The following is a 49732-nucleotide window of genomic DNA, read 5'->3' as shown; positions in this document are numbered from 1 at the left end:
AAACGCCGCTAGGCAGCCAGTCTGGCGGCGTTTTCCCCTGCCCACTTGACAAATCGATCTCCATATCAGGATGACGTGGGTGGGTGGTGTGCGCAGGCCGATACAAAGAGGCGGCTGGATCCTGCGAGTCGCAAAGCTCCCGCAGGGTGACGTAGGTGGGTGGTGTGCACAGGATGACGTGGGTGGGCGTTTTGCGCAGGATGACGTAAGTGAGTGGTACGCGCAGGATGGAGTGGCTCATGCAGGAAGAGCGCGGCGCGCGACCCCGTTCGTTGTTCGGGTGGGTTACGCGCGAGCGTCGACCCTGGCCTGAGCGCCCACGCGGGCGAAGCGGTGCAGCTGGGTCACATGACGAGGTTCGAGCTCCTCAAGCGACGAAACCCCGAGCAGGGTCATGGTGCGTTCAATCTCGCTCTTCAAGATTGCGATCGTGCGATCCACTCCCGCCCGGCCGCCCGCCATCAGACCGTACAGGTAAGCGCGTCCGATGAGCGAGAACTTAGCTCCAAGGGCGGTCGCTGCCACAATGTCGGCCCCGTTCATGATGCCCGTGTCGACCATCACGGTCGCGTCGCGTCCCACCTCTCGCACAACCTCAGGCAGCAGGTGAAACGGCACAGGGGCACGGTCTAGCTGTCGACCACCGTGGTTTGACAGTACGATGCCGTCGACTCCGCGGTCGATGAGCTTTACCGAGTCTGCAACGTTCTGCACGCCCTTCACCACGATCTTGCCGGGCCATAGTTCACGAATCACATCGAGGTCTTCATACGATATCGTCGGGTCCATCGCCGAATTGAGCAGCTCACCCACGGTGCCACCCGTCGACGAGAGCGAAGCAAACTCGAGCTTGGGGGTCGTGAGAAAATCGATCCACCACCAGGGCCGCGGAATGGCGTTCAAGATGACCCCCGGGGTCAGCTGCGGCGGAATTGAGAAGCCGTTGCGCGTATCGCGCATGCGGTATCCCGCGATAGGCGTATCTACCGTAAACATGAGCGTGTCGAAACCTGCCGCGGCGGCGCGCTCCACCAGCCCGTACGAGATTTCGCGCTGTCGCATCACATACAACTGAAACCAATTGCGCCCGCCCGGGTTGGCGGCCTTCACGCCCTCGATCGAGGTTGTTCCGAGAGTCGAAAGGGTGAATGGAATACCCGCGGCACCGGCGGCGCCCGCCCCTGCGATCTCACCCTCTGTTTGCATGAGACGGGTAAAGCCGGTCGGGGCGATACCGAACGGCAGCGCCGACGAACCGCCGAGCACCTTGCACGACGTATCTACGTGCTCGGCTGGGCGCAAAATGTCGGGGTGCCACTCAATGTCTTCAAACGCCTGGCGGGCACGCGCCAAAGACACCTCTCCCTCCGCCGCGCCATCGGTGTAGTCAAACGCTGCAGCTGGTGTGCGGCGCTTGGCCACCTTGCGCAGATCAGCGATGGTCAGCGCCGAGTCCAATCGGCGCTTCTTGCCACTGAGCTCGGGCTTCTTAAACTGCATGAGTTCCAAGAGCTCTGCGGGGCGGGGGAGCTGACGCTTCACAACGGATCCTTTCGGGCGGTGAGCCAGGCGCACGCACGACAGTGTGGCCCAACCATGTGGTCTGACCACAGAATATGCCCGATATCTGCGTCGAGTCAAGCGCGGCGCATGTTACTGCGTCGACCCTTCGTGGCCGCCAGTGGTCTCGCGAAAGTAACCCTCGATGTGGCTGCGCAAGAGCGCGGCACCGCGCGAGCCCGATCCGGAGCGAAGAGCGGCCAGGATCTCACGGTGCTCAGCACGCAGGCGTGCGCAGGTGACCGGCCAATCGGGCAGCGAGCGCGCGAGGGCACTCGTGTGATCGGCGACCGCACGCCGCAGCGCGTCCATGAGCGAGCTGATGAGCGGGTTATCGGCCGCGTGCGAGAGCAGCGTATGAAACTCGGCATCGAGCGTGAGAAACGCATCGACTGTTAGGTCCGGTGCGTCCATCGCCTCGAGCAGCTCGGCAGCGCGCGCCCAGTCGCCCAGACCGGGCTCTACGTGCCGGGCGGCCCAGGTCTCGAGCAGCAGGCGCGTCTCGTAGATGTGCCGCTGGCCGATGTGCTTGGTCGCGAGCTGCAGGTTGAGCGCGAGCGACAGCGCCTGTTCGGGGGCGGCCGTGATGATGGTGCCCGCGCGTGGGCCCGATCCGGTCGAGGTCTGAATCGTGCCGAGCGCCTCGAGCACCCGCATCGCTTCGCGCAGCGAGCTGCGCGACACCTCGAGTGTCTGGGCGAGGGCGCGCTCACTGGGCAGGTGATCACCGATGTGGAGCCGCCCGCTCGCAAGCTCCTCGGTGACCCAAGCCATAACGACCTCGTGCGCTTTCATCGTCTCGATTATGGCAGCTCGGTCTCTCGAGCGCCGCGGGCGGCGCGCGGGCGCCGCCCGGTGGCAACTGTGAGGCCGGCTCGATAGCCTGGAAGAACGTGCGCCGGGCGCAGCTGCCCGCGCCTGACGAAAGGGACACACATGGTCTATCGGGTGCAGGGAGTCGTGGTGCGTGCGAAGGACGCAGCACCCACGATCGAGACAATTCTGGTGCCGGATCCGGGGCCGGGCGAAGCCGTCGTTGACATCATCACCTGCGGGGTGTGCCACACCGATCTGCACTATCAGCAGGGCGGCATCGGCGACGAGTTTCCGTACCTACTCGGTCACGAGGCGACGGGTCGTGTTGCCGCGGTGGGCGAGGGCGTCACCAACGTAGTGGTGGGCGACCGCGTGATTCTCAACTGGCGTGCCGTGTGCGGCGAGTGCCGCGCCTGCGCCAAGGGCCAGCCGCAGTACTGCTTCAACACGCACAACGCCAAGCAGCAGATGACGCTCGAAGATGGCACGGTGCTGTCACCCGCACTCGGTATTGGCGCGTTCGTTGAGAAGACGCTCGTCGCGGCGGGCCAGTGCACCAAGATCGACGAAGAGTCAGACGCGGCGGCCGTGGGGCTGCTCGGCTGCGGCATCATGGCGGGCATCGGCGCCACGATTAACACGGGCGAAGCGAAGCGCGGTGAGTCCGTGGCCGTGATCGGCTGCGGCGGTGTGGGGACGGCCGCAATCGCGGGCGCGCAGCTCGCGGGCGCCACGACAATCATCGCCGTCGATATCGACGACGAGAAACTTGCGCAGGCGAAGCGATTTGGCGCGACCCACACGGTCAACTCGAAGTCCGTTGACGCGGTCGAAGCGATTCGTGAGCTCACCGGCGGAAATGGTGCCGACCTCGTTGTCGACGCGGTCGGTCGCCCCGAAACCTACAAGCAGGCCTTCTACGCGCGCGACCTCGCGGGCCGGGTGGTGCTCGTGGGCGTGCCCACCCCCGAGATGGTACTCGAACTGCCCCTGCTCGACGTGTTTGGCCGCGGTGGCTCCCTGAAGTCATCTTGGTACGGCGACTGCCTACCGAGCCGCGACTTTCAGATGCTCATCGATCAGTATCGTCTCGGTCGCATCGACCTTGAGGGGTTTGTCACCGAGCGCATCGGCCTAGGCGACGTCGAAGCCGCGTTCGCACGCATGGGAACGGGTAACGTACTGCGTTCGGTGGTCGAGCTGTGAGCGCCGTGCAGGGCGTCGAGCGCCTCGTCACGAGTGGCACATTCTCGCTTGACGGCGGCACCTGGGACGTCGACAACAACGTGTGGATCGTGGGTGACGAGGCCGAGGTGATCGTCATTGACCCCGCCCACAGCGCGGCCGAGGTCGCGAGTGCCGTGGCGGGCCGCACGGTGCGCGCCATCTTGCTCACGCACGGTCACGATGATCACGTGCGCGCGGCGCGCGAAACAGCGGCACTGCTCGGCGCACCCGTGTACCTGAACCCGGCCGACCGCATGCTATGGGACGCCGTGCACGACGTCGCCCCCGACGCCGAGATTCACGCGGGTGACACGTTCACCGTCGCCGGAATCACGCTCGAGGCGCGCCACACGCCCGGGCACTCGCCCGGCTCGACCGTGTTCTATGCCCCAACGCTTGGGGTCGTGTTCACCGGTGACACGCTGTTTCACGGCGGCCCCGGCGCAACCGGCCGCTCCTACAGCGACTTTCCGACCATCATCGAGTCGATCAGAGACCAGCTACTCACCCTGCCCGCAGACACCCGCGTGTTCACGGGGCACGGCGACGAAACGAGCATCGGCACCGAGGCGCCAAATCTCGATGAGTGGATCGCGCGCGGGCACTAGGCCCGGCGCTTCGTAGAGACCTAGATCCGGATCATGCGGCCCGGCACACGCGCAGTGCGCGCGTGCCGGGCCAATTCGTGCCACAAATGTCGCTAGCATGGCTCAAGACAAGTGCTCCCGCAATGACGCGAAAGGCCATCACCACATGCTCGACTCCATTCAGGGGTTCCTTGACGCCGCCAGCGGCATCATCTGGGGCCCGTTCGTGCTCATCCCGCTGTTGTTTATTACGGGGCTCTATCTCACGATTCGGCTCGGTGGTATTCAGTTTTTGCGGCTGGGTGCTGCTCTCAGCCTGGGGCTGTTTCGTCGCAAGGATCCAGGTGCGAGCGGCGACATCTCTCAGTTTCAGGCGCTCACCACCGCGCTCGCCGCCACGGTGGGCACGGGCAATATCGTGGGCGTAGCCACGGCGATCGCTATTGGCGGCCCGGGCGCACTGTTTTGGATGTGGATCACGGGCCTGCTCGGTATGGCTTCGAAGTACGCCGAGGCTTTTCTTGGGGTGCGCTACCGCCAGTCAGACAAGAAGGGTGAACGCAACGGCGGCCCGCAGTACTACCTAGAAAAGGGTATTAAGGGCCCGCTCGGCAAGACGCTCGCGTGGATGTTTACGGTGTTTACGATCTTTGCGTGCTTTGGTATCGGCAACATGACGCAGAGCAACTCGATCTCGGCCAACATGGAGAACAGCTTTAACGTGCCGACCTGGGTGACCGGCGTGGTGCTGACCGTGCTCGCCCTGGTCGTATTGGTGGGCGGGATTAAGTCGATCGGCAAGGTCACATCGGCGTTTGTTCCGATCATGATCGTGTTCTATGTTGTGGCAGCGCTCTACATTCTGTTCACGAACATTAGTGAGGTGCCCGCGGCATTTGCCACGATCTTTGAAGACGCGTTCACGGGCACCGCGGCGGCAGGCGGGTTTGCTGGGTCGGTGTTTATTATTGCCGTGCAGTACGGGTTTGCTCGCGGTATTTTCTCGAACGAATCGGGCATGGGCTCGGCCGCCATCGCAGCGTCTGCAGCGCAGACGAGCCACCCTGTGCGTCAGGGGCTCGTATCAATGACCCAGACCTTCATCGACACGATTATCGTGGTGTCGATGACGGGGCTCGTGATCGTGACGACCGGCGCGTACAAGCTCATCGATCCCGAGACGGGAGAGCAGATGTCTGCCGCGCTCATGACGGGTGAGGCGTTCTCTGCGGGGCTTCCGGGCGACTGGGGACACTGGGTTGTCACCATCGGGCTCGCGATGTTTGCGTTCTCGACGATCCTGGGTTGGTCGTACTACGGTGAACGCAACATGGAGCGCGTATTTGGGCGGGGCGCGGTGATGCCCTTCCGCGTCGTGTTCTCGCTCGTCGTCTTCGTGGGGGCCACGACCCAGCTGGCCGTCGTGTGGTCGTTCTCAGACGTCATGAACGGACTCATGGCGCTCCCGAACCTCCTGGGCCTCTTGATTCTGTCTGGCCTGATTGCACGCGAGACGCGCAGCTACCTGAAGTTCGACCCGAAACTCACGGCGACGAAGGCCGAGATTGAGGCCGCGCTCGCGGGCGATCCAGGGTACCAAGAGTGGCGTGCACACGAAGAGGAGCTCGATCGCACGAAACAGGTCCAGGTCGTGCCTAAATTCGATCCGGATCCGGTTGCTTAAGACCAAGCTGGATCGTCACCGCTGCGAGCACCTCTTCGGGGGTGCTCGCAGCGTCGAAAGCGGCGACCACAACGCGCGCCCCCGTACCGCTGGCGGGCGAGCCGTGCGTGCGTGGGGAGGCCGGGGACGTGAGCCATTCGCGATAGAGCGCAGCAGCCTCGCGGAGCCGGTCCTTAAGCGTCGTGGCAGCATCGACGGCGTCATCGCGCAGCCAGTCGCGCAGGGTGAGATTGTGCAGTGCGACGAGCTGGGCCGCGAATGACGCTGCCACCCAGTCGGGCGCCTCGGCGGGCAACTGCGCACGGAGGTAGCGCGCAAACACGCGCTCGTACCGGTGCGTGATCACCAGCTCACGTTCCTTGAGCTGGGTGTGCTGGCGCACGAGGTCGAAGCGCAACCGGGCAGCCTCGTGATCCCGAATCAGTAGGCGCAACACATTACAGGTGCCAGCAATAAGCGCTTCACCGGGGGCCAGACGCGTAGCAGCGAGGTGCTCTTCAAGGCCTGCCAGGGCGAGATCGTGGTCAGCGAAGATCACGTCGTCTTTGCTGCCGAAACGGCGAAAAAACGTGCTGCGGCTCATGCCGACGGCGTCGGCCAGGTCCTCTGCTGTGGTCGCGTCATATCCGCGCGCAGCGAGCAAGCGCACTGCGGCGGCAGGGCCGGGGGGTGCGGGGGACGTGGTGGAGGCGCGGGACGAGCGTGCTGGCATATGGTGACGGTAGCACAGGAACGGCCAGGTTGGGACTACGTTTCATGGGATCGACGCGGCGTGTCTGCCGCAATTGCGCGGAACTGCGCAGCCGCAGCGCGACTTTCAAGGTTGACGTGACACCCAGTGTCAGGCATGCTCGAGATGTGACGTGGTTGACCCCGTGGCGTCACACAGGCTTCAGAGAGGAACCCCATGTCGAACAGCAGACCAGCCCCCACCCCACAGGGCACCGCAGAGCCCGAGTACGACCTGTGGGCCCCCGTCGAGGCCGATGTCGCAGGGGTATTTCGGGGGCTCTCGAGCGAAGACAACGCGTACCGTGAGCGCGCGCAGCAGTTCGTGCGCGAAGAGGTGCGCCCCGTCATCGCGGGTATTTGGGACCGCGCCGAGTATCCGGTCGACCTGGCCCGGCGAATGGGAGACCTCGACCTGCTGCGTGACGGAGTGAGCGTGGAGGGGTTTCCCGAGCAAAGCCTCATCGCGGCGTGCCTTACGACGATGGAGCTGGCGCGCGGTGACGGGTCAATTGCCACGATCGGTGGCGTGCAAGGTGGCCTCGCGCTGCGTTCGATCAATCAGTGCGGATCTGCCGAACAGCGTGCGCGCTGGGAGGGGCCGCTCGCGCGGGGCACGGAGCTTGGTGCCTTCGCCCTCACGGAGCCGACGCACGGCTCGGACTCGGTGAGCCTTGAAACGCGGGCGCGCGAGGTCGACGGAGGTTATGTGCTCGACGGCCATAAGAAATGGATTGGGTCGGGGAGCAACGGGGCCTTTGCGGTGGTGTGGGCGCGGGGCGATGACGGGCAAGTGCAGGGCTTTGTCGTACCGCAGGACTCGACCGGGTACAACGCTCGCACCATTGAAGGCAAAGTGTCGCTGCGGGGCATCTGGCAGGCGCACATCGAGTTTGACGGGGTGCAACTGCCCGCGAGCGCCAAGATGCCAGGGGCAAACAGCTTCAAAGACACGGCGGCCGTGTTGCAGGCCACGCGACTCGGAGTGGCCTGGGCTGCTCTCGGGCAGGCCCATGCCGTCTACGAGACCGCCGTCAACTACGCTGGCCAGCGTGTGCAGTTCGGGCGTAAGCTCGCGGCCTCGCAGATCGTGCAGAACAGGCTCGCCGAAATGCTGAGTCAGCTCACGTCGCTGCAGACTCTACTCATGGGCCTCACCCGCGCAGATGAGCGGGGAGAACTCGCGGGTCCGGGCGCTTCGCTCGGCAAGTACACCGCCACCCGCACCGCCCGTGACATGGCGCGCAATGCGCGCGACCTGCTTGGTGGCAACGGAATCCTGCTTGAGAACCGGGTCGCGCGCCACTTTGCCGACCTCGAAGCGCTGCACACCTACGAGGGAACTGAGACGGTGCAGGCGCTCATTATTGGGCGCGACATCACCGGGGTGGGTGCGTTCGTGTAGTGCATCGTCATCGACAGAAAACACTGCAGCGCCCGGGGAAAACCCGGGCGCTGCAGTGTTTGTACGGTCGACGCTATGCGTCCTTCGAGGGCGCGAACTCGGCGTCTGCGCCGGTGCCGGGCAGCGCGATCGCAGCGGTGAGCGGCTTACCTTCGCGAGTCAGCCTGCGCTTGGTGAACTGCCACGCTACCGCGAGCAGCACGAACCAGATCGGCGCGTAAATAAGCGGCAAACGAGTGTCCTCCGCAAGGGCGAGGGTGACTGCGATGAACACGAAGAAGACGAGCACTGCCCAGGGCACTATCTTGCCCAGGGGAGTCTTGAATGTCGAGTTGGCGTGTCGTTCGGGGTACTTGCGCAGGTACATGATGAACGAGATCGCGATCATGCTCCAAATGAACAAGATGAATGTCGATGCGATCGACGAGACCATAGTGAACGCTGCCAGCACGTTGTCCCCGAGGAGCAGAATCGGCACGGCCGAGAACACGAAGACAGCCGAGAAGAATACGGCACGACGAGGTACGCCGCGGCTGTCGGTGACAGAGAAGCTGGCAGGGGCGTGGCCGTCTTGCGATAGCGCGTGGGTCATGCGGGTGCCCGAGTAGAAGCCCGAGTTGGCGCTTGACGCGGCCGAGGTGAGCACGACCAGGTTGATCGCAAACGCCGCCGCGCCAAAGCCTGCGAGAGCGAGTGTCGTGACAAACGGGCTGGCTTCGGGGTCGAGCTTGTTCCAGGGGGTAATCGCCATGATCACGGTGAGCGCACCAATGTAGAAAATGAGCACGCGCACGACGATCGAGTTGATCGCCCGCGGCAAGTTCTTGTGCGGGTTCTTGGTTTCGGCGGCGGCCGTGCCCACGAGCTCAACGCCGATAAACGAGAAGATGCCGAGCTGGAAGCCCAGGAGGAATCCGGTGAGCTGGTTGGGGAACATGCCGCCCATGTCCCACAGGTGCGTAATGGACGCCTGCGTGTGCGTGGTCGGGTTCTCGAACCCGATCGCGATGAGTACGACGCCCACGGCGATCAGCGCGAGAATCGCCACAATCTTGATGATCGCAAACCAAAACTCGAACTCACCAAAGAATTTCACGGGCTGCAGGTTGAGCACTGTGAGAATTGCGGCGGTGATGAGCGCAGGCAACCAGTTGGGAATGGACGCGTTGATGTATGAGACATAACCGGTGATCGCAATGATGTCGGCCACGCAGATCACAACCCAGGTGACCCAGTAGGTCCAAGACACGAAATAGCCGGCCCACGGACCGATCAGATCTTTGGCGATGTCGCCGAAGGTCTTGTAGTTGAGGTTCGAGAGCAGCAGCTCACCGAGCGCACGCATCAAGAAGAACATCATGCAGCCGATGACCGCGTATACCAGCAGCGCTGAGGGGCCTGCGAGGTTGATGATCTTGCCAGAACCTAGAAAAAGCCCCGTGCCGATGGCGCCGCCGATGGCAATGAGCTGCAGGTGCCTGTTTGACAGGCCGCGCTGCAATTCTTCTGTGGGGGCGTCCGAAATTTTCTCCGACAAATCCTTCACTCCTGTGTGAGAGCTTGACAACTGACTCCCGCGCTGGGTCTAGCACGGGCGAGTCTGCCCGGGGCTCGGTGGCCGCAGGCGTACCGGTCAATTGTAGGCCGCGATTTTCGCGTTACATACCAAAGTGCTCTAAACGCTCGTGCAACGGTGGTGCTTCGGTGATCGCTGCGAGGGCTGCGCGAATCGCTTCGCTTGCTCGAGCCGCATCGATTTGGCCCGTCAGCCACCTGCCCGAGAGACCCTCGACGAGTGATGTCAGAAGAAGGGCGGTCACGGCTGTGTCTGCTCCAGGGATGGCCCGTGAGACCAGTCGTTCGACGGCCTGCTGCCATGCAGTCGTCGAATGACTGAGCGCCTTGGCCTGGCCGGGGGTGAAAACCGCTGCCGCACGCAACTCGTTCCATACGATCGAGCCGGCCCGCACGTGGGCGTCTTCGCCAAACTCTGAGCACAAGAGCGCCTCAAGCTCAGCGAGCGGTGTCGCTCCCGCATCGCGGTCAATCGTGTGCGCGGCGCGCAACGCTGTGCCCTCGTTGACCCTGTCGAGGGCTGCTTGGAGTAGCCCATCGCGGTCGCCAAAGTGATATGCGAGCAGTCCGATCGACACGTCTGCCTCGCGCGCGACGGCTGTCATGCGAAACCCACGCAGGCCTGCCTCTGCGATTGTGCGCTCACACGCATCGAGAATGCGTGTGCGGGCGTCATCAGTCATCGTGGGTCCTTAGCTGTCGTGTGCGTCTTCTTGTGCGTGCGGGCGCGCCCCGCTTGACAAGAACGCGCACTAAACTGAAACTGTTTTCAGGATACGCGATCCGGCGCAGCGACAAAAGCCGCGCCGGGCGTGGTTCGAAAGTAGCCAAGCAGAAGCGAGGAACGATATGGAACACCACACCAGAGGTTTTGACCTGATCGAGGCCAGTATCGAGGACGTGCTGGCCGCGCTTCGCGACGGGCGCATCACGAGCAGGTGGCTCACCGAGCGATACCTCGCGCGGGCAGCAGCCTACGACGCAGGCCCGCAGGGGCTGCATTCGATCGTAGTGTCGAACCCAGACGCGCTCGCACAGGCCGACGAGTCCGACAGGCGCTGGCGGGCCGGCGAGGCGCGCCCGCTCGAGGGAGTGCCCTTCACCGTGAAGGACTCGTACATGGTGCGCGGACTCACAGTGGCCGCGGGCTCGCCCGCGTTCGAGCACCTGGTGGCGCAGTGGGATGCTTTCTCGGTGGCGCGGCTACTTGAGGCCGGTGCCGTGCTCATCGGTAAAACCAACATGCCGCCCATGGCCGACGGGGGTATGCAGCGCGGCGTGTACGGCCGCGCAGAGAACCCCTACAACCGTGACTACCTCGCCGCCGCGTACGCGTCGGGGTCATCGAACGGATCGGGTGTTTCGACGGCCGCCAACCTTGCCGTCTTTGGGATGGGCGAAGAAACCGTCTCGTCGGGGCGCAGCCCGGCTTCAAACACTGGCCTCTGCGCCTATACGCCAAGCTGGGGTGTGCTGAGCATTCGTGGTAACTGGCCGCTGTTTCCGGCGCGCGACGTCGTCGTGCCGCACACCCGCAGCATGCGCGACATGCTGCGCTTGCTCGACGTGCTCGTCGCAGACGACGCGATAACGCGCGGTGACTTCTGGCGCCACCAGCAGGTGGTCACACTGCCCAAGCCAAGTGAGCACCGGCCAGAAAGCTACCTCTCGCTCGATGAGCCAGCGGTGCTCGCTGGTAAGAGATTCGCGGTGCCGCGCATGTACCTGGGGGAGGATCCGGCGTTTCCGATCGAGGTGCGCGCGTCGGTGCTTGAACGGTTCGCGGCGGCACGTGCGCGCCTCGAGGCGCTGGGCGCCGAAGTAATCGTCACCGATTTTCCGCTCATCGAACAGTACGAGGGTGATCGCCCGGGGCAAGAGAACGTCGCGGCCCTCGGGGTGCTACCCGAGGGGTGGATGGACACGGAATTCAACCACATTCTCGCGTTTGGGTGGGACGACTTCTTGCGGGCGAACGGTGACCCCGAAACGCCCAATCTGGGGATGGTTGACCCCGACCAGATCTTCCCACAGCCGCCCGGCACACTGCCCGACCGCTACGAGGAGGTCGAGGACTACGAGAACCGCTACCGCGCGACCGTTGCGATGGCCCAGGCGGGCATTCCAGACCCTCGAGAGCGCGATGACTTTGCGGCGGGACTCAGGGCGCTTGTGCAGCTGCGCGAGGAGCTCTTCGAACAGTGGCTTGACGCCGAGGGCTACGACGCCATCGTGTTTCCGGCCAACGCCGACGTGGGCGCCGAGAACGCCGAGCGCGACCTCGCCGCAGCCGACCGCGCGTGGGCTAACGGTGTGTTCTTCTCGAACGGCAACTATGCGCTGAGGCACCTCGGGATCCCCTCGATCACGGTGCCAATGGGGCTCATGCGTGACATCGGTGTGCCCGTCGGCCTCACCTTCGCGGGCCGCGCCTATCAAGACCCGGCGCTGCTCAGCTTTGCGGCCGCGTTTGAAAGCGCCGGATCAATGCGGGTTCAGCCCGCGAAGGCCCCGGGGCTTCCCGGGGACAGCCTCTAGCAGGATCCTGTTCAAGCCGTGGACGAGGGGTCATCAGGCCCCTCGACCACCGGTTCGAAGCGTTCGACGCTCAGTGCGAGCCTGCGCAGCAACACGCCGAGGCGTTCGCGCTCGGAGCGGGGGAGCCCGCCCAGCAACCGCTCCTCGGCGTCACTGAGGCGCGTCATCGCCGCATCGACGAGTGTGAGGCCGAGCGGCGTCATCTCGACGAGTACGCCGCGACCGTCATTGGGGTCGGTGAGTCTGCGCACCAATTCACGGTCGACCATGCGGTCGATGCGGTTTGTCATGGTGCCGCTCGAGACCATTGTTTGCTGAACCAGTACCTTGGGGCTCTGTCGAAACGGGGCGCCGCCACGCCGAAGCACAGCGAGTACGTCAAACTCCCACAGCGTGAGGCCCGAGCGCTCAAAGGCGTGGGCTCTGGCCCGGTCGACGTGTTTCGCGATGCGCCACAAACGCGAAAAAATCGATAGCGGTGCGAGGTCCAGATCTGGTCTGGCCGCGCTCCAGGCTGCGATGATCTGATCGACCTCGTCCTCATGCTTCATTCGTCCATTATGGCAACTGCGACGCGCGATTCTCGGCGGTTGTGCAGAAACGCCGAAAGAATCTGGCAGACTATACGGGTGCCGATCTTCGGCGCGGTCCGCCTTGGTGTAATGGCAGCACGACAGCCTTTGGAGCTGTTAGGTCCAGGTTCGAGTCCTGGGGGCGGAGCAAACGTCGCGTTCATGCGGCGGGTGGGAAGGGAACACGCCATGACAGATCGTTCACTCGCGGTCATCATTCTCGCTGCAGGCCAGGGCACTCGCATGAAGTCTTCGCTGCCCAAGGTGTTGCACCGCATCGGTGGGCGTTCACTCATCGCCCACGTGCTTGACAGTGCGGCGGCGCTCGCGCCGACACAGATCATCGCGGTGGTGCGACACGACCGCGATCGCGTTGCCGCAGCCATCCTTGACCACGCCCCCGCTACGGCGATCGTCGATCAAGACGAAGTTCCCGGCACCGGCCGCGCCGTTGAGCAGGCGCTCAGCGCGCTTCCCACCGACTTCGACGGCTCAGTTGTGGTGCTGTCAGGCGACGTGCCACTCATCGACCAGGCCACCCTTGAACGACTGCTGCGCGGGCACGTCGACGGCAATCGCGCGATGACGATGCTCTCTGCGATCTTCGATAACCCCACCGGTCTTGGTCGCATCTTGCGCGACGCCACGGGGGCCGTAACGGGAATTGTTGAAGAAAAAGACGCGAGCGACAGCGAGCGGCGTATCACCGAAATTAACGGTGGCGTGTATGTCTTCGCCCGCCGGGCACTCCAAGACGCGCTCGCGAAAATCGACACGAACAATGCACAGGGTGAAAAGTACCTCACCGATGCGGCCGCGCGAATTCTCGCCACCGGCGGGGCGGTAGAAGCCGTCGCCACCGACGATCCCTGGATTATTGCCGGGGTGAATGACCGCGCGCAGCTGGCTGCCGCGGGCCGAGAACTGAATGCGCGCATCGTGCGCGAGCATCAGCGCGGCGGGGTGACCATTCAAGACCCCGCTACGACCTGGATCGACTCCGATGTGTCGATCGAACCCGACGTTGAGATTTTGCCCGGCACGTTTTTGCAGGGAGCGACCTCGATTTCGAGCGGTGCCGTGATCGGCCCCGACACGACTCTCGTGGACTGCGAAGTGGGCCAAGACGCGCACATTAGGCGCAGTGAAGCCACGCTTGCAGTGTTCGGTGCGCGGTCAGACGTGGGCCCATTCGCGTACATTCGCCCGGGAACTGAGCTTGGTTGTGATGGCAAGATCGGTGCGTACGTCGAGACTAAGAACACCACCATCGGCGACGCGAGCAAGGTGCCCCACCTCAGCTACGTCGGCGACGCCACAATCGGATCCGGCACCAATGTGGGCGCTGGCACCATCTTCGCGAACTACGACGGCGTGAATAAGCATCACGCCACCGTGGGTGACGCGGTGCGGATCGGCTCAAAGAACGTGCTGATCGCACCGGTTACGATTGAAGATGGTTCGTACACGGCCGCAGGGACCGTAGTGCGTAAAGATGTTCCCTCGGGTTCGCTGGCGCTAAATGTTGCTCCCCAGCGCAATATCGAGGGATGGGTTGCCGAGAACAGGCCGGGAACCAGCACCGCAGAAGCGGCGCAGCATTCGAAAACAGCGCGTGAGCACGGCGAATAGCCATAGGATGGAGAACCAGCACTGATGAGCCAGATCGAGATGGCGGGGCAGAAGAAGCTCGTCTTGATTACGGGCCGGGCATACCCCGAGCTCGCAGAGCAGGTGGCAGCCGAGCTTGGCGCCGAGCTCGTTCCCACCGACGCGCGCACGTTCGCGAACGGTGAGCTGTACGCGCGCTTCGATGAGAGCGTGCGCGGTGCCGACGCTTTCGTGATTCAGTCACACACTGACCCCATCAACGAGTGGCTCATGGAGCACCTCATCATGGTGGACGCGCTCAAGCGTGCCTCGGCAAAACGCATCACCGTTGTGGCGCCGTTCTACCCCTACTCGCGTCAGGACAAGAAGGGTCGCGGCCGCGAACCCATCTCGGCGCGCCTCGTCGCAGACCTCTTCAAGACCGCGGGCGCCGACCGCATCATGTCGGTCGATCTGCACGCACCGCAGATTCAGGGTTTCTTCGATGGCCCGCTCGATCACCTCTTTGCGATGCCCGTGCTGATCAAGCACTTTGAAGAGCATCTCAACCGTGACGACCTCACGGTTGTGTCGCCCGACATGGGGCGTGTGCGCGTCGCTGACGTGTGGAGTGACCGTCTCGGAGCTCCCCTCGCTATCATTCACAAGCGTCGTGATCCTTCGGTCGCGAACCAGGCTTCTGTTCACGGCATCGTTGGTGACGTGAAGGATCGCTGGTGCCTCATGGTCGACGACATGATCGACACGGGTGGCACGATCACCAAGGCGGCAGAAGCACTCAAGGCTGCTGGCGCTCGTGGCGTGACGATCGCCGCGACCCACGCGATTTTCTCGGGTAAGGCGACTGAGTACCTCTCACAGGACTTCATTGATCAGGTCGTTGTGACCGACACGCTGCCCGTGGGTCCCGAGAAGCGTTTCGAGAAGCTCACAGTGCTACCCATCGCGCCGCTCTTGGCGAAGGCGATTCACGAGGTCTTCGAAGACGGCTCGGTGACGAGCATGTTCGAGGGCGCAGCGTAAACTGCGCTCGTGAATGAGGGCTCTGGGAGAAATCCCAGGGCCCTTTTCTGCTAAAGTAGACCTTTGTACTTCGGCGAGGGGCGCATGCGCCCGTTATCGACGCGGGACGGACTGCCTCAGCGGGCCATCTTGCTGCGTTATTGACGCGAGTGCGAGACACCAATCCCGGCGGCTAGCCCGCCCTCATTGGGCGAAAGCCCGCATAGGAGATCACCATGGCTGATTACCAGCTTGTTGCAACTGCCCGTGAAAACTTCGGCAAGGGCGCAGCCCGCAAGCTCCGCGCTGCAGGCCACACCCCCGCAGTCGTGTACGGCCACGGCACCGCCCCCCTGCACATCACGGTTGAGACCCACCCGCTGAGCCTCATCATCCGCCAGGCTAACGCCCTCATCGAGGTCGACCTGAACGGTGAGAAGCACCTCGTACTGGTGAAGGATGTTCAGAAGGATCCCGTTCCCCAGATCATCGAGCACGTTGACCTGCTGATCGTGAAGCAGGGCGAAATGGTCGAGGTTGAGGTGCCCCTGCACATGACCGGCGAGCCTTTCTCGGGCACCAACGCGCTGCAGGAGCTCAACACTCTGCGCCTGAGCGTTCCCGCCACCGCGATCCCCGATAACGTTGTTGTCGACGTGACCGGCCTCACCGCAGACACCCACATTCTCGTGCGCGATGTCACCCTGCCCGAGGGCGCGGTCGTCATCGACGCTGAGGACCAGCTCGTCGTGAAGATCGCTGGCCCCCGCGGCGCAGCAGAAGAGACCGAAGAGGCTGCCGAGTAAGCTCGACGACTCACGCGTATTGGCCCGCCGGTGTGGAACCCCACACCGGCGGGCCTTTCGCTATGGTGCCTCAGCACGCACACGTGAGGCGAAGGAAACGAGATAATTGTTCTGGCGTCGTAACAAGCTACGCAGTAAGCAGGAAGGGGAGCGCGTGTCGCAAGACAGCTGGCTCATCGTAGGGCTCGGAAACCCGGGCCCCAAGTACGAGGCGACCAGGCACAACGTGGGGCAGATGGCCCTCGATGTGCTGGCTAGCCGGATGGGCGCAAAGTTCGCCCCGCACGGCAAGACGGGCTCTCGAATTGCTGAAGGTTGGCTGCGGCCCGGCGGCCCAAAACTCATTCTCGCCAAATCAAACGGCTACATGAACACGTCGGGCGGCCCGGTATCTGCGCTGTGTAAGTACTTTGGCGTTGCCCCCGATCACGTCATCGTCGTGCACGATGAACTCGACCTGCCGTTTGATGCGCTGAAGCTGAAACAGGGCGGCGGCCACGGCGGCCACAACGGTCTGCGCGACATCGCGAAAGCGCTCGACACCCCCCAATTCTTGCGTGTGCGCGTGGGGGTGGGGCGCCCGCCCGGGCGCCAGGATCCTGCCGATTTCGTGCTCGCACCCTTCTCAGGGGCCGAACGCAAGGATCTGCCCGTGCTGCTCGAAGACGCGGCCGATGCCTGCGAAGCGCTCGTCGAAGACGGGCTGCTCGCCGCGCAGCAGCGCTTTCACGGGCGGGCGGCGCAGTGAGTCTGCGCGGTCTCGACGGCCTCCTCGAGAGCTCGGCGTCCTTTGCACGCGCCCTTGACACGGCGGGGCGCAACGCCGAGTTTTCTGCGAGCGAGGGTATGCGTGCGCCCCTCATTGCGGGCCTTATGCGTCGCCGTCGCGCAAGCGGCGACACCGGCGCCCTGCTCGTGATCGCGGCGACGAGCCGCGAAGCCGATGGGCTGCGCCACGCGCTCGGCTCGGTCATGCCAGAGGCAGTGACGTGCGAGTTCACGGCCTGGGAGACGCTGCCGCACGAGCGGCTGAGCCCCAGCCCAGAGACGGTGGGTCGGCGCGCGAAGGCGCTGCGCACGATCCGTGAGCACGACGGCCAGACGCCGCTCATTGTCGTCGCATCGGTGCGGGCGGCGCTGCAGCCCGTGTCACCCCAGGTCGCCTATGCCGCCCCGCTCGTTTTACGAGCGGGCGAGGTGCCGCAGCTTGGATCCGGATCCGGCCCCGCGGCCATCGCCCGGGCACTGATCGAGCGCGCATACACGCGCGTCGATATGGTGACCAGGCGCGGCGAGTTTGCGGTGCGCGGTGGCATTCTCGATGTGTTTCCCCCCGAGGCATCGCAGGCATCGCGCGTCGATTTCTTCGGTGATGAAGTGGACCAGATTCGGCGTTTTGCGGTGTCTGATCAGCGCAGCGCCGGCGAGGCTGTCGACGCTATCGAGCTGTGGCCGGCACGTGAGCTGCTGCTCACGGATGAGGTGCGCGCGCGGGCCAGCGAGCTACTGCCGAAGTATCCGGCTCTCGGCGGCATGCTCGAGAAGCTCGGTGAAGGCATCGCGGTAGAGGGGATGGAGAGCCTGATTCCGCAGCTGGTGCCCGGTTTGCAGCCGCTTACGGCGCTCATGCCGCCGGGCGGCGCGGTGCTCGTGGCATCGCCCGAGCGCGTTGCCGGGCGTGCTGTGAGCCTCGCCGAGACGAACCGTGAGTTTCTTGAGGCCGCGTGGTACGCGGCGACGGCGGGCGCCGATGCACCGCTGCCCACGGGCGACAACGGCATGCTCACGATCACCGAGCTGCAAGATGCTTCGCCGGATCGCCCGTGGTGGACGGTCTCGAGTTTTGTGCACGACGAGGGGGCGGGGCTTCCCGAAGAAGACACGTTTAGCGTGCGCACGATCACGGTCGCGGGCGGCGCATTTCCTAAGGGTCAAGCTGACAGTGATCCGACGGGTGCCGCGCTACGCGTCATCAGCGAGAGGCTGAAAGCTGGTTGGGGAGCGGTCATTACCGCCCAGGGCACCGGTCTCGTCGAGCGCGCGCGTGATCTACTCGCCGAGGCAGGAGCTGCGGCGCGCCTGGTCGAGGACCTGCCGGCGACGTCGGCTGACCTTGAACCCGGGGTGATCTACCTCACGGTGGGTCATGCACCAGCCGGGTTTGAAAGCGCCGAGGCGAAACTCATCGTCGCCACTGAGTCTGAGTTTTTTGGGCGCGCGGTCAGCGCGCAGGCGGCCAGCGGTCAGAAGCTCGCCCGTCGCCGAGGCAAGAACGTCGTCGACCCGCTGAAGCTCGTCGCCGGTGATTTCGTGGTGCACGAGACTCACGGCATCGGGCGCTTCGTCGAACTGACGCAGCGCATGGTGCCCACGGGCATCGGCCGCGACGCCACGAAAGCTCTGCGCGAGTACCTGGTGCTCGAGTACGCCTCGACGAAGCGTGGCATGCCCCGCGACAAACTCTACGTGCCCACCGATCAGCTCGACCAGCTCTCGCGTTACGTCGGTGGTGAAGCGCCCGCCCTGTCCAAGATGGGCGGTAACGATTGGGCAAACGCAAAAAAGAAGGCGCGCAAGGCGGTGCGCGACATCGCTGTTGAGCTGGTCAAGCTGTATTCGGCGCGTGTCGCGTCGAAGGGGCATGCCTTCTCGCCAGACACCCCGTGGCAGCACGAGCTTGAAGAAGCGTTCGCGTACGCCGAGACCGTTGATCAGCTCACCACGATCGACGAGGTGAAGCGCGACATGGAGCGGCAGGTGCCCATGGACCGGTTGGTCGCGGGCGACGTCGGCTTTGGCAAGACCGAGGTGGCGGTGAGGGCAGCGTTTAAGGCTATTCAAGACGGCAAACAGGTTGCGATGCTCGTGCCCACCACGCTACTTGTCACTCAGCACCTCGAAACGTTCCAGGCGCGTTTTGCAGGGTTCCCTGTCAATGTGCGACCGCTCAGCCGGTTTCAGACCGACAAAGAATCCCGCGAGACGATCGAGGGTCTCGCGGCCGGCACCGTCGACATGGTGATTGGTACGCACCGTCTGCTCTCTGAGAGTGTCTTGTACAAGGACGTGGGACTTGTCATTATCGACGAGGAGCAGCGGTTTGGTGTTGAACACAAAGACGCGTTGAAGAAGCTCAAAACGAACGTCGACATTTTGGCGATGAGTGCGACGCCGATTCCGCGTACGCTTGAAATGGCGGTCACCGGTATTCGCGAGATGTCGACGCTTGCGACGGCGCCAGAAGACCGCCACCCGATTCTCACGTTTGTGGGGCCACGCAGCGACCGGCAGATCGCCGCGGCGATCAGGCGCGAGATGCTGCGCGAGGGCCAGGTGTTCTTCGTGCACAACCGCGTGAGCTCGATTAGCCGTGTCGCGGCACAGATTGCAGAATTGGTGCCCGATGCACGCGTGGCAGTCGCGCACGGCAAGCTCGGTGAGCACCAGCTCGAACAGGTGGTGCAAGACTTTTGGGAGCGTAAGTACGATGTGCTCGTTTCGACGACCATCATCGAGACGGGCCTCGATATCGCGAACGCGAACACGATCATCATCGACGCTGCAGATAAGTACGGTCTGAGTCAGCTACACCAGCTGCGCGGGCGTGTGGGGCGTAGCCGCGAGCGCGCCTACGCCTACTTCCTGTACGACCCCGAGAAGCCGCTCACCGAGCACGCACACGAGCGGCTCGACACCCTGGCGACCAACAACGAACTCGGCTCGGGTATGCAGGTGGCGCTCAAGGACCTCGAACTTCGCGGGGCGGGTAACCTGCTCGGCGGCGAACAGTCGGGGCACATCGCAGGCGTCGGGTTCGACCTGTACCTGCGCATGATCGGCGAGGCGGTCAACACGTTTAAGGGTGAGGAACAGTCGGGGCCGGTTGAACTGGTGCTCGAGTTGCCGGTCGATGCGCACATTCCCGAGGAATATGTCGAGAGTGAGCGGTTGCGCCTTGAGGCGTACCAGAAGTTCTCGGCGGCTTCGCACCCGCAAGCGCCCGAAGACCATGTGGCGCTCGTGCTTGAGGAGTTGAATGACCGCTACGGTGCGCCTCCCGTCGAGGTTGAACGTCTCGCATCAGTGTCGCGGTTGCGGCGCCGGGCAGCGCGACTCGGCCTCGCGAAGGTTGTCGCGGCTGGCACCGTGCTGCGAATTGAGCCGGTGCAGCTGGCAGACTCCAGACGCATGCGCATGAAGCGCATGTTCCCCGGTGCGACCTACGCTGAGGCGACGCAGACGCTCAAGGTACCGCTGCCGGGGGGCACGGCGTCGTCGCGTAGTCCGCTTGCGGGCGTCGGCCAAAAATTAGTGGGCGACGAGGGCGATATTGCGGCTTGGACGGGTCGCGTGTTCGCGACGCTGCTCGAAGAAGACGTGTAGCGGCACGAACGGCCACCCAAAGGACGAGCACCCACGATAAATACGTACTTATCGTGGGTGCTCGTCCTTTCAACACCGTCTCTTCAGCGCCTATGAGCGATTTCTCGTCAGCGCATGTGGGCGCTAGAAGAGTACCTAGCGTGTGCCCGGTGGGCGCCGCATCTCGTCTAGAGGGTGCAGAGCTCCTGCAGCTTGGCGCTCGACTTCTCAAGCTTCGAAGAGATCGCCTCGAGCTCGCCGCTCTTCGCCTCGAGCTCTGCAGAGATTTCTTCGAAATCTGCCATTGCTTCGGGATCGCTGTAATCGAAATCGGTCATGTCGGGCATCTTGAAGTCTTTGAACACGTCGCGTACTTCGCCGAAGTCTGCGGTGATGTCCTTGAGCGCCTGCGAGACCTCGGCGTTGTTCACCTGCTTTTCTGCCTTGACGAGGGCGTCGTTGACGCCTGAGAATAGCTCGCCGAAGTCGCCTTCGCCGGTCATCGCTTCAGTCATGGCAGATTGCATGTCGCTCTGCGCTTCTGACACGGTCTCTTCTGCGATCTTGCAAGCTTCTGCTACGCTCTGGCCGCCCGAGCAAGCCGAGAGGGTGAAAGCGAGGGCCGCAGCGCAAAGAACGCCTGCGAACTTGGTGGTGGTCTTGCCAACTGACATGGGTAAGAGGACTCCTTGCGCGCGTGTAACCGCGCTGTCTGAGATCTGGGTGTGCGTATCAAGGCTAACAGCCCGGGTACCGGCTAGTGTTTTTGTATGGCGACTGAACATCGAAGTACAGACCGACCACACGACTCACAGCAGTGCGCGAAGCACGGCTCTGGCCAGCAAACATCAGACCCGCTGCGTGCTCTGCGCGACACTGTGCGCACGATGGTATCGCCGGGTGGCTGCGCCTGGCACGAAGCGCAAACGCACGAGACCCTGACGCCCTACCTGGTCGAAGAGACCGCTGAGCTTATCGACGCGATCGAGCGTGGCCTCCCCGCCCACGAAGTGCGTTCCGAGCTGGGCGACGTGCTCTACCAAGTGTTTTTTCACGCCGCAATCGCGGAGCGTGACGGCGAAGGGTACGACCTCGATTCGGTCGCGACGGCCCTGAACGAGAAACTCATCGCCCGCCACCCCCACGTGTTTGGCGACCGCGGGTATATGTCGCTCGACGAGCTCGAGGCCGAGTGGGAGCGCCTCAAAGAAGATGCGGCCGGTGAAGCGCGAGGCTCACGCAGCCCCCTCGAGGGGGTGCCGGCCGGTATGCCCTCGCTCGCGCGCGCCGCGAAGGTCGTGGAACGCCTCAAGCGGGCGCGTCTGATCGATCCCAGTGCACTCGAAGGGCACCACGAAGACCCGTTCATGGCCGTAATCGGCCCCGATGAGCTTCGGCTTGCTGAGCTTGGCATTGGCGACGCCATGCTCGCGCTCGTGACGCGGGCGAACGCGGCGGGCGTCGATCCGGATCGCGCGCTTCGTCTTGCCGTCGACCGAATGGCGGCTCGGGCCGCTCACGAGTAGCGCCGAGCCTGCCGAGACTGCTGGGTGGCTCTACACAAACGACGGCAGTCAGCCAGAGGTTCGTGGCGAATTGAGACAGGAAGGTTGACTCATTAGCGCGGGTGTGACACGTGTATGCGCGCGAAATATCGGCGTCCTGGCCGGTTTGCCAAAGGAAAAATGCGTCTCCTACACTCGCTATTTGGCTACACCAATCGCGTAAATCACTCAGGGGTGAGCGTGTCTTGCCCGCGTGCACGGTGGCCGTCAATACTAAGGAGACACACGATTTCGTTTCACACCTCGACAGTGAAATTCAGCACGAGAGTAGTCGCGACTGCCGTCTGCGTGGGGCTCATGGCAACGGGGGCAGCCACGTCAGCCGCGCACGCCACCCCCAGCTTGCCCCAGACAGTCGCAGGCATCGCATCGGGACAAGGAGGCGCCGCCGTAGCGCCCGTCTTTGATGAGCCAGACAAATCCTTTGCCGTGTATGTTGGCAAGAATCTAACCGAGGACGGGTACCCGATGCTCGGCGGATTCGGCCACGAGCCCTCGAGCCACTGGGTCGAGGTCGTACCAGCCCAGGAACACCCCGAGGGGGCCGAGATCACCGTGGGGGCGACGGCCGAAGCCGACATGCCCGGGCAGCTGAGCACCATACCCCAGGTACCGCACACGTATCGCTACATCACCTCGAACTATTCAGAGTTCACGGGACTGCCTGCACCCTTGACTAATGGCGGACTCAACGAAAAGAACGTGGCAGCGCGCGACGTATGGTCGAACTCGCGCGCCGAGCTCCTCGAGATGACACCCCAAGATCAGTCGGGCCCGCAGTACTCCGATCTGTCGCGCATCGCGATGGAGCGCGCGGGCAGCGCCAGGGAGGCCGTGGAGATCCTCGGCGAACTGATCGATGAATACGGCTATACAACCTACGGCGGAAATTCCCACCTGTTCGCAGATGAAAATGAGGGCTGGGTATTCATCGAGTACGCGGGTGGTCAGGGGCTGTGGGCGGCGGAACGCCTCGGGGCAGACGAAGTGCGCGTATCGTACCCGGGATACATTCACGAGTTTCCCGTGGCCGCGGTCTCGGGCAACGACCCAGACTTCTTAGGATCAGCGAATCTGGTCTCGTTTGCGCAACAGCAGGGATGGTACGACCCGAGCACAGACGCGAGCTTTAACCTGCAAACTGTTTACCAAGAGCCATTTCCCACCGAAGCCTTCGACATCGGAGACGTGGCCGACGCGCAAGACCCAGCGCCATACCGGCACCCCGTATCCCTGGAGGCGGAGTTCGCGCAGCTCGCTCCCGCGAAGCTCGAGGACGTCATGCGGATCGTGCGCGACCCGCGCTGGTCGGATGATCGATCAGGTTACGGTCACGTGGCGCAGTTACGCGACGATCTGCCCGACCCGTCGCTCACTACGTTGTGGGTTGCTCCGACGGCTGCAGCGACCGCGCCCTACATTCCCATTTCGATCGGCACGACCGAACTGCCGATCGAACTGAGCCAACACCGATACCTCACGGCTGGGGCATCAGCGACCTATCTTGATCCAGCGTTTGCCGAACAAGAGGCCACCGAGTACGCGACCCAAACATTCAAGCGCCTCATGTATGCGACCTGCGCGCGGCCTGACCAGTACCTGAGTGAGGTCACTAGGGCGCTCGAGGGCTACGATGCGCAGTCCATTGCACGATGGGATGAGGCGCTCGCCGCAGCCCAGCGTGAAGTCGAGGCAGGCCGCGACCCCGCAGGCGCACTCACAGATGAAACGTTCGTGCGTGCACTTGACGGCTTGCGACTCGGCAACTTTCTGCTGAGCAGCGTGTTGGAACGCTCATTCGCTGCGGGAGGCATTGCAGAACCTGAGGTCGAGCGAGTCGAAGGTGAGCCCGCTTCTGCACGGTCACTGCCGATGGATCTGCGCAGCAGTGCGTCGTCAAGGGATCGCATGAACTGCGATGTGGGCGGCGGCTGGCCTGAGGGCTCCACGCTAGAGCGTGCGGGGACTTACGGGGATCCTGCGGACGTGCCCGACTTTAGTGCGGTCGCCTTGCCGGGGCGCCCTGCGAGTGACGGAGGGGCACTGCCCGTGTGGGCATGGACTGCGGGCGGTGTAGCTGCGGGAGCCATCCTCACAACTGCAGCGGCATACTTACTGCGCCGGCGCTCCTAGTCTGCGAAGCCCCTAGCTCCGCCGTCGAGATCGCAGCACCTCTGCCAGCATGCACATCGCTGCGGCGGCGAGCGTAAAGCCGCCCCACGCGATCACCGCATGCCCAGCACCAGCGCTTGAGCCCGTACGAGCGAGCGCTGGTGCGGGGGTGGTAGTAGCACCGTTCGTGCCGTCGGACTGGGAGGCGGGTGGGGGAGTCTTCCCCTGGTCAGTCTCTTCCCGTCCGTCATCGTCGCCGTCGGCAACGCCATCTTCTTCATCGCCCGGTGCGGTACCCACCTGAGAGCGGCCTAGACCGGGGGAGGCCACCACATCACGGGTCGCGAAGTAATCGAGCGTGATCTGAGTGTCAGTGAACGCCAGTTCGGTAAGCTCTGCACCCTCCCCAAACACGGTGAAGCCGTCGCCGCCAGCTGCGAGAAACGCGTTCGTAACGACGGTGTAGGTGACGGCAGGTGCGACGTCCACGCCGTTGAGCTTCATCGAGGTGATGCGCGAGCCCGCGGGGGCATCAGAAATATAGGTGTATCTGAGGGCGTCTGAAATGCCCAAGTGACGTTTCACCTCGGTGCCGTTTTGATCATTCGACCACTGCTGTTCGAGCATCTGCTTCAGCTGAGCGCCCGTGAGCTTCACGCTCGCCATCATGTTGGCAAAGGGCTGCACGTTTGCGACGTCGCGGTAGGTGACTGTGCCGGGGTGCGGCAGGGTGGCCGCATCGAATATGAGGTCTTCACGCATGCTCCCCGGATTAACAACCCCCAGGTCTGCGCCGGCCAGTGACGCAAGCGTAATGTCTGCCAGCAGATTGCCCAGCGCTGATTCGACCGAGCGGTCGCTGCCCGGGGGAGTGCCGCCGCGCACAATGTCACCGGCAATGCGGCCGACGGGTCTGTTGCCCAGCACCTCGGCTGTAGCGACAGCGGAGTCAACGATGGCCGACACCGTGGGGTCGGCTCCATAGCTGGGTACGCCGCCCGCGCTCAGCGGCAGGAGGTCGCTCGTGGCCCCGGTGAACACAGGGGTTACGCCTGTGACGTCAAAGCGCAGCTCGATCTGACCGAGGGCGCTCCCGTAATTGCCCGTTTGAATGACCGGGCGCCCAGCCACCGTACAGTTGTACTGCAGGTGGGAGTGACCAGACACGATCGCGTCGACGAGGGGTGACGCTTCGCGCGCAAGGTCGCCAAACGTCGACGCTTCGGTCGCATTCACCACGCAGTTCTCACTAGCAAAGCCGTCGTGCGTCAACAGCACGGTCGCGTCGACAAAGTTGTCGATGTCTGCTGCGACGCGGTTGACAGTGTCGAGTTGCGAGCGAAACTCGAGCCCCGCGATGAGGGCAGGGTTTACCGCGATCGCCGTGTGCTCGGTCACCGTGCCAATGAGCCCGATCTTGATGCCTCCGCGTTCAATGATCGTGTACTCGCCGAGCACCGGAACACCGGTAGCGCGGTCATACACGTTCGCTCCGAGGGTGAACGCAGGATCCCCGTACCTCGGCATCACACGATCGCGCAGGTCAGCAAAGCCGCGATCAAACTCGTGGTTACCCACGGCTGAGGCCGCAAGCCCCGCCGCGAGCAGCGCATCAATCGTTGGTTCATCCTGCGCGATCGCCGAAGTAAACGTCGAAGCCCCAATGTTGTCGCCCGCCGCCACCAACACGGTGTTGGGGTTGTCTGCGGTGAGCTGCGTCACCGCCCCCGCGAGAACCGCGGCCCCCGCCGGGCCGCGGTCATTCGCCGCGGGAGCGGCCTCGATCCGGCCGTGAAAATCGTTGATCGCCAGCAACTGCACGGTCGCCGCCCCCGCGGGGTACGCGCCGCCGGTGGGCGGGGCAGGCGTCTCTAACGGGGCAGCTGCCGCGGGCGTCGCCGCTATGAGGTCGTCGACAGGGCTCCCGGCCACGCAGACCAGTGTGACCAACGCAGCGGCGAGCAGTGCACCGTAAACCTTTTTCGTGCGACGCCGGCCCTGGCCGCGACGCATCGGAAAACTTGCGCGCGCAAGCGCCAAATCGTGTACACCGTCCATTCGGCCAGTGTAGTGGTTCGACGAAAGAGCGGCGATAGGCTGAATGAGCAGCCCGGCACGGGCACCGTGACACCGAAGGGGACGCCGCATGGCAAACGACAGCACCGCGCACGCAGATCGCACCGCGCACACCGAACAAAGCGTACGCGCGCACGTAACAGACAACTTCACCGCCACCATCGCAGACCTCGAACGGCTCGTACGCATTCCGTCGGTCTCGTGGCCCGCCTTCAACCACGAACACCTGCAGCGTAGCGCCCAAGACATCGCGGGCATGCTGCGCGAGATCGGCATCTTCGACGAGGTCGATATTCGCCGCGCGCCGCTCGACGTACAGCCCGAGGGCGCCACCGAAGTGCAGTACGGCCAGCCCGCCGTCGTCGCACGACGCGAACCACGTAACGGCCGCTCCACCGTGCTGCTGTACGCCCACCACGATGTCCAGCCCCCCGGCAAGGATGAAGACTGGGTGAGCCCAGCGTTCGAACCCACCGAACGTAACGGCAGGCTGTACGGCCGCGGCGCCGCCGACGACAAAGCGGGCGTCATGGCCCACGTCGGTGCGATCCGGGCGCTCGCCGCAGCGGCCGAAGCCGAGGGGCGCGAGCTCGACCTGGGCATCGCTTTGTTCATTGAGGGAGAAGAAGAGTGGGCGTCTGGCTCGTTCGGCAGCTTCCTTCGTGAAAACCGTGAACTCCTCAAGGCTGACGCCATCATTGTCGCCGACTCGGGTAACTGGGACGAAGAGACGCCGGCGCTCACAATCGCGTTGCGCGGTGCGGTCGCGTTTAACCTGAGCGTCGAGACGCTCGGCCACGCCTCACACTCGGGCATGTTTGGGGGCGCGGTGCCCGACGCGATGCTCGCAACGGTGCGCCTGCTTGACACCCTGTGGGACGCTGACGGCGCGGTCGCGGTCGCGGGGCTCGGCTCGGCTGAGATCAAGGCGCCTCCCTACGATGAGGCCAGGCTGCGTGAAGAGTCGGCGCTGCTGCCCGGTGTCAGCACGATCGGCCGCGGCGAGATTCTGTCGCGCATTTGGGCGCAGCCTGCAATCTCAATCACGGGCATCGACGCGCCGAGCATCGCGAACGCCTCGAACACGCTGATTCCCGCCACGCGCGTACGTATCAGCGCGCGGATTGCGCCCGGTCAGGATCCGGTGGCCGCGTACGAGGCGATCAAGCAGCACCTCGAGGCGAGGGCACCGTTTGGCGCGAAGCTCACCTTCGAAGACCCGGGCCTCGGCCAGGCGTTCCTCGTTGACACGAGCGGCCCGGCGGTCGCCGAGGTGCGCCGGGCCATGGCCGACGCGTGGGAGAAGGCGCCAGTCGACATGGGTGCGGGCGGGTCGATCCCGTTCATCGCCGAGCTTGTGAACGAGTTTCCCGAGGCCGAGATTCTCGTCACCGGCGTCGAAGATCCAGACGGCCGCGCCCACAGCCCCAACGAGTCGCTGCACATCGAGGCATTTCGCAAGTCGGTGCTCACCGAGGCGCTGTTCCTCGCGCGGCTCGACGCGCGAGAGGGCTAGCTTCTTGCGAGCGGCGCAGGGCGCGTAGGCCGCAAAGCAAACGGCGGGGCCGGATCAATGATCCGGCCCCGCCGTTTGCTTCGCCGCAGACAATTGCGCTCCGAGAACTGCGTTCAGTTCAGGCTAGCTCTTTTGCTGCGCACGCAGCAGATCGCGAATCTCAGTGAGCAGCTCTTGCTCGCTGGGGCCGGTGGCCACCTCTTCGGGTTCGGTCTTGCGCATCCGGTTCATAGGCACGACGAACACAAAGTAGACGACGGCCGCGACGATCACAAAGTTGAGCAAGGCCCCGAGCACCGCGCCAAGCTCGATCGCGCCGCCGCCGGGCAGCGGGATCATGAGTGCTGTGTCGAGCGAGTCGGCCTTGAACACCATGCCAATGATGGGGGTGATGAGCGAGGTGACGACCCGATCAACGACAGCGTTGAACGCTGCGCCAATGACGACCGCGACCGCGAGGTCGACGACGTTGCCGCGCAGCAAAAACTCCTTGAATCCCTTGAGCATGTGATCTCCCAGCTGTTTTCGTAGTGTGTGTGCCGCCGCCCCGCGCGTGTTTACGCGAGTGCGTTGTTGCACACGATAGCGCGCGGGCAGCGGTGCGGGCGTGATGAAACGCGAGAAAATCGCGCCTTGGTGTTACATGAACGCCTGGCAGCGCGGCTAATGGCAGAATGAGTCATGTTGTCCCGATTCTCGGGGAGCGATCCAAAGGAGCACAGGTGAAGTACTTTTCCACCCGCGGCGGCATGACGCCCGCATCGTACGGCGAGATTCTCCTCGAGGGGCTTGCCACCGACGGCGGACTCGTGGTTCCTGAAACCGTTCCCACGGTTTCCGCCGCGCAGATCGAGGCGTGGCGGGGGCTCAGCTACCCGGCGCTTGCCACCGAGGTGCTCGGCCTCTACGCCACGGACATCGCACGCGCAGATCTCGCGCGCATGTGTGAGGCCGCTTATAGCGCCGAGAACTTCGTGCACGAGGCGGTCGTGCCCGTGACTCACCTCGAGGGCGAGATCTCGCTCGTTGGGCTTTCAGAGGGGCCCACCCTCGCGTTCAAAGATATGGCGATGCAGTTTCTTGGGCAGGCGCTCGAGCACGTGCTCGCGGGTGCAGACCGCGCCCTCAACATTGTCGGCGCCACCTCGGGTGACACCGGCTCGGCCGCAGAGTACGCCCTGCGGGGCAAAGCTGGCATTTCGGTGTTCATGCTGTCGCCGCAGGGCCGCATGAGCGACTTTCAGCGGGCGCAGATGTACTCGCTCACCGATGCGAACATTCACAACATTGCCGTCGAGGGCGTGTTTGACGACTGCCAGAACCTGGTGAAGGCACTTTCGGGTGACCTTGAGTTTAAGCGCGAGCACGATCTCGGCACGGTCAACTCGATCAACCTGGGCCGTATTTCGGCGCAGATGGTCTACTACTTCTGGGCGTGGCTGCGCGCCACCGATCAGGTCGCAGAGGCTGATCGCGGGGCGTACAAGGTGTCGTTCACTGTACCCTCGGGCAACTTCGGCAACATCTTGTCGGGGCACATGGCACGCGCGATGGGGCTGCCCATTCGTAAGCTGGTGCTGGCCGCGAACGAGAACAACGTACTCGACGACTTCTTCCGCACCGGCGTGTACGCACCGCGCGCTGCCGCCGACACCTACCTCACTTCGAGCCCCTCGATGGACATTTCAAAGGCGTCGAACCTCGAACGCTTCATCTTCGACCTGCTGGGCCGAGACCCCGAGCGGCTCGCCGCCGCGTGGCGCGAACTCGACGAGACCGGCCGCATCGACCTCACGGCCGAACTGCCTCGCTTCGTGGCAGAGTTCGGTTTCGCAAGTGGCACATCGACTCACGCCGACCGCGTCGCGACGATCCGCTCGGTGTATGAGACGACCGGTACACTCATCGACCCGCACACCGCCGACGGCGTGAAGGTGGCGCGCGAGCATGTCGAGGCGGGCGTGCCGATGCTCGTGCTTGAAACCGCGAAGCCCGAGAAGTTTCCCGAGATCGTGTTCGAGGCGACCGGCGAGCGCATCGGTATTCCCGCGCACTTGGACGGGCTGCTCGAACTGCCGCAGCACGTCACCGAGATGGGCAACGACGAAGAGGCGCTGCGCGAGTTCGTCGCGCAGCGTGCCACCAAGCGCTAACCGATAGACGCTCGGGCACCGCGCTGCCTGTGCCAGGCCCTGAAAACCGGCGAAAGGTCACCATGTTCTTCCGAAGAAATGATGCTGAAACTGCACGCCGGCTCGCGCGGCTCGAAGCGGCCGCGGGCGTTGCACCGGCGGGCGAAGATCGATCCGGATCGACGCCCGCCGCCGGGCCTGCCGGGTCTGCCGGGCCTGCGCGCGGGGCGTGGGGCGACACGTTCGGCATGCTCGCCACGCGCTCGCTGCAGATCATCATCGTGCTGGCGCTCACCGCTGGCGTGATCGTGGGGCTCAGGTCACTCACGACCGTCGTGATTCCCATCTTGCTCGCGCTCATTTTCGCGAGCACGTTTACGCCCGTGATGGGGTGGCTGCGTGCGAGAAACGTGCCGTCGCTGCTCGCAACGATCTTGGTGCTGTTCGCGATCATGCTGATCCTCACCGGGATCGGCTGGCTGATCGTGTGGGCCGTTCGTGACCAGTGGGATGACCTGTCTAAGCAGGCGCAAGAGGGCTTCGACCAGGTGGTTGCCTGGGGGCATGAGCTGCCATTTTGGCCCACCCCCGAGCAGCTCAAAGACTGGCAAGACAGCATTACTGGTTTCTTGACGAGCTCGCAGTTTGGCTCGGGGGCGCTCGCAGGCGTAGGGGCCGTGACCAGTTTTGTAACCGGGCTTGTGCTGCTGGTGGTCGTGCTATTTTTCTTCTTGAAAGACGGGCCGCAGATCTGGCGCTTCTTGCTGCGCCCGTTTCAGGGGGAGGCGCTAGGTCGAGCCGAGCGTGCGGGGGCCAAAACCGTGCAGACGCTGGGTTCCTATGTACGCGGCACCGCGGCTGTCGCGGCCGTCGACGCGATCGGCATCGGCATCGGCCTTGCCATCTTGCAGGTGCCGCTCGCGCTGCCGCTGTCGGTGCTCGTGTTTGTGCTCGCGTTTATTCCGATTGTGGGAGCGACCCTCGCCGGCACGCTCGCGGCGCTTGTCGCGCTCGTGGCCAACGGCCCGATTAGTGCAATCGTGGTGGTGGGCGTCGTAGTTCTCGTGAACCAGCTTGAGGGAAACTTCTTGCAGCCGGTGCTCATGGGGCGCGCGCTCAAATTGCACTCCCTGGTGATCTTGCTTGCGTTGACGATTGGCACGGTGCTCAGCGGCATCTTGGGGGCCGTGCTGTCGGTGCCGATTGCTGCCGTAGCGTGGGGCATTATCAAAGTGTGGGACGGGCCAGACACGCCTGCGCGCCCGTTTCGGCCGCAGCCCAGCGCAGAATGATTGATTGCGGGCGGCGGGGTTCGGGCCGACACTCCCGGGGTTCGGGGTGCGATTTGCTGGTCGCCCCCGGGGTGTGTAAAGTTATGACCTGTTGCCGGTGATGCGAAAAGCACAGCGGTAATGCGTTCGGCCCCATCGTATAGCGGCCTAGTACGCCGCCCTCTCACGGCGGTAACGCGGGTTCGAATCCCGCTGGGGTCACCGAACACGAAAGCCTCACCCTCGGGTGAGGCTTTCGTCGTATCTGTGGAAGTGTGCACGGCCGCGTGTCAAGAGGTGTGCACGGTTGTGTGTCAAAACGACGAGACGGTGCGATAAGTGCGCGTTTTTCGTACCGATTCGTCATTTTGATACAGTCTCGTGCTTGCTGCGGCGCAGAGTGACGCGCGAAGTGACACGCGGAGCGTGCGCCCCAGTTTTTTGTACGGCGGCAGAGTGTGTCAAAATATATCTTGTTGCAAACGTGAAGTAATTCACTGCAACACAGCGTTTGGCCCCATCGTATAGCGGCCTAGTACGCCGCCCTCTCACGGCGGTAACGCGGGTTCGAATCCCGCTGGGGTCACCAAACGCGAAAGCCTCACCCTCGGGTGAGGCTTTCGTTGTTTCTGGGGTGTTATTGCGCGCGGCCCGCCTGGGCCACGTGCGGGTCTGCAGTGAGGCGTACGAGCAGTAAGCTGGGGGAGTCTAGTTTCAGCACGAAGAGGAGCGCTCAGTGGCCCGCACGATTAAACTCGCAGTCATTCCCGGCGATGGGATCGGTGTCGAGGTCACCGAGCAAGCAAACCGCGTGCTTGACGCCGTGCTTGCTGGCGGTGAGGTCGCTCTCGAACGCACCGAGTTCAAACTCGGGGCAGAGCGATTCCTCGCAACCGGCGACACTCTGCCGGCCGAAGAGCAGCAGGCGATTGCCCAGCACGACGCAATCCTGTTCGGCGCCGTCGGCGGTGTGCCAGGCGATGAGCGCTTGAAGCACGCCAACATCGAGCGCGGCTTGCTGCTCAAGCTGCGCTTCGACTTCGACCAGTACGCCAACGTGCGCCCCTGCACACTCTTCCCGGGTGTCGCTTCGACCCTCGCCGAGCCCGGTGACGTCGACTTCGTCGTCGTGCGCGAGGGCACCGAAGGCCCGTACGCGGGCAACGGGGGCACGCTGCGTGGCGGCACCCCACACGAGGTCGCGACCGAGGTGTCAGTGAACACCGCCTTTGGTGTCGAACGCATCGTGCGCTACGCCTTCGACATGGCTGCGAAGCGCCCCCGCAAGAAGCTCACCTGGGTGCACAAGACCAACGTGCTCGTGCACGCGGGTGCCACCTGGCAGCGAGTCGTAGGCATGGTCGCCGCACAGTACCCCGACATCGCTGTTGACTACATGCACGTCGACGCCGCCACGATTCACATGGTGCAAAACCCGGCCCAGTTTGATGTGATCGTGACAGACAATCTCTTTGGTGACATCCTCACCGACCTTGCCGGCGCCATCGGTGGCGGCATCGGCATCGCGGCATCGGGCAACATCAACCCCGACGGCGCGTTTCCGAGCATGTTCGAGCCGGTACATGGCTCGGCGCCCGACATTGCCGGGCAGCAAAAAGCCGACCCGACCGCAGCGATCCTGTCGGCGGCCATCATGCTCGATCACCTTGAACTGCCCGCTGAGGCCGAGCGCGTACGCGCCGCTGTGCGCGCAGACCTCGCCTCCCGCGGCACCGCCGCTCGGGGCACGAGCGAGATCGGCAATGCCGTGATCGCCGCGCTGCCCGTGCGCGCTGCCTAGCTCAACTGAAAACTTTGTAGGAACCCACACATGACGACACTCAGCTTTTCTCACACTCCCGCGACACCCCGGCCTGCCGCCGAGCGTGAAGCCCTCTTGCAAGACCCTGGATTCGGCGACGTGTTCACCGATCACATGGTCTCGATCGAGTGGACAAAGGACGCGGGCTGGCAGAACCCGCAGGTTTTGCCCTACGGCCCCATCTCGATGGACCCGGCCTCGTCGGTGCTGCACTACGGTCAAGAAATCTTTGAGGGCCTCAAGGCATACCGCCGCCCCGACGGATCAATCGTCACCTTCCGCCCACGCGCCAACGCCGAGCGCCTCAACGCCTCAGCGGTACGCCTCGCGCTCCCCGAGATCCCAGAAGACCTGTTCGTGCAGGCTGTTCATGAGCTCGTCACGATTGACGCGGACTGGGTACCCGGCGGCCACGACCAGAGCCTCTACCTGCGGCCGTTCATGATCGCAGACGAGAGCTTCCTGGGCGTACGAGCTGCCCAGCGCGCACGGTTCATGGTGATCGCCAGCCCCGCGGGCCCCTACTTTGCGGGCGGCGTGAAGCCTGTCTCGATCTGGCTTTCGCAGACCCTGGCACGCGCGGGCCGCGGCGGCACGGGCGCAGCGAAGTGCGGCGGTAACTACGCAGCCTCGCTCGCCCCGCAGAACGAGGCGACCGCCAACGGTTGCCAGCAGGTACTGTTCACCGACTCGGCGACCGTCGACACGATCGATGAGCTGGGCGGCATGAACCTGTTCCTGGTGCGGGCCGACGGTTCGATTCTCACTCCCGCACTCAACGGCAACATCCTCGACGGCATCACCCGTCGCAGCCTGATCCAGCTGGCGCGCGATCGCGGGCACGCGGTCGAAGAACGTGACGTTACGGTCAGCGAGTGGCGCGAGGGCGTTTTGAACGGCACGATCACCGAGGCGTTCGCGTGCGGCACCGCCGCCGTGATCACCCCGATCGGTCAGTTGAAGGCGAAGGACTTCACAATCGACTTCGGTGACGGCGCCCCGGGAGCTCTCACGATGAGCCTGCGCGAAGAACTCACGGGCATTCAGTTTGGCACCCACGAAGACCGGCACGACTGGCTCGACGTGATCGTGCCGGCAAAGGCATAAGCGTAAGGGGCAAGTATGAAGATCGCACGCTACCTGCACGAGGGCGAGATTTCGTTCGGCATCGTTGACCGTGCCGAAAACGGCGACGGGGTCGAACTGGTCGAGCTGCACGGCGACCCGATCGTGGCGGGCTACGACACCACCGGGCGCCGCGTGCCGCTCGGCGAGGTGCGGCTGCTCGCCCCCGTGATTCCGCGCTCCAAGGTGGTGTGCGTGGGCAAAAACTACGCCGACCATATTGCCGAGATGCGTGAGGTCACGGGCGGCGAGGCAACGCCCGAACCGTTGCTGTTTCTGAAGCCCAACACGTCGGTGATTGGGCCTGACGAGACGATCGTGCGGCCCGCGATCTCAGACCGCGTCGAACACGAGGGTGAACTTGCGCTCGTGATCGGCGCGGTCGCCAAAGACGTGTCAGAAGAAGACGCACTGAAGTACGTCTTCGGGTTCACCTGCGCCAATGACGTGAGCGCCCGTGACCTGCAAATCAAAGATGGCCAGTGGACCCGCGGCAAGGGGTTTGATACGTTCTGCCCGCTCGGGCCCGTCATCGAAACTGATCCGGATCTCGCCGACGCCCGTATCGTCACGCGCGTCAACGGCGAGGTGCGGCAAGACGGCCGCACGTCACAGCTGATCCATTCGCTCGCAAAGATTGTCGCCTACGCTTCGCAGGCGTTCACGCTACTGCCGGGTGACGTGATCTTGACGGGCACACCCGCGGGGGTCGGGCTGCTTGAAGCGGGTGACACTGTCGAAGTAGAAATCGACGGTATCGGTACGCTGCGCAACACAGTTCGCTAGAGTTCACAGTGGCGGCCAGGAGGCCGCCGCGCACCTACGGAAGGTGAGCGTTATGACCGCTCGCACCCCCGCCGCCCCCAGATTTGGGGTCGAGGAGGAGTTTCTGCTGCTCGACCAGACGAGCGGGCTGCCGCGCGACGGCGCGGTAGAACTGATTCGCGCGATACCCGAGCTCAGATGCGAACACGAGTTCTTTTATTCACAGGTCGAAACAGCGACATCGGTGTGCGAGACCGCGGCGACGGCGCTCGAAGAGCTTGGCGAGTTTCGGCGCCGGGCCTCAGCGGCCGCCGGCAATCAGGGCCTTGTGCTCGCGGGCTCGGGGCTGCCGCCCGTCGGCGGCAGCCAGCCGGGCCGCGTCGTCGAGAAGCAGCGCTACCTCGACATCGGCCGCACCATGCGCGGCATGGTGACGCGTTACTACTCGACCGGCACACACGTGCACGTTGAAGTGCCCTCGCGCGACGCCGGCGTCGAGGTGTTCGCCCGTATTGCAGCGTGGTCGCCGGTACTCGTGGCGCTCACGGCGAACTCGCCGGTCTGGCTAGGCGGCGACACAGGCTACGCCAGTTGGCGCTACCTGTCGATCCAGCAGTGGCCCAGCTCGGGGTACCCGCCCAGCTTTGCGAACGCCCACGAGTACGACACGGTCGTGCACGACCTTGTGCGGGCGGGCGCGTTGCTCGACCCGGCGCTCGTCAACTGGTCGATCCGGCTCTCAGATAAATACCCGACGATCGAGCTGCGCACCGCAGACTCGCAGCTCACGAGCGCCGACGCGGTCGCGTTCGCGCTGATCGTGCGGGCGCTCGTGGCTCGTGCGCTACGCGAGCGCGATGCGGGTGAACCGTTCGAGCGCGTGCAGCCCGACGTGCTGCGCGGCGCGCACTGGATCGCCGCGCGCAACGGGCTCGGGGCCGACCTCGTGCATCCGTCGCTGGGGGAGCCGCGGCCAGCGTTCGACGTGGTCACGGCGCTCATGGACTACGTTTCAGGCGAACTCGATGACGCGGGTGACCTTGCGATCGTCGAACGGTACCTCGAGCGGCTGCGCGCGGCGGGTGGGCCGGCGCAGCGGCAGCTCGAGGCCTGGCGCAACGGAGGAGCCGCGGGCCTGCTGCACCTCTACCGCGCAGCGCACGAAATCTCCGCGTAGTCCCCGCGCGCGTCCCAGCTCGGCTACGCTCGTGTGCAAGGCTGCGACGAAGGAGCACGAGATGAGCGACTGGCGAGCGCTAAAGGCGGGCGAGAGTGTGCGCGATCGACGTGCGCTGCTTGAGCGAGCGCACGAAGCGTTCATTGCTGATGGAGCCGCCGATCCCGAGCTGTTCGAGCGGTTCGCCCAGTTGCGTCCGATCGTGCTCGCCTCCTGGCTCAGGTCACACGAAAATACGATTGATCCGGATCATGCCCCGGCCCGCGCGCAGCTCACGCCGCAGGCCCTCATCGACCTGCGCGCCACTCACCCGATCGGGCGGGTGCTGCCGGTTGTCGAACGACTGCTTGTGCAGGAGGCGCAGGATTCGGGCTTCATCGTGGCCGTAGGTGACGCCGCCGGGAGACTCTTGTGGATCGATGGCGAGCATCGCATGCGCTCGCGCGCTGAAGACATGGGTTTTGCGGCTGGGGTCGACTGGTCAGAGGCGGCCGTGGGCACGAGCGCGCCGGGCAGCGCGATCGCGTTGAACCATGCGATTCAGGTCATGGGGGCCGAACACTACGCACGCGCCGTGCATGAGTGGAGCTGCACGGCCGCCCCCGTGCACGACCCCGAGAGCGGGTCGATTCTCGGCGTGATCGATGTCACCGGCGGCGATGGGGCAGCATCGCCGCACCTGATGCCGCTCGTAGAGGCGACGGTCGCGGCCGTGCATGCCGAGTTGAAACTGGAGTCACTGCGCGCGCTCATCGAACGCGAGCGGCAACCCGTCAAGCGACGGCCGGTCGCGCGCCCACGCTCAGCGACGGCGCCGCGCAAACTCCCGCCGCGCCTCGTGACGCTGGGGCGAGAGCAAGCAATTCTCGAGTTTGCGGGCGCGCCGCATCAGATCGGCGGGCGGCACGGTGAAATACTCCTCGCCCTTGCAGCGGCGCCCAGGGGACGCAGCGCCGCTTTGTTGGCGGGTGATGTCTATGGTGATGACCGGCAAGAACAGACCCTGCGCGCCGAGCTCGTGCGTCTGCGTAAGTGGCTCGCCGCCCAAGACCTGCCGCTCAGGCTTGAATCGCGGCCATACCGGCTCGCGGGGGAGCTGCGGGTCGACGCCCTCGAGGCGCTCGAAGCGCTCGAGCGGGGCGCCCACAGGCTCGCGCTTGCCGCCTACGAGGGGCCTGTTTTGCCGGGCTCTGACGCCCCCGTCGCGAATCGGTTGCGCGAAGATGTCGACGCGACGCTGCGTGAGGCGATGCTGCAGCAAGCAGCGGCAGAGGCGCTGTTCGAGTACGCGCAAAATTGGGCGCAGCACGACATCGAAGTGTGGCAGACCCTGCTGCAGGTGCTACCGCCGCTGTCGCCGAAACGGGCGCGAGTTGTCACAAAGCTGGGTGAGCTGCAGCGCGAATAGCGGGCTCCCGCGCGTGTGTGGTGCGCGTGTTGTGCGCATGTTGTGCGCGTAGATCACGCATGCAACGCGTATGCAACGTTGCGCTGCGTATGGTGTCTGCCACGGGCTCGCAACGCGCGGGCTCGCCACCGACAACGTTGTCAGAGGAGACCACCATGACTGTGTACGCTGCGCCGGGAACACCCGACTCCCTGGTGAATTTTAAGAGCCGCTACGAGCACTACATTGGGGGCCAGTGGGTGCCGCCCGTGAAAGGGCAGTACTTCGAGAACATCACTCCCGTCACGGGCAAAGCGTTCTGCGAGGTAGCGCGAGGCACATCAGAAGACATCGAAGCCGCGCTCGACGCAGCCCACGCCGCCGCGCCCGCCTGGGGCAAGACCAGTGTCGCCGAGCGCGCCAATATTTTGAACCGCATCGCAGACCGCATCGAGCAGAACCTCGAAATGATCGCCGTCGCCGAGACGTGGGATAACGGCAAGGCCGTGCGCGAGACCCTCAACGCAGACATTCCGCTCGCGGTCGACCACTTCAGGTACTTTGCGGGCGCAATTCGTGCGCAGGAGGGCGGCATTTCGCAGGTGAACGATGACCTCGTCGCCTATCACTTCCAGGAACCCCTCGGCGTCGTTGGCCAGATCATCCCCTGGAACTTCCCGATCCTGATGGCGACGTGGAAGCTCGCCCCCGCGCTTGCAGCGGGCAACGCGATCGTGTTGAAGCCTGCAGAGCAGACTCCCGCCTCAATTCTCGTACTGTTTGAACTGATCGGCGACCTGTTGCCGCCGGGAGTCGTGAACATTGTCAATGGATTTGGCGCTGAGGCCGGTAAGCCGCTCGCGTCGAACAAGCGGATCCGCAAGATCGCGTTCACCGGCGAAACCACGACCGGCCGCCTGATCATGCAGTACGCCTCAGAGAACATTATTCCCGTGACTCTGGAGCTGGGAGGCAAGAGCCCCAACATTTTCTTCGACGACGTGATGGCGAAGGACGACGCGTACTGGGACAAAGCGCAGGAGGGGTTCACTATGTTTGCCCTCAATCAGGGCGAGGTGTGCACGTGCCCGTCGCGCGCGCTCATCCAGGAGTCGGTCGCCGGCGACTTCCTTGACGCCGTGGTCGAGCGCACACAGAAGATTACGCGCGGAAACCCGCTCGACACCGACACGATGATGGGTGCTCAGGCGTCGAACGACCAGTTCGAGAAGATCAAATCGTACCTCGACATTGGCCGCCAGGAGGGGGCACAGATTCTCACGGGTGGTGGCGTCGACGACATCGGCGGCGAGTTCGCGGGTGGCTTCTACATTCAGCCCACCATCTTTCGTGGCACGAACGACATGCGCATCTTCCAGGAGGAGATCTTTGGACCCGTGGTGTCGGCGACCACCTTCACCGACTTTGACGATGCCATCCGTATCGCCAACGACACGCTCTACGGGCTTGGAGCCGGGGTGTGGAGCCGCAACGGCAACACGGCCTACCGTGCGGGTCGGGCGATCGAAGCCGGCCGAGTGTGGGTCAACAACTACCACGCCTACCCCGCACACGCAGCGTTTGGCGGGTACAAGTCGAGCGGCATCGGCCGCGAGAACCACCTGATGATGCTCGACCACTACCAGCAGACGAAGAACCTGCTCGTGAGCTACAAGGAGAGTGCTGACGGCTTCTTCTAAGCCGCTCGTTGGCGCAGTAGAAGACCCTCGGCGGGGGGGGGGGGGGGGGGGGGGCGCGCCCCCCCCCCCCCCCCGCCGCCGGTTCACAGGCCCTAGCGTGGCATTCCCCGCACTCGGGCGTAGCATTGAGATTGGGCGGCAGTTTGGCCGCGAAGGAGATGAAGATCGTGTCTGAATCAACTGTCAATATTGAGGCTGCCAATACTGAAGAGGCCTGTGCCTTACCCGCTGCTGAGACCGTCAAATCGGCCGACATACCGGGCTGTGTCGCCGCCCGTGCCGAGGTGCCGGGTGAGACGGTGAGCCGGCTCGCGTTTACGCCCGCGGCCATTGCGCTGATCGACAAGCTGTGGGCGATGCACGGCCCGCTCATGTTTCACCAGTCCGGCGGCTGCTGCGATGGCAGTGCGCCCATGTGTTACCAGGCCGGCGAGTTTCGCACGGGCGGCCAGGACGTGCTGCTCGGCACGCTCCAGCTCGCGCCGCTGGGCGGCCCGGGGGCGCAGGCGGGCGCGGATCCGGATCAAGCGGGGCAAGAGCCGCGCTTGATCCCGTTCTGGATGTCGGCAGAGCAGTTCGCCGTGTGGGCGCACACGCACCTGACGGTAGATGCGGTGCCGGGCCGCGGCGGCGGGTTCTCTCTCGAGGCGCCCGAGGGGCAGCGCTTTTTGATCAGGTCGCGGCTGCTGTGACGCACCGGATCAACCGCTCAGCGGGCGCCACGGGCCGCATGCGACAATAGAGCACGATGGATCCGAACAAGCTCAACCATGGCCCGGCCGCGCTACCTCCGAAGCAGGATCAGCCCCCCAAGTTGATTAAGACGCGCCCGCGCGGCTCTTCAGCGCCGCCCGAGGCACAGTCCAGGCCGCAGGTGCGCCCCAAGACCGAGGGGTGGCAGCAGCTTACCAACCCTGATGGCCGGCCGACGCTGCAGTTCGCTTCGCCGCGTGTCAAGCAGCCCGACACGCATCTCGCCGATATGACACTCGCTGAGCGTGAGGCGAAGGTCGTAGAGATGGGGCTGCCAAAGTTTCGGGCAAAGCAGCTGTCAAAGCACTACTTTGAGCACCGCACGACCGACCCGGCCGAGATGACCGACCTGCCCAAAGACCGGCGCGAGGAGCTGGCGGAAGTGTTCTTTCCGCCGCTGCTCACCGAGGTGAAGCGGCTCGTCACCGACGACGGTGACACGGTCAAGATGCTGTGGCGGCTGTTCGATGGCGCGCTCGTTGAGTCGGTGCTCATGCGCTACCCGGGCCGCATTACGCTGTGCGTGTCGAGCCAGTGCGGCTGCGGCATGAACTGCCCGTTCTGCGCGACGGGCCAGGCGGGCCTCACCCGCAACATGTCGACCGCCGAGATTCTCGACCAGGTGGTGCAGGCAAACCGCATCATCGCTGAGGGCGGGCTCGGTCGCAAGCGTCGCGCGGGTAACGGCGCCGAACCCGAGCGCGTCAACAACATCGTCTTCATGGGCATGGGCGAGCCGCTCGCGAACTACAAGCGTGTCATGAACGCCGTCAAGCGCATGGTGGCGCCGTCACCCGAGGGGCTCGGCATGTCGGCCCGCGGCATCACGGTGTCGACGGTGGGGCTTGCCCCCGCGATTCGTAAGCTCGCGGACGAAGACCTCGCGATCACGTTTGCGCTGTCGCTGCACGCGCCCGACGATAAGCTGCGCGACGACCTGATCCCAGTGAACAGTCGGTGGAAGGTCGAAGAGGTTCTCGACGCCGCGTACTACTACTACGAGAAGACCGGCCGCCGCGTCTCGATCGAGTACGCCCTCATTAAAGACATGAATGATCACGGCTGGCGCGCCGACCTGCTCGCCGACAAGCTCAATGCGCGCGGCCGCGGCTGGGTGCACGTGAACCCGATTCCGCTCAACCCCACTCCGGGGTCGATCTGGACCTCGTCGACCCGCGAGGTGACGCGCGAGTTCGTCGATCGGTTGAACGCCGCGGGCGTGCCGACTACGCTGCGCGACACCCGGGGTAAAGAGATCGACGGTGCCTGCGGGCAGCTCGTCGCGTCAGAAGAAGACAAGCGCGAGGCAAGAGAAGCCGCAGCGGCCGAGGCGGCCGCACGCGCGTAGCCGCACGCGCTTCGCGTCATCCTGTGTACGCTTCGCGTCATCCTGTGCGACGGAGGAGTCGCAGGATCCATTGCGCATGGATTCTGCGAGTCGCTTCGCTCCCGCAGAATGACACAGGAGGGGGCGTGAGCCTTATGGCAGGCGCACGCCGTGCAGGGCACGGGCTAAGAGCTCGACGTCGGCCTCGGTGTTCCACAGGTGAAAGGCTACGCGGGCGTTACCGAGTCTGCCCGACGCGGTGATGCCACCTGCTCGTAGCGCAGCAAGGGCTGCGCCGTCTGGGTCACCCCACGTCACGATCGCCGAGTTCGAGGCGGGCAACCCGAGTACCGTGCGGGCCGCGTTTGCGAGCCCCACGTCGTGGCGCTGCACTTGCGCGGGATCGAGCGCCGCGATCAGCTCGAGCGACGCGAGTGTGCCGCCAATCAACGGCCAGGCGGGGGAGAGGTCGAACCGGCTCGCATTCTCGGCGAGCGGGGTGTGCCCCGCGTAGCAGGACTCCCACACGTTCTCGGCCGAGCACCAGCCCGCTGCGATGGGCACGAGGGTGTCATCGAGCCCGTCACCCACGGTCATAAACGCCGTGCCGCGCGGCGCACACAACCACTTATAAGCGTGACAGACCGTGTAGTCGAACAACGAAGCGGGCACGGGCAGCCAGCCGAGGCTCTGCGTAAGGTCGGCCAGCGTGCGCGCTCCCACGCGCGAGGCCGCGGCGAGGAGCGCGTCGTGGTCGGCCACCTCTCCGCTGGCCGACTGCACGAGCGAGAAAGCGACGAGCGCGGTGCCCGGGGTGATTGCGGCAGCCAAGTGTTGAAGCGGGGCGTAACGTACGCGCACCCCCCGGTGTCTTTGCTGCTCAAACGGATGGGTGAGCGACGCGAAGTCACCCGCGACACAGACGACCTCGGCACCGTCGGGCAGGCTCGCGGCGATCACCGACACCAGCTGCGAAGTCTGTGACCCGATCGCCACCCGTCCTGCCGCGACCCCGGCAATGCGGGCGAAGGCGTCGCGGCAGGCCGCCACCTCGACACCGATGGCCTGCGGGTCATGCGAACCCGTTGCCCACGCCTGCGTGAACTGATTCATCGCGGCGAGGGTCGCGTGTGGCGGTAGCCCTGAGGTGCAGGCCGACAGGTATCCCGGGGCATGCGCAAACTCTGGTGTGACCTGCGTGAGGGGCGTAAAACTGGTGGCGACGGTGCTCATGGTTCGAGCGTAGGCGACCCTTGAATATAATGAAACCGAATCATTCTTATTAATCGTTTCACTATCTATTATGTTTCGCGTACAATCGTGAGCATGACTTCACCCCGCAGCACCGACCCACTCGGGTCAATCGACTCCACTGAACTGCGCATCTTGCACGCGCTCGCTACGACGGGATCGCTCACCGCCGCCGCCGCGAGTCTGGGCCTGAGCCAGCCCGCCGTGAGTCAGCGCATCAAGCGCGTTGAGACCAAGCTCGGGGTGCCGCTCATTGAACGCAGCGGCCGCGGCATTAGGCTCACCACCGCGGGCAATATTTTGGCCGATCACGGCCGCACGGTCGTCGCCGAGATCGACGCCGCAATTGCCGCGATCGACGACCTGCGCGGCGAGCGGGCGGGCACGCTGCGACTCGTGGGGTTCCCCTCGGCATCGGCCACACTCGTACCCGACTTAATGCGCAGGCTCGCGGCAGAAGCACCCGACGTGGCCCTGCAGTACCGCGAGGCCGAACCGCCCGAGGCGACTTCAATGCTGCGCGACGGTGAGGTCGACTGCGCGCTGATCTTTGACTACGAGGGCGCCGCCGAGCTGCCCGCCGGGAGCGCATTTACGCCGCTGTGGCGCGAGGAAGTGCGGCTCGTCGTGTCGAAAGAGCGCGGCTGTGACCCGGCGCTAGATCGAGCAAAGCTTGAAGATTTTGCGGCCGACCACTGGATCGCGGGCTGCGAAAAGTGTCGCGGACACCTGCTCACAGCCGCGGCAGAGGCAGGGTTTGACCCCGACATTATTCAAGAGACAGACAACGTGCCGGCCATGCTGGCGATGGCCGCCGCAGGCGGGGCCGTGGCGCTCGTGCCGGGGCTCGCGCTGGCCGCGGCTAGATCGTTGCCCGATGACGCCCGCGCCCTTGAGCTCGAACCCCCGCGCCACCGCACGATCGGTCTCGTCGCAATGAACACGGCTAATGAGAGCCCGCAGGTGCGGCTTGCTAAGCGACTCTTCGCTGGCGTCGACGGCGCAAAGTGGCACTTGGAGCCGGTCGCGTGACGGCCACGCTCACGCCCACCCACATTGTGCGGCTGCAGCGCCGCACGATCGTCGTGCTCAGTGCAGCGACGATTCTGGGGGGCCTCGGCGTTGGCGCAGCCCTCTCGGTCGGATCGCTGCTGCTCGCCGAGGTGAGCGGCAACGACGCAATCTCGGGCCTCGCCTCAGCCATGTTCAGCGCGGGCACCGCGGCCGCGGGCGTGCCGCTCGCACGCGTTGCGATGCGCCACGGCCGCCGCCGGGCGCTCGTGATTGGCAGCCTGGTGGCGTTTGCGGGCGCCGTCGTGGCGATCATCGGTGCAGCGATCGGTGTGTGGCCGGTGCTCGCACTCGGCCTCGGCATGCTCGGCGTCGCGAGCGCGGTGCAATTGCTGTCGCGTTTCACCGCCACCGATCTTGCGGCGCCGCGGCGCCGCGCGCGTGACCTGTCGCTCGTCGTCTGGATGATCACCGTGGGGGCCGTGATCGGCCCCAACCTCATCGGCCCTGGCGAGGTCGTGGGCAATGCGCTCGGCGTGCCGCCCCTCGCGGGCGTCTTCGTGTTTGCCTGCGCAGCCCAGGCCCTCGCCGCGCTCGTCAACTGGCTCGGGCTGCGGCCCGATCCGCTGCTCACCGCCCGCGAGCTCACGGCCATCGAGCTCGCCGCCCAGGGCGCCAGCGAGCCCGGTGCGCCGCAGGGCAATGATCCGGATCACGGGGCGGCAAGCGCCGCCGCGCCGCATACCTCGCGAGTCACGATCCCGCACACCGCCACGCGGGGTGCGCAGGTCGCGGTGATCGTGGTGATCGCGGTGGCCCAGATTTTGATGGTGGGCCTCATGGCGATGACCCCGCTGCACCTCATGCACACGGGCGGTACCGCCGAGATCGTCGGCCTCACCCTCAGCCTGCACATCGCGGGCATGTACGCGCTGTCGCCCGTATTTGGCTACACCACGAACAAGTTCGGCCGCATGCCGACGATCGCCGCGGGTCTTGTGACCCTCGGGATTTCGGCGTGGCTCGCCTACGTGGCGGGTGACTCGCACCTCACGGTGCAGGTCTCGCTCACCCTCTTGGGTGTGGGCTGGAGCGCGGTCACGGTCGCAGGCGCCGTGCTGCTCACCGACATCACCCCAGAGCACGAGCGACCCAAATGGCAGGGGCGCGCAGACACCTCGATGAGCGCGGCGGGCGCCGCCGCGGGAGCGCTCGCGGGGGTCGCGTTTGCGATCGGCGAGTTTCCGCTCCTCGCGCTCATCGCAGGTTTGGTGCTCGTGGGCGGTGTGATCGTCTCCTTGAAGCTCTGGCGCGTGATCGTTCGATCGTGAGCGTACGGCGAATCTAGACACCCTGCGATCGCGCGCAGCCCGAACGCGCGAGCAACGACTAGACTGGACCCGATGTCTGAGACTGCTGCCCCCAAGTTTTCCACCGCGACCGGTTCTGACGTGCGCGTACGCTTCTGCCCCTCACCCACGGGTACACCACACGTGGGAATGGTGCGCACCGCCCTGTTCAACTGGGCCTACGCGCGCCACACCGGCGGCACCTTCGTGTTTCGTATCGAGGACACCGATGCAGCGCGCGACAGCGAGGAGAGCTACGCTCAGATCCTCGATTCACTGCGCTGGCTCGGCCTTACCTGGGACGAGGGCATCGACGCGGGGGGCGAGCACGGCCCCTACCGCCAGTCGCAGCGCGGCGAGATCTACCAGGGCATTATCGAACAGCTGCAGGCCGCCGGCCACCTCTACGAGAGCTACTCGACCGCCGAAGAGATCGACGCGCGCAACATCGCTGCCGGCCGCCCCAAGCAGCTCGGCTACGACAACTTTGACCGCAACCTGACTGACGAAGAGCGTGCCGCGTTTCGCGCCGAGGGGCGCCAGCCCGCACTGCGTTTTCGGGTGCCCGACATCGATCTGTCGTTCACCGACCTCGTGCGCGGCGACATCACGTTCCCGGCCGGCTCCACGATCGACTTTGTCGTCGTACGTCCCAACGGTGCACCGCTCTACACGCTCGTAAACCCGGTCGACGACGCGCTCATGGGCATCACCCACGTACTGCGCGGCGAAGACCTGCTGTCATCAACGCCCCGCCAGATCGCGCTGCACTCGGCGCTCGTCGAACTGGGCATCGAGGCGGCTATTCCGCAGTTCGGTCACCTGCCATACGTGCTGGGCGAGGGCAACAAGAAGCTGTCCAAGCGCGACCCCGAGTCGAACCTGCTGCACCACCGTGCGCGCGGGTTTATTCCCGAGGGGCTGCTCAACTACCTGTCGCTGCTGGGCTGGTCAATCGCTCCGGATCGCGATATCTTCACGAGCGCAGAGATGATCGCAGCGTTCGACGTCACCGACGTGAACCCCAACCCCGCGCGCTTCGATCAGAAGAAAGCCGATTCGATCAACGCCGACCACATTCGGTTGCTCGGTGAAGAGGATTTCGGCACGCGTATTCTGCCGTACCTCATTGCGGGTGGCTCGCTGCCCGTTGAGCCGTCGGCCGCGCAGCTCGAGACCGTGCGCCTGGCTGTTCCCCTCGTACAGAGCCGCATCACCGTGCTGTCAGAGGTCAACGACATGCTCGGGTTCCTCTTCACCCAGGCAGCTGCGCTCAGCTACCAAGACGACGCGCTGAAGTCACTCAAGGGTGACTCAACGGCAGTGCTCACCACGGGAACCGCCGCACTCGAAGCGATCGAGGCTGCAGACTGGAACACCGAGGCGATTCAGACTGCGCTGCAGTCGGCGCTCATCGACGGGCTGGGGCTCAAACCCCGCGTGGCATTCGGGGCGCTGCGCGTCGCTGCCTCGGGACGTCGCATCTCACCGCCGCTGTTCGAGTCGTTTGAACTGCTCGGCAAAGAAGAAACCCTGGCCCGGCTGGCAAAGCTCACCGCATTCTTGGCTGAGCAGGCGGCCGCGAAAGCTGCAGACGAGGAGTAATCCATGACGGCGGGTGCGAATGACCTTCCCATTGGCGTCGCGATCATCGGTGGCGGCCCGGCTGGGCTATCGGCCGGGCTGCAGCTGGTGCGCGCCAACCGGCGCATCGCCATTCTCGACAGTAATCGCCCCCGCCACTCGGCGACCCTGCAGTCGCACGGGTTTCTGACGCGAGATGGTGCATCACCGCTCGAACTGCGCAGGCTCGGGCGCGAAGAGTTCGAGTCGTACTCGACCGCGCAGTACGCCCAAGCGATCACGCGATCAGTGGAGCGGTTGAGCGAGCGCGAGGCGCACGCCGTCGGCTTTCCAGACGGCATCGGGTTTCGGGTGCGCGGCACCGGGATCCGGGGATCGGGCGACGCCGAGTTCATTGCCCGCCGCGTACTGATCGCAGCCGGGCTCACCGAACAGCTGCCGCCGCTGCCCATGATTCGCGCTTACTATGGCACTGCGCTGCACAGCTGCGTCGAATGCGATGGCTTCGAGAAAACCGACAAGCCGCTCGTGCTGATCGGTGAAACAGCCGACCTGTTCGCGCGGGCGCTCTTGATTAGCCGCTTCAGTTCAGACCTGATCGTGTTTACCAACGGAGCAGACACGATCCGGCCCGAACAAGAATCGCAGCTTGCCGCGATTGGGATTCGCGTCGAGCGGCGCGCTATCGACGACATCGTGGGCGAGAAAGCCGACATGACCGGTGTGCGGCTCGCCGACGGAGAAGTCATTCCTCGGGTCGGTGGATTTGTGCGCCCACGCTGGAGTGCGCCCGTCGAGTTTATGGGCGACCTCGAGATTGAACGAGACGGGTGGGGACTCGTGGTGGTCGATGACCGCGGCGAGACAAGCGCGCGCGGTGTCTATGCCGTGGGCGACATCGTGCCTCCCGGCCCGCAACAGCTCATCATTGCCGCGGGGAACGGTGCGCGAGTGGCGGCCAAGCTCAATATGGACATGATCCGCGGCGCGCTCGGAGTGGGGATGATCGATGACTGACACGACGGAGCTGAGCATGGGCCGAGCTGATACTGAGGGGAACGGATACCTGACTCCGGGCGCGCGGTCGGCGCAACGTGGGTCACGCTACGCTACGATCTCAGCCATCTTCGTAGGCATTCTGCTGATCTCAAACGTGGTCGCCGTGAAGCCGATTGCGTTTGGCGAGATATCGCTGGGCAACGTGTCACTGCCTCTCGTGTTTGACGGCGGCGTCTTTTTGTTTCCGCTCGCCTATGTGCTCGGCGACGTGCTCGCTGAAGTCTACGGGCTGAAGGCGTCTCGGCGGGCGATCTTTGCGGCCTTCGGGCTCGCGCTCATTGCCTCGCTCACGATCCTGCTCGTGCAGGTCTCGCCGCCCGCGGCAGGCTGGGACAATCAAGAAGCGTTCGCTGCAGTGCTCGGGTTTGTGCCACGCATCGTCGCTGCCAGCCTCGCTGCGTTTCTCGCGGGTCAGCTCGTCAACGCCTGGGTGCTTGACCGGTTGCGGCGCCGCACCTCGGGGCGCTTTCTGCGCACCAGGCTTATCGGCTCAACCATCGCGGGGCAGCTGATCGACACGCTATTGTTTTGTACGATCGCGTTCGCCGGCATTATCACCGGTGTCGATTTCGTCATGTATGTCGTGCTCGGCTATGTCGTCAAGGTTCTCGCCGAGGTCGTACTCTTGCCGGTAACGACGCGCGTGATCAAATTCGTGCGCGCGGCGGAGGAGCGCGAGCTCAAAGCCTGACCCGCTGGCATAGCAAAGGCCGCCGCTCCTTGGGAGCGGCGGCCTTTGGCGATCCGGCGCAGATTAGGCGCGCGCTACCTGCAGCGCACGTGCCTTCTCTGCCGCCTCGCGCGCGAACTCGACACCGTACTGGCGACCCAGAACCTCGTCGCGCAGCTCGGCAAAGGTGCCATCGATGATGCTGGCCCGGATCCGGTCGACGAGGCGCACAATGTAGCGCTCATTATGGATCGTGGCGAGGGTGGAGGCGAGCATCTCTTTCGCTTTGAAGAGGTGGTGCAGGTAGGCGGCCGTGTAGTTCTCGCACGTGTAGCAGTCGCACTCTTCGTCAAGCGGGGCGAAGCGGCGACGCTGGCCCGCGGACTTGGCGTTGATGCGTCCATTGGGGGAGTACATGCTACCGCCGCGAGCCTGACGCGACGGGGCCACACAGTCAAAGGTGTCGGCGCCCGCGGCGATGCCCGCAAACAGATCATCGGGTTCTGAGATGCCGAGCAGGTGCCGCGGCTTGTGCTCGGGCAGCTCATCGCTCACCCAGCCTGTGATGGTGCCGAGCTTGGTCTTCTCGAGGGCGCCGCCAATACCAAAACCGTCAAAAGTTTGGTGGGGCGCACGGTCGCCGGTCATGGCGGCGAGCCCGCTCGCGGCCTGGCGACGTAGATCCTCATACTGCGCTCCCTGCACGACACCGAAGAGCGCCTGGTAAGGACGGTGAGATCGCTCCGAGGTTTGGGCTGCGTGCTCATCGAGGCACCGCACTGCCCATCGTGCGGTGCGGGCTACAGAGTCTTCTTGGTATTCCCTCGTGTTGAGGAGCGTGGTGCACTCGTCGAAGGCGAAGATGATGTCGGCGCCCAGCTGGTGCTGAATCTGCATAGACACCTCGGGTGTGAAACGGTGTTTGTCGCCGTTGATAAAAGACTTGAACGTCACGCCGTCTTCGTCGACGTGCGCGAGCCGCTCTTTCGTCTTCGCGATCACGTCGGTTGTCGCGTGATCGTGCTCGGCCATGGAGATCACCTTCTTGAAACCGACACCGAGTGACATCACCTGAAACCCACCCGAATCGGTGAACGTTGGGCCACTCCAGTTCATGAACTTACCGAGCCCACCGGCCTCGTCGACAAGGTCGCTGCCTGGCTGCAAGAACAGGTGGTACGCATTTGCAAGCACAGCCTGGCCGCCGAGCTCACTCACCTTGGCGGGAAGAACCGCCTTCACCGTGGCCTTCGTTCCGACGGGAATGAAGGCTGGGGTCTGTATGTCACCGTGGGGTGTGCGGATCGTGCCGGCGCGGCCGAGTGGTTGGTCTTTGCTGCCGCGCGCACCGCCGCTTTCGAGGCGATGATCGACGGCAAAGGAGAAATCCGCGGGGGAGGGCGGCTGGGTATGGCTCGTAGTCACCCGTCCATCTAAGCAGGCGGCGCATGAAAGAACGGGCTATGTAGGTGAACAGACGGGAGCCGACACGCCCGGCGCTGGGGCTCGGGTTGCCCTGCGGGGCGGGACTGCGTAATGTTATCTCTTGTCGCCGCAACGAAGCCGGGCCGCAGAGCGGGCCGGCTGAATTAGCTTGCGGTAAACA

Annotated in this window: 40 protein-coding genes and 3 tRNA genes; 31 read left to right on the top strand and 12 right to left on the bottom strand. The window is 64.6% G+C overall.

The window, feature by feature from the left end; all coding sequences use genetic code 11:
• From ACXR2T_RS14405 to ACXR2T_RS14395, 3 genes are all read right to left on the bottom strand, one after another.
• A partial coding sequence (locus ACXR2T_RS14405) for a hypothetical protein (protein WP_489945548.1) occupies nt 1-241 on the bottom strand: 241 nt, incomplete at its 3' end.
• 44 nt (nt 242-285) lie between these two features.
• Nucleotides 286-1500, bottom strand: a complete 1215-nt coding sequence (locus tag ACXR2T_RS14400) for an alpha-hydroxy acid oxidase (protein ID WP_458840133.1) — start codon at nt 1498-1500, stop codon at nt 286-288.
• Between the two features lie 153 nt (nt 1501-1653).
• Nucleotides 1654-2355, bottom strand: a complete 702-nt coding sequence (locus ACXR2T_RS14395) for a FadR/GntR family transcriptional regulator (RefSeq protein ID WP_458840127.1) — start codon at nt 2353-2355, stop codon at nt 1654-1656.
• A gap of 141 nt (nt 2356-2496) precedes the next feature.
• Between ACXR2T_RS14395 and ACXR2T_RS14390 the strand changes: the two genes are divergently transcribed.
• The 3 genes from ACXR2T_RS14390 to ACXR2T_RS14380 all read left to right on the top strand — a co-directional run bounded on the left by ACXR2T_RS14390 (nt 2497) and on the right by ACXR2T_RS14380 (nt 5874).
• Nucleotides 2497-3582: an S-(hydroxymethyl)mycothiol dehydrogenase gene (locus ACXR2T_RS14390; RefSeq protein ID WP_458840125.1), complete on the top strand. Its 1086-nt coding sequence runs from the start codon at nt 2497-2499 to the stop codon at nt 3580-3582.
• Complete coding sequence (locus ACXR2T_RS14385; protein ID WP_458840123.1) at nt 3579-4211, top strand: MBL fold metallo-hydrolase; 633 nt, start codon at nt 3579-3581, stop codon at nt 4209-4211. The genes ACXR2T_RS14390 and ACXR2T_RS14385 overlap by 4 nt, the downstream gene beginning before the upstream one ends.
• Before the next feature lie 145 nt (nt 4212-4356).
• Nucleotides 4357-5874, top strand: a complete 1518-nt coding sequence (locus ACXR2T_RS14380; RefSeq protein ID WP_458840131.1) for an alanine/glycine:cation symporter family protein — start codon at nt 4357-4359, stop codon at nt 5872-5874.
• Here the strand turns inward: ACXR2T_RS14380 and ACXR2T_RS14375 are convergent.
• On the bottom strand, nt 5846-6586 hold the full coding sequence (locus tag ACXR2T_RS14375) for a TetR/AcrR family transcriptional regulator (protein WP_458840121.1): 741 nt from the start codon (nt 6584-6586) through the stop codon (nt 5846-5848). The two genes, ACXR2T_RS14380 and ACXR2T_RS14375, sit on opposite strands and share 29 nt — an antisense overlap.
• A 195-nt stretch (nt 6587-6781) precedes the next feature.
• On the opposite strand from ACXR2T_RS14375, the gene ACXR2T_RS14370 reads away from it, so the two are divergent.
• Nucleotides 6782-8008, top strand: coding sequence for an acyl-CoA dehydrogenase family protein (locus tag ACXR2T_RS14370; RefSeq protein ID WP_458840120.1), 1227 nt, complete (start codon nt 6782-6784; stop codon nt 8006-8008).
• 73 nt (nt 8009-8081) lie between these two features.
• On the opposite strand, the gene ACXR2T_RS14365 is transcribed toward ACXR2T_RS14370, so the two are convergent.
• Both ACXR2T_RS14365 and ACXR2T_RS14360 read right to left on the bottom strand, forming a co-directional pair.
• Nucleotides 8082-9554 carry an amino acid permease gene (locus tag ACXR2T_RS14365; RefSeq protein ID WP_458840119.1) on the bottom strand — a complete coding sequence of 491 codons (1473 nt, stop codon included), beginning with the start codon at nt 9552-9554 and terminating at the stop codon, nt 8082-8084.
• A gap of 112 nt (nt 9555-9666) precedes the next feature.
• Complete coding sequence (locus tag ACXR2T_RS14360) at nt 9667-10266, bottom strand: TetR/AcrR family transcriptional regulator (protein WP_458840117.1); 600 nt, start codon at nt 10264-10266, stop codon at nt 9667-9669.
• Between the two features lie 166 nt (nt 10267-10432).
• Here ACXR2T_RS14360 and ACXR2T_RS14355 point away from each other — a divergent pair, with 166 nt between their 5' ends.
• Entirely contained in the window at nt 10433-12121 is a 1689-nt protein-coding gene (locus ACXR2T_RS14355; protein ID WP_458840116.1) for an amidase, read from the top strand.
• 11 nt (nt 12122-12132) lie between these two features.
• Here ACXR2T_RS14355 and ACXR2T_RS14350 read toward each other — a convergent pair whose 3' ends face one another.
• On the bottom strand, nt 12133-12672 hold the full coding sequence (locus ACXR2T_RS14350) for a MarR family winged helix-turn-helix transcriptional regulator (protein ID WP_458816638.1): 540 nt from the start codon (nt 12670-12672) through the stop codon (nt 12133-12135).
• 97 nt (nt 12673-12769) lie between these two features.
• On the opposite strand from ACXR2T_RS14350, the gene ACXR2T_RS14345 reads away from it, so the two are divergent.
• The 6 genes from ACXR2T_RS14345 to mfd all read left to right on the top strand — a co-directional run bounded on the left by ACXR2T_RS14345 (nt 12770) and on the right by mfd (nt 20495).
• Nucleotides 12770-12841 (top strand) — tRNA-Gln (locus tag ACXR2T_RS14345).
• Between the two features lie 41 nt (nt 12842-12882).
• Entirely contained in the window at nt 12883-14325 is a 1443-nt protein-coding gene (gene glmU, locus ACXR2T_RS14340; RefSeq protein ID WP_458840115.1) for a bifunctional UDP-N-acetylglucosamine diphosphorylase/glucosamine-1-phosphate N-acetyltransferase GlmU, read from the top strand.
• Nucleotides 14326-14349: 24 nt separating this feature from the next.
• Complete coding sequence (locus ACXR2T_RS14335) at nt 14350-15327, top strand: ribose-phosphate diphosphokinase (protein ID WP_458816634.1); 978 nt, start codon at nt 14350-14352, stop codon at nt 15325-15327.
• Nucleotides 15328-15542: 215 nt separating this feature from the next.
• Nucleotides 15543-16112: a 50S ribosomal protein L25/general stress protein Ctc gene (locus tag ACXR2T_RS14330; protein WP_458840114.1), complete on the top strand. Its 570-nt coding sequence runs from the start codon at nt 15543-15545 to the stop codon at nt 16110-16112.
• Nucleotides 16113-16266: 154 nt separating this feature from the next.
• On the top strand, nt 16267-16860 hold the full coding sequence (pth, locus tag ACXR2T_RS14325) for an aminoacyl-tRNA hydrolase (protein ID WP_458840112.1): 594 nt from the start codon (nt 16267-16269) through the stop codon (nt 16858-16860).
• Nucleotides 16857-20495 carry a transcription-repair coupling factor gene (gene mfd, locus ACXR2T_RS14320; RefSeq protein ID WP_458840110.1) on the top strand — a complete coding sequence of 1213 codons (3639 nt, stop codon included), beginning with the start codon at nt 16857-16859 and terminating at the stop codon, nt 20493-20495. The genes pth and mfd overlap by 4 nt, the downstream gene beginning before the upstream one ends.
• A 167-nt stretch (nt 20496-20662) precedes the next feature.
• Here mfd and ACXR2T_RS14315 read toward each other — a convergent pair whose 3' ends face one another.
• Entirely contained in the window at nt 20663-21148 is a 486-nt protein-coding gene (locus ACXR2T_RS14315) for a hypothetical protein (RefSeq protein WP_458816626.1), read from the bottom strand.
• Between the two features lie 96 nt (nt 21149-21244).
• Between ACXR2T_RS14315 and ACXR2T_RS14310 the strand changes: the two genes are divergently transcribed.
• Nucleotides 21245-22000: a MazG nucleotide pyrophosphohydrolase domain-containing protein gene (locus tag ACXR2T_RS14310; protein ID WP_458816624.1), complete on the top strand. Its 756-nt coding sequence runs from the start codon at nt 21245-21247 to the stop codon at nt 21998-22000.
• Between the two features lie 336 nt (nt 22001-22336).
• Nucleotides 22337-24172, top strand: coding sequence for a C69 family dipeptidase (locus ACXR2T_RS14305; RefSeq protein ID WP_458840108.1), 1836 nt, complete (start codon nt 22337-22339; stop codon nt 24170-24172).
• A gap of 12 nt (nt 24173-24184) precedes the next feature.
• Here the strand turns inward: ACXR2T_RS14305 and ACXR2T_RS14300 are convergent, their stop codons facing one another.
• Complete coding sequence (locus ACXR2T_RS14300) at nt 24185-26209, bottom strand: bifunctional metallophosphatase/5'-nucleotidase (RefSeq protein ID WP_458840106.1); 2025 nt, start codon at nt 26207-26209, stop codon at nt 24185-24187.
• A gap of 88 nt (nt 26210-26297) precedes the next feature.
• Here ACXR2T_RS14300 and ACXR2T_RS14295 point away from each other — a divergent pair, with 88 nt between their 5' ends.
• Nucleotides 26298-27743 carry a dipeptidase gene (locus tag ACXR2T_RS14295; RefSeq protein ID WP_458816618.1) on the top strand — a complete coding sequence of 482 codons (1446 nt, stop codon included), beginning with the start codon at nt 26298-26300 and terminating at the stop codon, nt 27741-27743.
• A gap of 123 nt (nt 27744-27866) precedes the next feature.
• On the opposite strand, the gene mscL is transcribed toward ACXR2T_RS14295, so the two are convergent.
• Nucleotides 27867-28250, bottom strand: coding sequence for a large conductance mechanosensitive channel protein MscL (gene mscL / locus ACXR2T_RS14290; RefSeq protein WP_458816616.1), 384 nt, complete (start codon nt 28248-28250; stop codon nt 27867-27869).
• A gap of 215 nt (nt 28251-28465) precedes the next feature.
• Between mscL and thrC the strand changes: the two genes are divergently transcribed.
• The 12 genes from thrC (at nt 28466) to rlmN (ending at nt 41223) form a co-directional block, all read left to right on the top strand.
• Entirely contained in the window at nt 28466-29896 is a 1431-nt protein-coding gene (gene thrC, locus ACXR2T_RS14285) for a threonine synthase (protein ID WP_458840104.1), read from the top strand.
• A 62-nt stretch (nt 29897-29958) separates the two neighbouring features.
• The gene (locus tag ACXR2T_RS14280) at nt 29959-31167 is read left to right on the top strand and encodes an AI-2E family transporter (protein ID WP_458840102.1); all 1209 of its coding nucleotides are present in this window, start codon (nt 29959-29961) and stop codon (nt 31165-31167) included.
• Nucleotides 31168-31295: 128 nt separating this feature from the next.
• Nucleotides 31296-31368: transfer RNA gene (locus ACXR2T_RS14275), tRNA-Glu, on the top strand.
• A gap of 291 nt (nt 31369-31659) precedes the next feature.
• A tRNA-Glu gene (locus tag ACXR2T_RS14270) sits at nt 31660-31735 on the top strand.
• Between the two features lie 147 nt (nt 31736-31882).
• Entirely contained in the window at nt 31883-32947 is a 1065-nt protein-coding gene (locus ACXR2T_RS14265; protein WP_458840101.1) for a 3-isopropylmalate dehydrogenase, read from the top strand.
• Between the two features lie 30 nt (nt 32948-32977).
• Nucleotides 32978-34075, top strand: a complete 1098-nt coding sequence (locus ACXR2T_RS14260; RefSeq protein ID WP_458840099.1) for a branched-chain amino acid aminotransferase — start codon at nt 32978-32980, stop codon at nt 34073-34075.
• Between the two features lie 15 nt (nt 34076-34090).
• Nucleotides 34091-34879, top strand: a complete 789-nt coding sequence (locus ACXR2T_RS14255; protein ID WP_458816606.1) for a fumarylacetoacetate hydrolase family protein — start codon at nt 34091-34093, stop codon at nt 34877-34879.
• A 52-nt stretch (nt 34880-34931) separates the two neighbouring features.
• Nucleotides 34932-36035: a carboxylate-amine ligase gene (locus ACXR2T_RS14250; protein ID WP_458840097.1), complete on the top strand. Its 1104-nt coding sequence runs from the start codon at nt 34932-34934 to the stop codon at nt 36033-36035.
• A 61-nt stretch (nt 36036-36096) separates the two neighbouring features.
• Nucleotides 36097-37443, top strand: coding sequence for a transcriptional regulator (locus tag ACXR2T_RS14245; RefSeq protein WP_458840095.1), 1347 nt, complete (start codon nt 36097-36099; stop codon nt 37441-37443).
• A gap of 155 nt (nt 37444-37598) precedes the next feature.
• Nucleotides 37599-39122 carry an acetaldehyde dehydrogenase ExaC gene (gene exaC / locus ACXR2T_RS14240; protein WP_458816600.1) on the top strand — a complete coding sequence of 508 codons (1524 nt, stop codon included), beginning with the start codon at nt 37599-37601 and terminating at the stop codon, nt 39120-39122.
• A 254-nt stretch (nt 39123-39376) separates the two neighbouring features.
• Nucleotides 39377-39814, top strand: a complete 438-nt coding sequence (locus ACXR2T_RS14235; RefSeq protein WP_458840129.1) for a DUF779 domain-containing protein — start codon at nt 39377-39379, stop codon at nt 39812-39814.
• A 56-nt stretch (nt 39815-39870) separates the two neighbouring features.
• Nucleotides 39871-41223 carry a dual-specificity RNA methyltransferase RlmN gene (gene rlmN, locus ACXR2T_RS14230; RefSeq protein WP_458840093.1) on the top strand — a complete coding sequence of 451 codons (1353 nt, stop codon included), beginning with the start codon at nt 39871-39873 and terminating at the stop codon, nt 41221-41223.
• Between the two features lie 132 nt (nt 41224-41355).
• Here the strand turns inward: rlmN and ACXR2T_RS14225 are convergent, their stop codons facing one another.
• Nucleotides 41356-42435: an aminotransferase class V-fold PLP-dependent enzyme gene (locus tag ACXR2T_RS14225; protein ID WP_458840091.1), complete on the bottom strand. Its 1080-nt coding sequence runs from the start codon at nt 42433-42435 to the stop codon at nt 41356-41358.
• A 93-nt stretch (nt 42436-42528) separates the two neighbouring features.
• Between ACXR2T_RS14225 and ACXR2T_RS14220 the strand changes: the two genes are divergently transcribed.
• The 5 genes from ACXR2T_RS14220 (at nt 42529) to ACXR2T_RS14200 (ending at nt 48147) form a co-directional block, all read left to right on the top strand.
• The gene (locus ACXR2T_RS14220; protein WP_458816594.1) at nt 42529-43485 is read left to right on the top strand and encodes a LysR family transcriptional regulator; all 957 of its coding nucleotides are present in this window, start codon (nt 42529-42531) and stop codon (nt 43483-43485) included.
• Entirely contained in the window at nt 43482-44795 is a 1314-nt protein-coding gene (locus ACXR2T_RS14215; protein ID WP_458816592.1) for an MFS transporter, read from the top strand. Before ACXR2T_RS14220 ends, ACXR2T_RS14215 begins: the two co-directional genes overlap by 4 nt.
• A 72-nt stretch (nt 44796-44867) precedes the next feature.
• A complete protein-coding gene (gene gltX / locus ACXR2T_RS14210) occupies nt 44868-46418 on the top strand; it encodes a glutamate--tRNA ligase (RefSeq protein WP_458840089.1) in 1551 nt (516 codons plus the stop codon).
• Between the two features lie 3 nt (nt 46419-46421).
• Nucleotides 46422-47414 carry an NAD(P)/FAD-dependent oxidoreductase gene (locus ACXR2T_RS14205; protein ID WP_458840087.1) on the top strand — a complete coding sequence of 331 codons (993 nt, stop codon included), beginning with the start codon at nt 46422-46424 and terminating at the stop codon, nt 47412-47414.
• Nucleotides 47407-48147 carry a queuosine precursor transporter gene (locus ACXR2T_RS14200; RefSeq protein ID WP_458816586.1) on the top strand — a complete coding sequence of 247 codons (741 nt, stop codon included), beginning with the start codon at nt 47407-47409 and terminating at the stop codon, nt 48145-48147. The genes ACXR2T_RS14205 and ACXR2T_RS14200 overlap by 8 nt, the downstream gene beginning before the upstream one ends.
• Before the next feature lie 63 nt (nt 48148-48210).
• Here ACXR2T_RS14200 and tgt read toward each other — a convergent pair whose 3' ends face one another.
• The gene (gene tgt, locus ACXR2T_RS14195) at nt 48211-49551 is read right to left on the bottom strand and encodes a tRNA guanosine(34) transglycosylase Tgt (RefSeq protein ID WP_458816583.1); all 1341 of its coding nucleotides are present in this window, start codon (nt 49549-49551) and stop codon (nt 48211-48213) included.
• Between the last annotated feature and the right edge of the window lie 181 nt (nt 49552-49732).

Source organism: Leucobacter faecis, assembly GCF_054456635.2.
This window is presented reverse-complemented; position numbering and strand designations above follow the sequence as displayed.

Coding starts and splice junctions, on each gene's coding strand:
- ACXR2T_RS14370 (WP_458840120.1), top strand. CDS start 6,782: ATGTCGAACAGCAGACCAGCCCCCACCCCACAGGGCACCGCAGAGCCC.
- ACXR2T_RS14350 (WP_458816638.1), bottom strand. CDS start 12,672: ATGAAGCATGAGGACGAGGTCGATCAGATCATCGCAGCCTGGAGCGCG.
- glmU (WP_458840115.1), top strand. CDS start 12,883: ATGACAGATCGTTCACTCGCGGTCATCATTCTCGCTGCAGGCCAGGGC.
- ACXR2T_RS14260 (WP_458840099.1), top strand. CDS start 32,978: ATGACGACACTCAGCTTTTCTCACACTCCCGCGACACCCCGGCCTGCC.
- ACXR2T_RS14395 (WP_458840127.1), bottom strand. CDS start 2,355: ATGAAAGCGCACGAGGTCGTTATGGCTTGGGTCACCGAGGAGCTTGCG.
- ACXR2T_RS14250 (WP_458840097.1), top strand. CDS start 34,932: ATGACCGCTCGCACCCCCGCCGCCCCCAGATTTGGGGTCGAGGAGGAG.
- ACXR2T_RS14280 (WP_458840102.1), top strand. CDS start 29,959: ATGTTCTTCCGAAGAAATGATGCTGAAACTGCACGCCGGCTCGCGCGG.
- ACXR2T_RS14380 (WP_458840131.1), top strand. CDS start 4,357: ATGCTCGACTCCATTCAGGGGTTCCTTGACGCCGCCAGCGGCATCATC.
- ACXR2T_RS14295 (WP_458816618.1), top strand. CDS start 26,298: ATGGCAAACGACAGCACCGCGCACGCAGATCGCACCGCGCACACCGAA.
- ACXR2T_RS14310 (WP_458816624.1), top strand. CDS start 21,245: ATGGCGACTGAACATCGAAGTACAGACCGACCACACGACTCACAGCAG.
- ACXR2T_RS14305 (WP_458840108.1), top strand. CDS start 22,337: ATGGCAACGGGGGCAGCCACGTCAGCCGCGCACGCCACCCCCAGCTTG.
- ACXR2T_RS14200 (WP_458816586.1), top strand. CDS start 47,407: ATGACTGACACGACGGAGCTGAGCATGGGCCGAGCTGATACTGAGGGG.
- gltX (WP_458840089.1), top strand. CDS start 44,868: ATGTCTGAGACTGCTGCCCCCAAGTTTTCCACCGCGACCGGTTCTGAC.
- ACXR2T_RS14245 (WP_458840095.1), top strand. CDS start 36,097: ATGAGCGACTGGCGAGCGCTAAAGGCGGGCGAGAGTGTGCGCGATCGA.
- ACXR2T_RS14315 (WP_458816626.1), bottom strand. CDS start 21,148: ATGTCAGTTGGCAAGACCACCACCAAGTTCGCAGGCGTTCTTTGCGCT.
- rlmN (WP_458840093.1), top strand. CDS start 39,871: ATGGATCCGAACAAGCTCAACCATGGCCCGGCCGCGCTACCTCCGAAG.
- ACXR2T_RS14205 (WP_458840087.1), top strand. CDS start 46,422: ATGACGGCGGGTGCGAATGACCTTCCCATTGGCGTCGCGATCATCGGT.
- ACXR2T_RS14335 (WP_458816634.1), top strand. CDS start 14,350: ATGAGCCAGATCGAGATGGCGGGGCAGAAGAAGCTCGTCTTGATTACG.
- ACXR2T_RS14255 (WP_458816606.1), top strand. CDS start 34,091: ATGAAGATCGCACGCTACCTGCACGAGGGCGAGATTTCGTTCGGCATC.
- exaC (WP_458816600.1), top strand. CDS start 37,599: ATGACTGTGTACGCTGCGCCGGGAACACCCGACTCCCTGGTGAATTTT.
- ACXR2T_RS14400 (WP_458840133.1), bottom strand. CDS start 1,500: ATGCAGTTTAAGAAGCCCGAGCTCAGTGGCAAGAAGCGCCGATTGGAC.
- ACXR2T_RS14300 (WP_458840106.1), bottom strand. CDS start 26,209: ATGGACGGTGTACACGATTTGGCGCTTGCGCGCGCAAGTTTTCCGATG.
- ACXR2T_RS14330 (WP_458840114.1), top strand. CDS start 15,543: ATGGCTGATTACCAGCTTGTTGCAACTGCCCGTGAAAACTTCGGCAAG.
- mscL (WP_458816616.1), bottom strand. CDS start 28,250: ATGCTCAAGGGATTCAAGGAGTTTTTGCTGCGCGGCAACGTCGTCGAC.
- ACXR2T_RS14220 (WP_458816594.1), top strand. CDS start 42,529: ATGACTTCACCCCGCAGCACCGACCCACTCGGGTCAATCGACTCCACT.
- ACXR2T_RS14390 (WP_458840125.1), top strand. CDS start 2,497: ATGGTCTATCGGGTGCAGGGAGTCGTGGTGCGTGCGAAGGACGCAGCA.
- ACXR2T_RS14375 (WP_458840121.1), bottom strand. CDS start 6,586: ATGCCAGCACGCTCGTCCCGCGCCTCCACCACGTCCCCCGCACCCCCC.
- ACXR2T_RS14355 (WP_458840116.1), top strand. CDS start 10,433: ATGGAACACCACACCAGAGGTTTTGACCTGATCGAGGCCAGTATCGAG.
- ACXR2T_RS14360 (WP_458840117.1), bottom strand. CDS start 10,266: ATGACTGATGACGCCCGCACACGCATTCTCGATGCGTGTGAGCGCACA.
- ACXR2T_RS14225 (WP_458840091.1), bottom strand. CDS start 42,435: ATGAGCACCGTCGCCACCAGTTTTACGCCCCTCACGCAGGTCACACCA.